Here is a 57671-nt window from a genome sequence, read left to right on the forward strand (position 1 = left end):
TAAATGACAATTAGCTTAACTGTCATCAGTTATCAGTATGCATGTGTTATCCCATCCCCTTTTAAGGGTGGGATGAGCTTAAAGTTCAATTACTGCCTTAACTTGCATATTGGTTAAGGTGGCAGCTTTTCGGCTGGAGGCTTCATCTAGTCGGATATGGACTTCTACTACTCTGTTGTCGATATTACTGACGGGATCTGTGTTAATCACATTCTGCCGTCGCACTTGCAAGCCCTTGTGATCTACGATTCCCTGCAATTCAATTGGGAGGTAATCACCAAGTATTCGCACTTGCTGTCCTGAATGCACTTTGCCAATATCGCTTTCGTAGACTTCAGCGATTACATACATTTGGCTAGTTTGTCCGATATCAGCAATGCCATCATTTGATACTAATTCGCCAGGATGGGTATGGATCTCGAATACCTGTCCATTTTGGGGCGATCGCACTTCTGCCTGTTTAAGATTGACTTTTGCTAGATTCATGGCTGCTACGGCACGATTGATTTCTGCTTGGGCAGCTTCTACATCTACTCCGCGTATCTCAGCAATTTCATCGAGTGTGGCTATGGCTTCTTTTACCTGTTGCTGGCTAGTTGATTGGGTACGATTTAACTGTGCCTGTGCTTCTTGCAGACTTTTTTGGGCAGTTTCCAAGCTTAAACGCTTACTATCCCGTTGGGAGGCGGAAATTGCGCCCTTTTGATATAGTTGCTGATAGCGTTCGTCTTCTGCTTGGGCGTTACGCACTTCGGCTTGGAATCGTTCAATTGTCGCTGCTTGGGTATTAATATTACCTTGGCGTTCTGCTTTTAGGCGAGCGATCGCAGCTTTTTGGGCAGCAATTCCACCACGTTTAGCACCTGCTTGGATGCGGTTTAGGTTTGCCTGGGCTACTTTTACTTGTTCCTGCGCCTCTTTTAATTCTGCTTGCAAGCGATCGCGGCTATTCAAAATCGCAATCACCTGTCCTGCTTTTACCCTATCCCCCTCCTTTACTAACAATTTTTCTACCCGGCTTCCTTCCGCAGACACCGCAGCAGAGAGTTTAATTACCTTTCCCTCTGGTTCGATCCGTCCTAAAGCTGTTACCGTTTTTAACTGTGGCAATTGTGTTGCTGGCACTTGGATCTCTAGATTTGCATAATTTTGCCAGCGTTTTACTATATAAAAACTTATTCCGCCAACCAATAAAGATGCGATTATACCTATAGCAACAGATGGACGCAGAATAGACTTAGGGAACGGTCTGTACCCTAGCTTTGAGTTTCGCACCATAGATTACCTCTTAACTAGTGGCGCAGAAAAAACTAAATAGATTAAGCTTTTCTCGTTACCTCTGTTAGTTATTGTTAATTTATCGATTCAGAGTTCATAAAAAGTGGAATTCGTTGAGAATTTATCAACCTAGTGCAATTTAGCTGGATAGGATAACAAAAAGTCAATCTCGAATATTAAGAGAGTTATGTTACTGACGAACTACTTTGTTTTTTTGAAAGTACTCAGGTATAGTAAACGGTTTCAAAATTACGGGTTGTAACAGTGCCAACAATTAGAGGTAAATCCAGTCAAAAGCAAAGTTTTTTTGTCATCAAAAACAAATAATTTGCAATTGCTAAAAATCTATTTAAATTTGATAATTTTATTATATTTAGTGATACATTGAACTCCTGAAATTCCTTTTTATGAATTGCTTTTTAAGTTTGTTAACCCATTTGCTAACCAGAACTTCAGTACGCTATGGCTATTAGTAGCATTATTAGTAACTCCAACCTTTACTCCTGTTAAAGGGATTTAAATCGTTAAATAAGATAGATAGATAGAAACATTTTCTACTGAAAGGCTCAGAATCTTGACTATCGGGCTGTAAACTACATTTAGGGACTTCTGAACAAAAAAAGCTCTAAGTATCTCTTATGGGATCGAGAGAAGTCTCTGACATCAATTTAAGAGGCAAAATAACCATTGGAAAAATTATTAAGAATATCAAAAATTATTGATAATTGCACTGAACGCATTGGTCGATTTAGCAGTTGGCTGGTGCTAGTAATGATCCTACTTGGTGTGTGGAATGTTTTCGGGCGATATCTCGGACGAATTAGTGGTAATAATTTTACTTCCAACGCTTACATAGAATCTCAATGGTATATTTTTGATTTAGTTTTCTTATTGGGAGCAGCTTATACCCTCAAGCATAACGAACATGTCCGTGTTGATATTTTTTACAGTAATTGGCCGCCTCGGCGAAAGGCACTTGCAGACTTACTAGGGACTATATTTTTCCTCATCCCATTCTGCATCATCGTAATCATTTTTTCTTGGGATGCCGTTGTGGCTTCATGGCAAATCAAGGAAGCCTCATCTGATCCTGGTGGGTTGCCTCGTTACCCCATTAAAGCGATGATTATTGTCGGCTTTGTGCTGCTGATTTTCCAGGGAATTTCTCAGGCGATCAAAAACTTGGCAATTCTCCAAAGCAGAATAGAACCTCAGGAGGAAAATCATGACATTGGCTTATGAATGGTTGGGGCCACTGATGTTTGCTGGTGCTTTGGTGCTGTTGTCGCTGGGATATCCGGTAGCATTTTCATTAGGTGGTGTGGCAATTTTATTTGGAATCCTAGGAATTAGCTTAGGTGTATTTGACCCAGTATTTCTTACCGCCATGCCACAGCGGATTTTTGGTATCATGGCAAACTATACCTTATTAGCTATCCCTTACTTCATCTTTATGGGGGCAATGCTGGAGAAATCTGGGATAGCAGAAAGGCTGTTAGAAACGATGGGGATTTTGTTGGGACGCTTGCGTGGCGGACTGGCTTTAGCTGTGATATTGGTAGGTGCAATGCTTGCAGCTACAACTGGTGTAGTAGCGGCGACAGTGGTAGCAATGGGTTTGATTTCTCTGCCAATTATGCTCCGCTATGGGTACAACAAAGAATTAGCTACTGGTGTGATTGCTGCATCGGGAACCTTGGGGCAAATTATCCCGCCGAGTGTGGTGTTGGTAGTGCTGGGTGATCAGTTAGGTGTGTCGGTGGGCGACTTGTTCCTCGGTTCAGTGATTCCTGGTTTGATGATGGCAAGTGCATTTGCCCTACACGTGCTAATTGTGGCATTTTTGAAGCCAGATTTAGCACCAGCCTTACCTGCTGAGGTCAGAGAAATTGGTGGGAAAGCTTTGGGAAGACGGGTAATTCAGGTGATGATACCACCTTTGATACTAATTTTATTGGTGCTGGGAAGTATATTTTTTGGCATTGCTACGCCGACAGAAGCGGGTGCAGTGGGTTGTGGTGGTGCGATCGCACTTGCGGCTGCTAACCGTAAACTTACCTTAGAATCTTTGCGCCAAGTTTGTGATGCCACTTTGCGAATCACCAGCATGGTGGTTTTTATCCTGTTTGGTTCCACAGCTTTTAGTTTAGTCTTTCGGGGATTAAATGGCGATCGCTTCATGTTCGATGTTCTCGCCAATCTCCCCGGCGGTAAAATCGGTTTTTTGGTTGTCAGCATGGCGGTGGTATTCATCCTTGGCTTTTTCATCGACTTTTTCGAGATTGCCTTTATTGTCGTTCCCTTATTTGTACCAGTTGCCCAAAACTTGGGTATTGACTTAGTTTGGTACGGCGTAGTTTTGGGAGCAAATTTGCAAACTTCCTTCCTCACACCTCCCTTTGGTTTTGCCCTGTTTTACCTGCGCGGTGTCGCACCACCGGAAGTAACTACAAAGGATATATATCGCGGTGCAATACCGTTTATTTTGTTGCAACTATTGGTGCTGGTGTTGCTTATTGTTTTCCCAGGAATAGTCAGTTTCTTACCTTCTTTGGGAAACTAGCGCTCTTTCATCACTCTCAGCATCACCTGACCACTTTTTAGCCAGTAGAGCATTAGTCATCGCTTTTTGCTGCTTGTTTCAGAAGCGTATTTAACAGCTTTTTCTAATTCTTCTTGATATCATGTCCGCATAATTAGTTATGCTAACCACAGTCATTACACCCTACCCCAACCCCTCCCTGCTTGCGGCTACGGTGTACACACATCTTTGTATAAAATCAAAATCGTTGAAGATCCCCCTAAATCCCCCTTAAAAAGGGGGACTTTGAAGGGCTTTTGGCGTTTCCCACTGTACATAAATTATTACCGTCAAAAACGCCTTAAATATATTCTGGGTAAAGGTTATGATAAATGCGATGCCTGCGGCGGGCGTAGCCATAGCAGAGCTTGTGAGAAATGCGGGAGTCGTTGATTGAATTTGGGCAGTTGTTGATTGAATTTGGGCAGTCGTTTATTAAATTTGGGCAGTCGTTTATTGAATTCGGGCAGTCGTTTATTAAATTTGGGCAGTCGTTTATTGAATTCGGGCAGTCGTTGATTGAATTTGGGCAGTTGTTGATTGAATTCGGGCAGTCGTTGATTGAATTTGGGCAGTCGTTTATTGAATTCGGGTAGTTGTTGATTAAATTCGGGCAACCTCCAAGAATTTATATAAACCTATTTAATATTTCTGTAATAAATTAATTTATATTGAATAATGCGGGTGTCAAGTAACCCTAATTCTGTCTATCTTAGTGCTGTACGGGTAAAATTGTTGGCAAAGATTTCTCTTTACTGTGTGGTCTCTGCGCCTCGACGGTTAAATCAATTACTTTTGCACCGTACAGACGCAGAGAGAAAAGCAAAGATTTTATAAATTACCTGATGTTATTAGACGTGACAAAATTGGCATAACTTAATTCGTTTACGCGATTCCAATTAAAAATCTGCTGTCGAAACGCTTTCCACTGTTCGTAAACTTGTTTAAAAGCCACATCCTTGCTGGCATTTTCTTCAAACAACTCAAAAGATATTTTTTGGGCTGCTTGCATAATATCTTGACTGTAAGGAACTAGCTTTGTACCACTAGCCAGTAACCGTGTCATTGCTTGCCCATTCAAAGAATCATACTGACTAAGCATATTCAAGTTTGCTTCAATAGTCGCTGTCTTCAAAACCTCCTGATATTCTTTGGGTAGGCGATTCCAAGCAGTTAGGTTAACCAACACATCCAAGGTTGGCCCTGGTTCCCACCATCCGGGGTAATAGTAAAATTGGGCGGCTTTATTTAAGCCGAGTTTCTCATCATCGTAAGGGCCTACCCACTCAGCAGCATCAATTGCTCCCCTATCTAGCGCTAAATAAACTTCGCCTCCAGGTAATACTTGCACATTCACCCCTAAGCGGGACATGACTTCTCCGCCTAATCCCGGAATTCGCATTTTCAACCCTTTAAGATCAGAAATAGACTTAATTTCTTTTTTGAACCATCCCCCCATCTGTGCGCCAGTACTACCAGCAGGAAAACTAATCACGTTGAAGTTGGTATAAATTTTGTGTATGGCTTCCAATCCACCACCGTTATAAAGCCAAGCATTTTGCTGTTGGGCGTTTAAACCGAAGGGTACGGAGGTGGCGAAGGCTAATGCTGGACTTTTACCAATGTAATAGTAACTAGATGTGTGACCGCATTCAACAGTCCCGGCTTGTACAGCATCCAAGACTTGCAATCCTGGTACTAACTCTCCGGCGGCAAAGGGCGTAATCTGGAAACGTCCATTGGTCATTTCCTCAACTCGCCGAGAAACTGTTTCTGCACCGATAAAAGTACCCAAAGATTTGGGCCAGCTAGTGGCCATGCGCCAACGGATATTTGGTAGCCCTGCTTGCACACTAGGGGATTTACCAGTTTGGCTACAAGAAACTAGGGTAGCAGCAGTTGCGGTGGCGATCGCAGCTGTGTTGAGAACCTCTCGGCGTTTCATAATTGTTAATGATTTAAATTGCGGAAAATTTAGACTGATAGAGAATATTTATCAGGTTTTTGGCAATTTTTTAGTTTTAAGTATTAAATTCAACGCAGTAGGGGCACATAGCTATAGCTGTGCGCCCCTACTGTGTAATTGAGTTTTAGATGCTGAAACTGAGATTTTTGTTACTTCCAGTGTTGGGGTATCTTAAAATTTTCCGGTAAGATTGTGGTGCGATCGCCAATTGCCTGTTCAATCTGCTGTAATTCTAGGTTTTCACAGCCGTTCAAGTTTGCTCTAGAGAGGTTAGCTTCTTGGAGGTTAGCATCTTGCAGATTGGCTGTACTGAGTAACACACCTTCTAAGTTGGCTCCAGCAAGTTTGGCGTTTTGCAAGTTACTGCCAATTAGGTTTGCATCTTGGAGGTTGCTATCTTCAAAATTTACTCTTTCCAAGTTGGCATCACAAAGAATTGCTCCTTCTAAGTTGGCACCGCAAAGGATTGCTTCTTCTAATTTGGCATCACAAAGGATTGCCCCTTCCAAGTTGGCATCATAAAGGATTGCCTTGGAAAGGTTCGCCTTTCTGAGGACTACGCCTTGGAGATTGGCTTCTGGGAGGATTGCTTTTTGCAGGTTGGCTTCATAGAAAATTGACCCACAAAGATAGGTAATTGATAAGTCTGCCTCAGACAGATTTGCTCGGGTAAAGTTGACCCATTGCAAGTTAGCGCCTACGAAGATTGCCCTAGAGAGGTTAGCGTCTGTTAAGTCTGCATTACTGAGGTCTGTATTGCGTAAATCTAGTTTCTGGTTTACCGGATCTTTATGTGAATCACGTCGTCCAATGACAGTCAAAGCTGTTTGAATATCTGTAGGAAGTTTTGATGAGTTCTGTGATTCGTCCTCATATTTTGGATTCACCGGGGCATTTTCGCGGATAAAAGCAGCGAGAATTTCCATAATTGTCCAATGGTCTTTGTGAGAATCCTTGGCAATTCGTTCTAAAGCATAAATTGCGGCAAACCGCGTTTCAATTTTTTCATTGCCCAACTGTTCAATTGCTTTAGAAAAACGTTCTGGAACAATTTCTTCTAGAGTTTTTTGGGTGTTATTAATGCCAGTTCCGATGTTGTTGTCCCAAGCTAGTGTCGCACCCAGGAATTTGGTTAATACATTCGGATTTTCACCAAAAGAGAGTCTGGAAGTATAGTAAGCATTAATAATTAATGCCAATCCCCCAATGATTATGGCAAGAGTTGTTAATGCTTGATTAATATATTCTAGTTTTTCTTGATTTGAAAACCCTTCAATATTTTCAAAGAATGAGAAAATTAGAGTTAATGAAAAAAGAAATATAATTGAGATCAATACCAACAAAGTCGTGAGTCCATTTGCCTTTATGAAAGACATGTCATAAGTCTTCATATTTGACTCCTTACGGAAATAAATTTAGGTTGATTTTAAGAGCTTCTGTAAATATCTGATAGCGTACAAACACGGAACTACCTGACAGATACCTGAATCTACTTCATAGCGATCATCTATAAAATCTATGACACCTTATTTATCAAATATCCCCTGAACTGTCGGGTTTTGCGGTGGTAACACAACATTGTTGTGCATGAAACGAAGCTATTTTACGCAATTGAAAACGCCTGTATTACCTGTAAAGAATAGTTTAAAATCTGTGGTGTTAATGAGGTTTATATAATGATTCAGATTTATAATAAACACCTAAGCACAAGTGACTAAATTGGAAATCGCCATAAGCAATTCTTCTGGTGCTACAGGTTTAACGATGTGCTGTTGAAAGCCTGCTTGAAGTGCTTGCTGCTGATTGATTTCGCCTGCATAAGCAGTCAGAGCGATCGCTGGAATCTTTTTTCCTCCTGCTTCTGCTTCCAGAGCACGCACCTGTTTTATCAGCATATAGCCGTTCATCTCTGGCATCCCAATATCGCTGAGTAAGATATCTGGCTTTGACTGTGTTAGTGCTTGTAAAGCTTCATCTCCTGATGCTACTGCGGTGACGATCGCTCCAAACTGTTCCAAGACAAAGCTGAAAAACTCGCGGGTATCAGCATTGTCATCTACAATCAGGATTTGTATACCCATCAGGGGAGAAGAGGCAAAAACGGCAGTTGAGGAATCAGCATTCGGGTCATCGTCGATGGTTACACTTTCCTTGAGCAGGGGTAACCTAACTGTGAAAATAGCTCCCTGATCCTCGCCAAGACTTTGGGCCCAAACCGTTCCACCGTGCATCTCAACTAAGTGACGAGCGATCGCTAAACCTAACCCTAGCCCACCAAACTTTCTAGTTGTTGTACCGTCACCCTGACGGAAATAGTCAAACACATGAGGTAGAAAATCGGGGTGAATGCCTTTACCTGTATCGCTGACGGTAATCTGTACATGAGCGTCGATGCACTCCAATTGCACATTTACTTTTCCCCCAGCCGATGTAAACTTGACAGCATTCGATAAAAGGTTCCAGAAGACTTGCTGTAAGCGGGCTGAATCACCCAAAACTTTCCCCTTCAAATCAAGCGTCGTCTCAATCTGAATGGTTTTAGCCTCTGCTGCTAAACGCACTGTTTCCATTGCCGCTTCAATGGTGGATGCCAGATTGACTGGTATCATGTTGAGATTGAGTTTACCTTGGAGAATGCGAGAAACATCCAACAAATCTTCAATGAGTTGAGCTTGTAATTTGGCATTGCGTTCAATGGTTTCAAGGGCTTTTTTGAGCGATATATCATCAAATTTACGGCTCTGCAACAGTTTTGCCCAACCAAGAATCGGATTCAGCGGCGATCGCAATTCATGGGAAAGTACCGCCAAAAACTCATCTTTTATCCGGTTAGCAGCCTCTGCTTCCTCCCTGGCTCTTTGCTCAAGTTGCAAAAGGCGATCACGTTCCGATTCGGTGCGTTTGCGATCGCTGATATCAGTTAGCATAGCGATCGCGCCCAAGAACTCATTTTGTTCACTAAAAATAGCTTTAGCAGAAATCAGTGCCCAGATGTACGAACCATCTTTGCATCTCAATCGACCTTCTTTAAGATCACTCCCTTCTCGCTTGTGCCACTCCACTTTCTCTTGGGCTGATACTCCATCAATCTGTTCGATAAAATCAAACATAGAACGACCCAGCATTTCTTCTGCCGGATAACCCAACATCTCACAGAGCCGTTGATTCACGAACTCTGTTTGTGATTGAGAGTCAATCATCCAGATTCCCTCATAAGAGGTATCAACAATTCTGCGATACTTGGCTTCACTCTTCTGTAGCGACTCCTCTGCTTGCTGGCGCTCCCGGCGTTCCTTGGCTTCCCTTAATGCCCGTTGCACTGAGGGAACTAACCGCCCTAGTCGTTGCTTTAACACATAATCAGTTGCACCGTTCTTCAGGGCTTCGATCGCTAATTCTTCACCCAACGCCGCAGAGACAAAGATAAAAGGAATTTCTGGAGAGCGATTTCGGGCAATTTCCAGAGCAGAAATGCCATCAAAAGAAGGCAGGGCATAATCGGCAAGAATTAAATCAAAAGTCTCTCTTTCCAAAGCAGCAAAGAAATCAGCACCAGTTTCAACTCGGATTAGTTCGCAATTAATTCCGCCTTCGGTTAATATCACTTGGACAAGCTCTGCATCTAACAGACTGTCTTCCAAAAGCAGGAAACGGAGGAAATTCATTAGTTCCTCTCCTGTTGACGATGAGGTACAGAAGGTAGAGCGCCAAGGGGTGGCTGATTAATCACTGCCCAAAACAGTCCCACACCTTTGATAGCATCAGCAAACTCATGGTAATCAAGAGGCTTGACGACATAGGCATTAACGCCTAACTCGTAGCACCGAACTAAGTCTGGCTCCTCACGGGAAGAAGTTAATACCACGACTGGAATCACTCGCATTATTGGGTCAGATTTTATTTCTGCCAACACTTCTAGTCCATCGATTTTAGGAAGTTTCAAATCGAGAAGCACCACTACAGGATGCCCCTCCATCCGCAACCGGAATAGCCCCCGGCGATAGAGATAATCTAGTGCTTCCTCTCCATCACGTACCACCACCACTTCGTTGGCAAGATTATTTTCCGACAAGGCGGCCAATATTAATTCTGCATCGTTGGCACTGTCTTCAATCAGCAGAATTCGCTTGAGTTCTTTCATTCGCCCTCCTTCTTCGTCAACTTAGGTAGTGAAAAATAGAAGGTGGCTCCACTGTCAACTATGGCCTCTGCCCAGACTCGACCATTATGCCGATGAATAATCCGTTGCACGTTTGCCAATCCAACACCTGTGCCTTCAAATTGTGGGTCGCTATGCAGGCGTTGAAATACTCCGAATAGCTTGTGAACATATTGCATATTAAAGCCTACGCCGTTATCTTGTACAAAAAAGACAACTTCGTTTTCATTGTCAGTGCTGCCAACAGTAATTTCTGCTGGGTTTCGAGTCTGCGTATATTTTACGGCATTGTCTATGAGGTTGCGAAGAACGAGCCGCAGCATGGAGGGGTCACCTTGCACTTCTGGCAGTGGTTCTATGTGCCAATTGATTCTGCGTCCTGGGGTTTGGATTTGTAAATCGCGTTTTATTTCTTCCACCAGTTGCTCCATATTGAGGTCGATGTAGCGCATTTCGGTGCGCCCCATGCGAGAAAATGTGAGCAACTCATCGATTAATGTTCCTGCTTGTTTGGCAGTTTCTGCAATTATTTTCAAATAGCGCTGACTCGTTTCATCTAAGGTTGTTGAGTTATGTCGCTTCTGAAGCAATTCTATAAATCCCATGATGTGGCGAAAGGGCGATCGCAAGTCGTGAGAGACTGAATAGGAGAAGGATTCGAGTTCCTTATTGGCGGCTTCGAGTTGAATGGTACGCTCTTGAATCCGTTGCTCCAGCATTTCGTTTAGTTGTTGCAGGGCGGCTTCAGCAACTTTGCGATCGTGAATGTCGCTGGCGATGCCCACCCACTTGATAATCTCTCCGGCTGCATCTCGAAATGGCAAACCCCGGACAATATGCCAACGATAGCTACCATCAGAAACTCGACGGAAGCGAATTTCTACTTCGTAGTTTGTCGCGTTAGCAAGAGCCTGCATTGAAGTTTTAAAGACGCGCTCGCGGTCATCAGGGTGAATGATATCAATCCAGCCATACCCAGCAGTCTGCTCCATTGTCAGTCCACTATAGTCAAACCAGTATTGATTACAATAAGTAATACCACTTTTGCTATCGCCCATCCAAATAGCCTGCGGTGACACTTCTGTTAAAATTCGGTATCGCTCCTCGCTATCACGTAGCGTTTCTTGTGCCAGATTGCGATCGTGGACATCAACAGAGGAGCCGATATAGCCGAGAAATTCCCCTGTTGGTGCAAACCGAGGCACACCACTATCGAAAAGCCAACGGTATTCGCCATCATTGCGTTTGAGGCGATATTCCATTTGAAATTTTTGCCGGGCATCAAAGGCATTGGTGTATGTATCTAAGCAACGCTGAAAATCATCAGGATGAACACCTTCAGCCCAACCGTTGCCCATCTCTTGCTCTAGAGTCCGCCCGGTAAAATCTAGCCAGGGTTTATTAAAGTAGTTACAAAGTTTGTCAGTGCCGGACATCCAGATTAGTACGGGAGCGGTATCTGCCATCTGGCGAAAGCGGGCTTCACTTTCACGCAACGCTGCTTCTGCCTGATTGCGATCGCGCAGCGCAGCTTGCTGTTCGCTAATGTCAGTAATCAACGCCGCATACCCTTCAATGGTTCCCTGTTGATTAAACTGAGGAACACAAATAGCATGAATGTAGCGTGTGCCAGCATCTTTATAAGGAACTTCAGTTTCATAAGTGACCTGCTCTCCTGCAAGTACTCGTTCCACATAGGGACGAACTACTTCATAAGCGGATTCACCCAAAACATCCCAAAGATGCTTTCCATAAACTTCTGCCGTCGAATGCCCAAACCACTCTTCATAAGCTCGGTTGTTGAAGCGGTACCGTTGTTCTGAATCTACAAAGGAAATCAGAACTGGCAACGTATCTGTAATCAAGCGAAGTTCTGTTTCTCGTTGCCGCAGCGCCTCCTCGATGCGCTTGCGGTTGGTGATATCCCGCCAGCAATTAATTGCACCGATAATCTGACCTTGGAAATCCAGAATGGGTACTACATTAGCGCTGGCTGTAATCCGGGTTCCATCAGGACGTTCAATGATGCACTCCTCATCGCGGATTGTTTCACCATAGCGTGTAGCACGGTACAAAGGTAGTTGTTCTAGGGTGGGACGCGTTACACCATCAGCTAGAAACAGACCGTAGGACTGGGCGTAGTAGCTGGAAGTCATGCCAACGAGGGATTCACTAGGTCTACCCAAAAGCTCTTGAGCGAGTTTGCTGTTGGCGATAATTGGGAAATCTGGGGGGCCGGCGGTAATTGTAATTCCCTCTGGGACGTGTTCTAAGAGCATTTGCAGGATGCTCTGGGCTTCTTCGGCTTGGCGGGTGCGATGCCGGGCTTCTGCTTCGGCTTGTTTGCGATCGCGTAGTGCAGCTTGCTGTTCGCTCAAGTCAAGCACAAAACCAATGATTGTCCTATCTCCCTGTTTAGCAAAGCCAAGTAGGGCGGGGACTAGAGAGCCGTCTTTGCGGATGTATTCCTGCTCAAAGGGCTTACAACTCCCAGTAATCATAAGTTCTTGAATTGATCGCTCACTCACCTCAATGTATTCGAGTGGAGTGATCTCGCCCCAGCGGATTCGACCAGAGCGCAAATCCTCGCGGGTATAATTGAGCATTTGCAAAAAGGTATCATTGGCTTCAATGATTAAGCCATTGAGATCAGCGACAATTACCCCGATAATATTGGATTCTGTTAAGCGACCAAACCTTGCCTCGCTTTCGCGTAGTGACTTCAGACTTGCTTCAGCTTTCCGTTGGGCTGTGCGGCGTGATTCGTTGAGCGAACTGATTAACCCTGCTGCCAGCATGAACACAATTAATGGTACTAATCTACTTAGATTTGTAATATTCTGCGGATAGAGTGGCTTAAAAAAGAAGTAGTTGATTGCCAAAGTAGACAAAACGGTAGCAAGTAACCCCGGAACCAAGCCACCGTACCAGGCACTCACCATCACCGCAACAAAAAACAGCGCAGCAGGTGTTGGAGCAAGATATGGATTAAGCAGCAGGGTTCCCCCCAGTGCTAAGGCAACGGATAGCAAAGAAATAAGATAGTACAGCAGTTGCTCCCGAATGATTGCGCCCTTCTCTCTACTGCCAGCAAAGGTGTTTTTAGATTCAGGTGCCCTCATCTTATAAGCCATAATTCTACTCTGCTTCTGGAAAATACTGGTTCAGCAGGCTTTTGCCGGGTTCACCCATCTGGCGTAACATTTCTTCTATTAGTTTTAGGGCTATGCGTGAAGGCACTGTATGCCTATTTTCCCAACGATTGACTGTTTTAAATGAAACCCCTAATTTTGCAGCAAACTGTTTTTGAGAAAGATTGAGTTGCTGCCGAAGATCCCGAATTAAATCTAAACTTTCCAGCCGCTTTGTTACAGGCATCTCCTTTTCCTATTTTCATAGAATGACTAGGATAGGACACCTGTCCTATCTTTTATCTCTTGCTTAGGGAATATTTCTAAGGTATAGCAGTAAGCTGGGTTTTGCTTAACCTTGTATCGTTATAGTGGTTCTCGCTTACGTGAGTACACCCGTAGGGGCACGGCAGTGCCGTGCCCCTACACCTGGCGATATAATCTTGTACCGCATCTGAGTGGGAAACGCTATAAAAAGGTTAACGTTGAGGTTCAAAGGGTGAAACTTAAGCTTTCCAATGTTTGGGTGGTTGAAGATTTTCCGGTAAGATTGTTGTGCGATCGCCAATTAACTTTTCAATCTGCTCTTGTCCTAGATTTTCGGCTTCAAGAAGGGACGATTTATTTTTTTATTTAGACACGCAGCGGCTTGTCGCAGGCTACCGCAAAGGAAAGAACAAGAGAGAGGGTTTAATGAATTAATTAGGAGTACATAGAATAATTATTACGAGAACTTACGGTAAAAACTATAGCATTAAGTGAAACTGGTAGAATGCGCCCAAATAACTAATGATGCTGTGATAACTTAACCTGATTGTCGCCAATCTGTCGGCGCTTCTATATAATCAGGTAGACGAGTGGTGCGATCGCCAAGTGCTTTTCTAATCTGCTGCAACTCTAAGTTTTTAGCCCCTGTTAAAATAGTCCCTTCCAGTTTGACATCACTGAGGTCAGCTTCTGAGAAGTTAGCTCCCATAAGGTTTGCCTGAGTCAGGTTAGCTTGATAAAAGGTTGCCCTATACAGGTTGGCTCCGATGAGGTTTGCTTGATGCAGGTCAGCTTCCGTTAAGCTGGCTTCTGAGAGATTGGCAAAATAGACTTCTGTTTGGTGGAGTTTGGCTGCATTCAAGTTAGCCCCAGAAAGGTTAGCACCATTCAAGTTAGCCCCAGAAAGGTTAGCACCAATCAAACCCGTTAGGTGTAGGTTAGCTTTACCGAGTTTTGCTCCTTGCAAATTAGCTAAAAACAGCTTTGCCCCAGAGAGGTTGGCTAATTTCAGGGTGGCTTGCTGCAAATTAGCTTTATAGAGATTTGCTCCTTGCAAATTAGCTGCACGCAGACTTGCTCCAGAGAGGTTGGCTGAACGCAGGTTTGCCCCACAGAGATTAGCGCGGTTGAGATTAGCCCAACAGAGGTTTGCTCCACATAAACTGGCTTTTGGTAATTTAGTTTCATAGAGAATAGACTTAACGAGTTTAGCGCCGTTCAAGTCCGCTTCACTCAAATCGGCTCCACGCAGGTCAGCCCCACTCAGGTCAGAACCACGTAAGTCGGCTTGTTGCAGATTAACTCCTAGCAGGTCTGCTCGTCTGATGTTGATATGACGTAAATCAAGTTTCTGATTTTTTGGGTCTTCGAGTAAATTACGCCTACCGATGACAGTTAGGGCTGCTTGAATATCAGTGCGGATTACTGGCAATTCTTCATGGAGGTTTTGCTCCAACTGCTGTGTCGGACGCGACCCACCTCTACGCCTACCTGAGTAAGGTGCTGGTGAATATTCCGACTGTTGTTGCTCTACCCTCACCTGCTGGATAGGTGCATTTTCTCGCACAAAGGCAGTGAGGATTTCCATGATTGTCCAGTGTTCTTTAGGAAAATCCTGAGCAACTCTTTCTAATGCATAAATTGCCCCTGTTCGGGTTTCAATTTTATCATGCCCAAGCTGGGCAATTGCCCCCATAAAGCGTTCTGAAATCAATCTGTCTTGATTTAGTTTGGCATTCAGAATGCCAATTTCGATGTTTTTCTCAGCTGCGATCGCATTTTTCTGCATCGCTTGGGCACGCTTTGCTGCATAATAAGTATTAAACATTGCTGCCGATGCGAGAAAAACTATTGCAGTAGTTGTTAATGCTTGGTTTCTATACTGAATTTTTTCTTGAATTGACAATTCTTTAATACTGGACAATACAAAGAAAATTACAGTCAATGAGAAGCCAAATATAACTGTTATAGTTATCAACCAATTCAACAGAGCGTCTGTCTTTTTAGAAGACATGGTAAAGATTTTCCTTACAACCTAGAATTATTACTTAGATGTTGCGGAAAAATAGTATAGCACTTAGCAGAAAATTATAATAGGTGTCATGCAACCCATTTAACTAGGTAATGACATCGAATATACTGTTAAAGTAGGGCGAAAATTGAACAATCATTTAAAATCGCTCAAAAGCTTACTTTTTCACCTTGCGGGATTAATATTTTACTCAGAGAATTTAGCTTCTCTGAGGTTTGCCCCATCGAGTATGGCATCATTGAGAACTGCTCCATGCAGCCCAGCTAGATATAAGCTTGCACAATGCAGGTTAGCTCCTTTTAGGTTAGCTCCTTTTAGGTTAGCTGCACTAAGAATTGTCCCTTCTAAGTTAGCTAAATATAAGTTAGCGCCTTCTAGATTAGCTGCACTGAGAATTGCTCCCGCGAGATTAGCTTCTGTGAGGTTAGCCCCAGACAGATTAGTTTGATAAAGATTTGTCTGTTCTAGGTTCGCCCTATTTAGGTTTGCTCCTCTCATATCCGTGTGACTCAAATCAAGTTGCTCATTTTCTGGGTCTTTTTTTGCATCTCTTCTGGCGATAACAGTAAGGGCTGCTTGGATATCTACACGAACTTTTGTTGGCAGGTTGCTGGTTATTTTCGCTTGGGGTATATAAGGAGCATTCTCCCGGACAAAATTAGTAAGAATCTCGATGATTATCCAGTGATACTGTGGAAAGTCATGGGCAATTTGCTCTAAATCATTAATTACAGCTAAGTTGGTTTCTTTTGTATTATCTCCTAGTTGTTCAATTGCTATTCTTAAACGTTGTTTTGGCGAATAATTCCGAATCTTATTAACTTTTTTCTGAAAAGCATGTATCTTCAGATATATTTTTGATACCTGACTGTTATTTGTCGGTAAAATATTTTTTATGCCATGAAAAGCATTAATAATTACTGTCAACATTTTTAATTGGTCGAGGTAGGGTTAAAAAAAAAGTCGTGTATGTTATTGTTTCATGCATGGTCAGTATTTGAATATGCTAATGCAACAAACAAAATATAGAACATAACTATTGAGTAATTAGACATCAATATATATGCTGCCAACCTTCCTCTATCATTAGTTGTACTCACCACTCTTCATTATTCACAATCAATTAACCCTAATCATGATGATTTTGATTGATACCTAATTAGTGATAGAGCAGTCATAAATCATTTGTGAAAAACCATTAATGATAAAGCAATACAGTTGAGTTAACTCAAATAGGATTGTTATTAAGTAATTCAATGCAGCAAAACTTACAGCCGATAGTTAAAGACCTAGTGCTAATTGGTGGCGGTCACAGCCATGCGATTGTCCTGAAAATGTTTGGGAGAAAGCCTTTACCCGGTGTCCGTTTGACGTTGATTACCGCAGCCGAAAAGACAGCCTACTCTGGAATGTTACCAGGACACATTGCTGGATTTTACAGCCACGATGAATGTCATATTGACTTGCGACCTTTAGCGAACTTTGCTCAAGCCCAGTTGTATATTGACAAAGTAGTTGCCCTAGACCTAGAAAATCACAAAGTTCTCTGTGCTAAGGGACTGGTGGTAGATTTTGATGTGCTGTCTATTGATATTGGCAGCACTCCGGCCACAGTGTCTGTATCAGGTGCAGCAGAATATGCGATCGCAGCTAAACCAGTATCGCAGCTATTGGAACATTGGGATGAACTAATTGAGGCTGTAGGTAAAAATCCTCAAGAACCAATTAGCATTGCGATCGTGGGTGGTGGCGCTGGTGGTGTAGAATTGGCGCTGTCGATGCAATCTCATTTAGATCAGATTTTACGTCAAACTCAACAACCAATTCAAAATCTGGAAGTTCATTTATTCCAGCGTGGACAAGAACTGATGCCCAATTACCATCAATCAGTGCGGCATCAAATTCAGCAAATTCTCACTGAGCGAGGTATTAAGCTCCATCTTGGAGAAACTGTGTGTAATATCGCACCTATAAACCACAAGGAAACTAAAGAAATATTTGAGATTAAATGTGAATCTGGTTTGACTGTAGAGTGTAATAAAATTTTTTGGGTAACACAAGCTTCAGCACCTGAGTGGTTAAAACTCACTGGACTAGGAACTGATGAGCAAGGTTTTATTCTGGTAGAGGACACGTTGCAATCTCAAACCCACCCGCAGGTATTTGCTGCTGGTGACATTGCCACAATGGTAAATTATCCGCGTCCAAAAGCTGGGGTGTTTGCTGTTAGGCAAGGTAAGCCTTTATTTGAGAATTTGCAGCTAATTTTATTAGGTAAGTCGCTCAAACCCTATAGACCACAGCAACAATATTTGAGTTTAATTGGTACGGGAGACGGACGAGCAATTGCAACACGAGGTATGATCACTTTACCACCTCATAAACTCTTGTGGCGTTACAAAGATTGCATTGACCGCCGCTTTATGGAACGCTTTCGGTTTGAGGAGTAGGGACTGGGGACTGGGGAGATGAGGGAGACAAGGGAGACAAGGGAGACAAGGGAGAAATAATGAACAAGTTTCTTCCTTATCTTTTTCCAATCCCCAATCCCCAATCCTCAATCCCCTCATCAAAGTTGTTCAATTAGCTCAATAATTTGTTGATAATACTGGATATTTCCTTCTTGGTAATACAAGTCTGCGGATTTTTGGAAATCGGCAATTGCTGCTTGAGAGTTTCCCAGATTTTGATAGACATCTGCCCGAAGGATGTAAGCTGAAGCCCAATTTGGCTGATGCTGTAAGGCTTGGTTTAAGTCTGCAAGCGCTCCTTGTAAGTCTCCCAACAGAGAACGGCTACGGCCCCGATTGTACCAGTCTTCAGCAAAGCTGGGGTCGATCGCGATCGCTCGACTGTAATCTTCTATTGCCCCTTGATAATCTTCTAAGGCATAGCGAGCATTAGCGCGATCGCTGTAAAATGCAGCAGATTGGGGATTTATTTGCAAAGCTTGGGTGTAATCTGCGATCGCACTTTCATATTCTTCTAAAGCATAGTGGGTAGAACCTCGGTTGTAATATGCTTCAATTAAATCAGGATTTATTTGCAAAGCTTGATTATAATCTGTGATCGCTCCTTGTTCATCTCCTAAAAGACGACGCGCATTACCTCGATTGCAATAGGCTTGAGAAAATTCAGGAACAAGCTCTATTGCTTGGCTATTATCATCAATTGCTCCCTGTAAATCTTGCAGGGCTTCACGGGCAATACCCCGACCATAATAAGCTGCGGCCAAATTATCATTAATCTCTAATGCCCGATCGTAATCTTTAATTGCTCCTTTATGGTCTCCTAAAGAACGACGAGCCGCCGCGCGATCGCAATATCCTTCAGCTAAACTAGGATTGAGTTGTAATAGGCGATTACTATCTTCAATTGCACCTTGATAGTCTCCTAGTCGCCGACGAGCATTGGCCCGAAAGCCATATACTAAAGCTAGAGTCGGATTTTCTTGTAATGCCTGGTCATAATCTGCGATCGCACCTTCATAATCCTCAAGAGTACTACGGACAAGACCCCGCTCACAATAGGCTTGCACATCATCAGGATTCAACTTTAGTGCTTGGTTAAAGTCCTCAATTGCTCGGTGATATTCTTTGAGATGAGCAAGAACCAGACCCCGATTGTAATATGCCTGGGCAAAACTGGGGTTTATTTCTAGGGCGCGGTTGTAATCTGCGATCGCATTTTGATAGTCTGCTAAAGCATAGTGGGCGTTACCTCGATTATGATAAGCCTCCGTCAAGTTAGGATCTAATTCTAATGCCCGGTCGTGGTCAGCGATCGCTTCGGGATAATTTTCTAAGATATGGTGAATATTACCCCGATTGCTGTAAGCTGCGGCAAAATGGGGATGCCACTGTAAAGCTTGCTGGAAATCTGCAATTGCTCCTTGACGATCACCTTGTTCAAAACGAGTTACACCCCGATTATGATAAGCATTAGCAATATCAATATTGATATTATTAGCTAATTGGGTAGTAGTTTCTATCGTGTGGATATAATCAGCAATCGCTTTGTCGTAATCTTCTAAGGCAAAGTAAGCATTACCCCGACTGTGGTAAGATTCGGCCAGATTGAGATCGATTTGTAATGCTTGGTTATGATCAGCGATCGCTCCTTGATAATCGGCTAAAAAGTAACGTGCATTACCTCGATGACAGTAGGCTCTGGCAAAATTGGGATTGATTTCTATAGCGCAATTAAAATCTGCGATCGCACCACGATAATCTTTGAGTTGACCACTTAGAATAATCCCTCGATTATGGTATGCTTCGCCATAGTTAGGATTGAGCTTGATTGCTTGGGTGTAAGCTGCGATCGCTTCTTGATAATCCCCTTGCAAATTGTAGTTTAATCCTTGGTTTAAGAAGTCTTCAGCATTCATGTAATTTTTTTAGATTTCGATATTCCCTAGCTTTCAGGTAAAGAGATTCTTGTTTAACGCTTTTATTTTATCCGTGACGTGAACTACCTACACCGACCTGATGGTGAGTAATTCAATTTGTTCAACCGAATTACTTATTTCCACAGGAAAAGGTTAAAATCGGGCACCGCCATCCACTTCTATGACGCTACCAGTAAAGTAATCACATTCAATAATAAAACGCATCGCCTGCCAGATTTCATAAGGTTCAGCTATGCGACCGATAGGTATTTTGGCAGTCATCTCTGCTAAGGCTTCTGGAGATACCCGACTGAGGATTGGGGTATTCGTCAATCCAGGTGCTATGCCGGCTACCCTAAATCCGAAGGATGCCAATTCTAAAGCCCATGTCCTTGTGTCTGCATCTAGTCCTGCCTTGGAAGCACTATAATTTGACTGACCAGGATTGCCTGACCTAGTTACAGAAGAGATATTTACTATTAAAGCTGGGGAAATATTTTTCTCAATCGCTATAGCTGCAAATTCCCGCGACATGAAAAAAGCACCGGTCAAATTCACATCAATTACCCGCTTCCATTGTGCCGTCGGCAGTTTACGTAACCACCCCTCTTCGTCGCGTGTAACTAGTAACCCATCACGCAGGATACCCGCATTATTAACTAAGGTATTAGCATCTCCAATCTTTTCAAAAGCGAGAAGAATGAATTCTTTAACAATTGATTCATTCGCTACATCAAGCTGTAATCCGTAGATATTTCCTGGTAAACCAATACCTTCTGCCTCCAAGGCTTTCAGCCCATCTACATCCAAATCACCCCCAACCACTTGAGCACCAGCACGAGCCAACTCTAGAGTAATGCAACGTCCGATTCCACTGGCAGCCCCGGTCACTATTGCTTTAACATTTTTTAACTGCATAGTATTTTACAGAACATGGTATGATGAGCAACTGAAATGTCATTAGACGTCTTGCAAAAGTCCAAAAATCAGAAATGGTATTCGGAGCCAGATATAAGTTAACAAAGAAAATCGCAAGATAATTTAACATTTTGCACCAATCTGGGTTTAACTTCACGCTCTACATAAACATTCCAGCTTTTTGAGTATTTTTCCAAGAAGTCTATAAAAATATAAACAAATAAAATCAAGGAACAAGACACTGCAAAATGTTTTTTGAATCAAATCAGTTTGCATTTATCGCAGATTTAGAAGCCAACTGGCTACTAATCCGAAAAGAATTAGAGCAACTCCAGCCGAAAAACTTTATTGATTGGCCAGAAAAAAATATTTATAACCAGGGATGGGAAGTTTTTGGACTATATGCTTTTAGCAATAGAATTGGGGAAAATTGCCGATTGTGCCCTGAGACAACTAAGTTGGTTGAGATGATACCAGGGATGACAACGGCGGGGTTTTCTTCTTTAGCTCCAGGAACCTATATCGGCCCTCATTTTGGCGCAACTAAAGCTGTTTTACGCTGTCATTTGGGCTTAGTCGTGCCCGATGAATGTGCGATTCGGGTAGACAGTGAAACTAGAAGTTGGCAAGAAGGTAAGTGTTTAATTTTTGACGATACATTTGAGCATGAAGCCTGGAATAAATCTGATAAAACTAGAATCGTCTTACTTATCGACTTTAATCGACCAGAGTCAACTTTAACCGAGCCATTAGAACTCAACCAAACTGTTGATGAAGAGTATTGGTTAAAGATTTTATCCCAAAGTGAAACCTCCGCTAATTATTAATATCAATTCTGTTCTTCACAAACGAATTTGATTTATGGAAGTTTATGTATTGCCTCTATCTCTCTCTCAAAGGCAACTTTGGTATCAGGAAATAGTCTCTTCTGGTAACATTGCATATAATATTCCGATCGCCTTGCGTTTATTGGGTAATCTTGAACGAGTATCGCTGGAAGATTCTTTCCGTAAAATTATCAACCGTCATGAAATTCTCCGAACAACGTTTGCTCTAGAAAATGGGGAACCTGTTCAATTAATTCATCCAGAACAGGAATTTGATCTCGAATATAAAATAATAGAATCACTTTTAGATAAACAAGCAGAAAATCTCAAAATAATTTTAGAAGCAGAATCGCGTCGCCCTTTCAACCTCGTCAAAGGGCCATTGATGAGAGCGATTTTGTATCAAATATCAGCACAAGAGCATATTCTCTTAGTGAACCTGCATCATATTATCAGTGATGGCTGGTCTTTAGGAATATTTGTTAAGGAACTGACCGAATTTTATAGTGCTGCTGTTCAAGGTTCACAAGTTTCTTTGCCAGCATTACCAATTCAATACGGTGATTATGCTGAATGGCAACAAAATTGGCTGCAAGCAGAGTCAATCCAACAACAATTATCTTACTGGGAACAAGCACTAAAATCACCTTTGCCGGTGCTTGATTTACCTCTAGATAAATTACGTCCAGCATCACAAACTTTTAATGGCGCAGTGTTGCGCGAACCTCTGTCAGCATCTCTCACTGCTTCTTTAGAGGCATTAGCGAAATCAGAAGGTGCTACCTTTTTTATGGTAGCATTGGCAGCTTATCAAGTTTTACTATTTCGTTATTCTGGTCAAACCGATATTATAGTCGGTAGTGCGATCGCTAATCGCAAACGTAGTGAAATTGATCACCTCATTGGTTGTTTTGTTAATACTTTACCCCTACGCGGCGATCTTTCTGGACAACCTTCATTTTGCCAATTTCTGCGCCGAATATCCCAAACCTGCGTTGAAGCTTACACTCATCAAGATGTCCCCTTAGAACTCCTGATAGAGAAGCTGAAAATTAAGCGCGACCCTAGTCGTTCACCCATTTTTCAAACCCTTTTCGCCCTGCAAAATGCACCCATCGGCGAAATTCAATTACCAGGAATCACTGTTACACCTATCTATATAGATAATGGTGGCGCTAAATTCGACCTCAGTTTGATGTTAGAACCTGCTGCTGAGGGATGGCTAGTAGCACTGGAATATAATACCGACTTGTTCACACCCGAAACAGCCCAGCGGATACTAACTCATTATCAACAAATATTAATCGCTGCCGTTAATACCCCTGATCTTAGCATTAACGCTTTACCGCTGTTAACAACCAGCGAACGACAGGAACTTTTAGCCTTAGGTTATACATCAGAATATACAAAATTCGAGCCAACAGATTTAGTTGAACTTTTTATTAAAAGCGCCCACACTCATAGCGATAGAATTGCTCTGATTGCATCAGACAAAAAATTAACGTATCAAGAATTAGACCAACGCTCCAACCAACTAGCTGCTGTTTTACAACAAAAAGGAGTAACTACCGAAACACGAGTAGGCATTTTTCTAGAACGGAGTGCAGAGTTAGTAATTTCCTTACTTGCAGTCCTCAAAGCAGGTGGTACTTATGTACCGCTAGACCCTCAATATCCGAGCGATCGCCTACGTTTTATTGCGGAAGATAGTGGTATTATTTTGTTGTTAACAGCAGAAGCTTTGGTATCTGCAATTCCGGTGGTGGGAACCGAATTATTGGTGATTGACAAGATAGAATTCTCACCAAATGTAAACTTTGCTTCCCAAATTATCCCTAATCAAGCAGCCTACATTATTTATACCAGCGGTTCCACAGGAGAGCCAAAAGGTTGTGTAGTAACTCACAACAACGTTGTCAGACTCATGCAAAATACAGCAGTGTGGTTTGACTTTAATGAAAATGACGTATGGACACTGTTTCACTCCTTCGCTTTTGATTTTTCCGTTTGGGAAATTTGGGGAGCCTTGGTATATGGTGGCAAACTAGTTGTAGTTCCTTATTTAGAAAGTCGTTCTCCCGAAGCCTTTCGCACCCTTTTACAACAAGAAGGCGTTACCATCCTCAATCAAACTCCTTCCGCTTTTCGCCAACTTATTCGAGCTGATAGAGAATTTGCAGACACACTCGCTTTACGAGCAATTATTTTCGGTGGGGAAGCATTAGAATTACAAAGCCTCAAGCCGTGGATAGAACGCTATGGCGTTCGCAATCCACGTTTGATTAATATGTATGGGATTACAGAAACCACCGTTCACGTTACTTATCGTCCCATTCTAGAAGAGGATATTTTACAAAATCGCGGTAGCGTCATTGGTGTACCCATCCCAGACTTATCTCTCTATATACTAGATGATGTCTTAGAACCCTCACCCTTTGGTGTCCCAGGAGAAATCTATGTGGGTGGGATGGGTGTATCTAGAGGATATCTCAACCGCACAACATTGACAGCAGAAAGGTTTATTCCCGATCCATACAGCCAAAAACCGGGAGCTAGACTCTATCGTACAGGGGATTTGGGCCGACGTTTGCCCAATGGCGATATTGAATATCTGGGACGCTGCGATTTGCAAGTGAAAGTACGCGGTTTTCGCATTGAATTAGGGGAAGTTGAAGCCGCTTTAGCCGTACTTCCACAAGTAACAGAAGCGGTAGTTATTGTCCACTCAGAAGCTGAAAAAGATCAGCGTTTGGTGGCCTATATTGTACCGAATGGTCAAACCGATCAAAATCAGTTGCGGACAGCCCTAAAAGAGCGTTTACCCGATTATATAATTCCGGCGGCCTTTATGTTGTTGGATGCTATGCCCTTGACCGCCCAAGGTAAAATTAACCGCAAAGCATTACCTGCACCAAATTGGAATCAAGCTACTGTTAGACGCAGTTTAATACCACCACAAACTGATGCTCAAAAGGTAATTTGTCACGTTTGGGAGCAAGTTTTAGGTTTAGATTCTATAGGGATTGAGGATAATTTTTTCGATTTAGGTGGTGATTCCATCTTGGCGTTGCGAGTCGTCACCGAAATGCGCCGCCAAGGGTGGATATTAACGCCAAAAGAAATATTTCAGGAACAAACAGTCCAGCGATTGGCTATTGTAGCGCAAATGATGCGAACGCCAGCACTACCAACTGCGATCGTTGCAGGTGAAGTTCCCCTCAGTCCCATCCAAAAATGGTTTTTTAACCTCAATCTTCCCAATCCTCACCATTGGAATCAAGCCATACTTTTGGAAGTCCATCAATCCTTAGAAGCGACAACAGTTGCAGCCGCGATTCAAGTTATTTCTTCACATCACGATAGTTTGCGATTACGGTTTCAAGAAGAAAAAGGAGTTTGGCGACAGTTTTATACAGAAAACGAAGCCGCCTTTTCTTGGGAAATAGTTGATTTAGCTCTAGAAACAGAGTCTGAACAAAATATTACCATGCGGGAAGTTGGGGAACGAGTACAGCGATCGCTTAATTTAACTAACGGCCCCCTGGCTCGTGCTGTTTGGTTTAATTTGGGAGAAAATCGCCCATCTCGACTCTTAATAGTTATTCATCACTTGATTGTTGATGGTGTTTCTTGGCGGATTTTACTTCAGGATTTAGTAGAAGCAATTAGTGATATCCAAATTTCATCACCTCCAACATCTTTCCAACAGTGGAGTCAATTTCTCCACACCTTTGCCAACTCAACAGATATCCAAGCAGAAACACAGTTTTGGCTAGATACTATCAAAGGAGAAACTGCGAAATTACCTCTAGATTTCGCCAACTCTTTGACAGACAACTTAGAGTCATCTGTTAAAACAGTTTCCTTGAAATTAACCAAAGAACAAACTCAGATATTTCTTACTAAAGCCAATAAAGCTTACCGCACCCAACCCCAAGAATTATTAATCGCCGCTTTAGGTAAAACTTTGAGGAATATTACCCAAGGGCAAACATTGCAAATTCTCATGGAAGGGCATGGTAGAGAAGAATTATCCTCAGATTTAGATATTACTCGCACCCTTGGCTGGTTTACTACTCTTTATCCTCTGCGTTTAGAATTGCCAGCCAGTAATTTAGAGACAGATATAATTAAAACCGTCAAAGAACAACTGCGTTCCATTCCCCAGCGAGGGTTTGGTTATGGTCTTTTAAGGTATCTCAATAACGAAACAGCTAATAGTTTTGCTGAAGCTTTCCCAGCACCCATTAGCTTTAATTATCTTGGTCAAGTGCGAAGCGAAAGTGGCAAAAATACGTTGTTTCACTTACTAAATGAAGAGATAGAAGTAACACGAAATCCAGAAGGTTTGCGCCCCCACATCATTGATATTAACAGTATTGTCGTTGAAGGAGAATTGCGCGTTGATTGGTTGTATAGTTCCAGCTTGCATAACCAAGAAACAATTGTTAAATGGGCTGGTGAGTTTCAACAAAATCTGCTAGATATCCTTAACCATTGTAGAGAAATAGGTATAGGTGGATATACACCATCAGATTTTCCTTTAGTTAGGATTCCCCAATCTTATATAGACATTCTGCAAAACAAATATTCCAAGTTAGAAGATATTTATCTCCTATCTCCTTTGCAGGAAGGGATGCTATTTCACAGTATATATAACCCAGAAGAGGGAATTTACTTTGAACAAGTAACAGGCAAAATCATTGGTAAATTCGATGTTGAAAATTTTAATTTTGCTTGGCAAGCCGTTGTAGATAGACATCCAATTTTACGTAGTGCCTTTGTTTGGGACAATCCAGATTCGCCTCTGCAAATTGTTAGTAAATTTATCCAATTTTCCATTTTACAACAAGACTGGCGCGATTTATCACCTGCACAGCAAGAGGATAAACTTCAGCAATATCTGATAGAAGATCGTCAAAATGGATTTTTATTGGATAGATGCCCATTGATGCGGTTTAGCGTCATTCAGTTAGATAATTTTACCTGGCAATGGGTTTGGAGTCATCACCATATCATCCTTGATGGCTGGTCACTACCATTAATATTTAAAGAAGTTCTCGCTATTTATCAATCAACCTGTCAACGAGTTCCCCATTCCCTACCTCCCGTTCCACCTTATCGCAATTATATTCAGTGGCTAGCAACTCGAAATCGGGAAGAAGCCAAGCAATTTTGGCAGGAAACGCTGGATGGTATTAATACATCCACTCGCCTATCTTGGCAACTACCAGAAGAGGAATTAGTAACTAATTTATCTGCCTATGCGGAAGTAGAATTACGCCTAAATCAAGCAGAATTTGCCAAATTACAAAAGATGGCAAAAAACCATCGATTAACATTGAATACTCTAGCTCAAGGTGCTTGGGGACTTTGTTTACAAAAACATGGCGCGGGAGAAGATGTACTATTCGGTGTAACCGTTTCTGGACGACCGCCGGAACTTGCAGAAGTCGAAAATATGGTGGGGTTATTTATCAACACCTTACCAATGCGAATTCGCCTCAATCCAACAGTAACCGTCGCCGCTTGGTTAGAAAATATTCAACAGCATCATGTGCAGATGCGAGAATATGAATATAGCAAGCTGACGGATATCCAAAAAGGAATTGCGCTGGCGGCGGGAGAATCATTATTTGAAAGTATTTTAGTCTTTGAAAATTACCCCGTTGACCAAAGTTTAAAAGAACAGGGACAAAATTTCCGAGTTGATAATATCCAGTTTTATGAACGAACTAATTACCCCTTGACAGTCGGTGTAATTCCAGATGATGGATTGCTGTTAAAGCTGAATTACCAAACAAAAATCCTGTCTGCAACAGCCGCGGAAATTCTGCTGTCACGCCTGCGAAATATAATGATCAATCTGGCTGAAAACCCGGATTTTGTGTTAGGTAAAATCCAGGCTTTATCAGCACAAGAGCGGATGAGCAATGAAGGGAATGCTAATGCTATTGCTTGGGGAAATTTCCGCACGGCTCATCAGTTGTTTGAAGACTGGGCAGATTTACATCCTAATGCTGTGGCGTTAGTTTGTGGCGATGATGCAATTACCTATGGTGAATTAGAAAAACGTGCCAATCAATTAGCCGCTACCTTAATCTCAACCAACATTGGCTATGAATCAATTGTCGGTTTATATTTTCACCCTGACCTAGACTTTATTATTGCCCTGCTGGCCGTGTTGAAAGCGGGGGCGGCTTTTCTCCCTCTGGATCGCAGTTATCCCGAAACGCGGCTGCAATTCATTGTAGAAGATAGCCAAACTCGTCTGATTCTTACAAAAGAAGCCCCGCCACCAGGATTATTTCCAAGTGATATTAAATTGATAATTATTGGAGATGAGGGGGAAAAATCAATACCTCATGTTTCTAATCGTCCTAATTTAAAAGTTAGACCAGAAAATCTCGCCTACATTATTTACACCTCTGGTTCCACAGGTAAACCGAAAGGCGTTTTAGTGTCTCATGCAGGGATTCAAAATCTGGTATGTAATCAAACTGCGAGTTTCGGTGTCACAGCCGAGAGTCGCGTTTATCAATTTGCTTCTCTGAATTTTGATGCTGCAATTTCTGAGATTTTTATGGCTTTGGGTAGCGGCGCAACTCTATATCTGCAAGAAAAGGCAAATCGTTCTCCTAGTTCTGCTCTTTGGGAAGCGTTAACCAATTGGCAAATTACTCATGTCACTCTTCCCCCGTCACTGCTAGCCGCCATTGAACCTGCAAATTTACCGCAATTGCAAACCTTGATTGTGGCTGGGGAAGCGGCTTCTGGAGATTTACTCCGGCGCTGGGGTGGAGAGAAACGCGCCTGTTTTAACGCCTATGGCCCCACAGAAGCAACAGTCTGCGCCAGCTTGATGAATTGTTCCCATTTACTCGGTGAACCCAGCATTGGGAAAGCGATCGCTAATGTCGAAATTTACCTCCTAGACTCCTTTTTAGAACCAGTGGCTTTGGGTGTAACTGGAGAAATCTATATTGGGGGAATCAGTTTAGCACGAGGCTACTTACATCGCCCCAGCTTAACAGCAGAGGCATTTATACCCCATCCCTTAGCCAAAACACCGGGAGCTAGACTTTACAAAACAGGCGATCGCGGCGTTTACGACTTGCAAGGAAACATTCGCTTTATGGGTCGGCAAGATGCTCAGGTAAAATTTAACGGTTATCGGATTGAATTAGGGGAAATTGAAGCTGCTTTAACCAGATACGCCACAGTAGACAGTGCAGTGGTAATCCTGCGCCAAGACCTCCCAGGACGCAAGCGGATAGTAGCTTATGCTCTCACACCCAAGGAAAACCCACCGACTACCAACGAATTACGGGATTATTTAGCAGAGGTTTTACCAGCTTATATGATTCCCAGTGCTGTGGTGTTAGTCACACAATGGCCCCTCACCCCCAACGGCAAAATTGATCGTCAAGCCCTTCCTGCACCCGAAATACCAACAACCCCAACCATACCCAAAACTCAAACAGAGGAGATATTAGCCCAAATCTGGACAGAAGTGTTGGGGTTAGAAACCGTTAATCCCGATGATAATTTCTTCGGGTTGGGGGGAGACTCGATCATTAGCTTGCAAATCGTTTCTCGCACCCGTGCTGCTGGCTGGGAGATTAGCCCCAAAGACATATTTGAAGCTCAAACCCTGTCCCGACTAGCGGCGAGAGCCAAACCATTAACACCCGGTGAGTCGCGCCGCCCTGATGAACCGTTAACTGGTACTGTTGCTCTGTCACCCATCCAGCATTGGTTTTTTGCTAAAAATTGGACTCATCAACATCATTGGAACCAAGCGATCGCTTTGAATATTAAGGAACCATTGAAAATCGATGCATTAGCGATCGCATTAAATGCTTTGGTTGCTCACCATGATGTTTTGCGATTAAAATTCTCTGAACATCAAGGACAATGGGAGCAATCTTACTCTGGGCTGGCTGAAAGTCCCCCGTTGCGGCTCGAAGACTTTAGCAACTATCCGCCCCAAATACAGCAAAATACTTTAACTGCGATCGTGGAAGCAGAACACGGGAGTTTCCAATTAGACCGCCCGCCGTTGTTACGAGTGTTATATGCCACAAATATCACCGAATATGGAAACGTTCTGTTGCTCTTCGGACATCATTTAATTCTAGACGGGGTATCCTGGCGGATTCTGCTGGAAGATTTAAACCAAGCCTACCAACAAGCTATAGATAACCAGCCTATTTTCTTACTTCCGAAAACATCCTCTTATCGAGAGTGGACTACATCTTTGCAAATTCTGGCTGACTCAAATGAATTCATTAAAGACATTCCATTTTGGCAAAATATTCTCTCTACTCCTGTCACTCCATTACCTGTTGATTATCCAGCCATCCCTGGAAGCAACACAGTAGATAGTACAGCCATAATATCTTGCCAACTTTCCCCAAAAGAAACAAATACTCTTCTCAAACAAGCAACCGCCACCTATCATGCTGGCGTGCAAGAAATCATGCTAGCTGCATTACTAAAAACGCTAACCGACACTTACAAATCGGATAGTTGGCTAATCGATTTAGAAGGACATGGACGAGAAGAACTAGCTAGTGGATTGGATCTTTCCAGAACAGTTGGCTGGTTTACATCTCTTTATCCAATTATTCTGAAACAACCGATCAAAAATGCAGATCAGGATGTGTTGCTTAAAGAAATTAAAACTCAATTACGAGGAATTCCCCATCATGGTATCAGCTTCGGGTTGCTGCGTTACATCAGCCAAAATCAAGCTTTACAGGAAATGCTAGACACTGTACAACCAACTGGCATTAGTTTCAATTATTTAGGGCCAACTGACAACGTGTCAAAAAGCAATAACCTATTCAATATCAGCAATGCTCCTACAGGAACAGGATTATTTGCTGAACAAGAACGTCCCCACTTATTAGCAATTAATGCTCGCATCCAAAATGAATGCTTGCAAGTAGACTGGTCTTACAGCCAGCAGATTCATCATCGACAGACTATCAATAACCTTGCAGAAACTTATCTGAATAACCTCCGCTTATACTTAACAGATTCAACATCCACCAATTCCTCATTTTATAGTGCTACCGACTTTCACTTAGTTGATTTATCGGAAAATGAACTAGATTCAATTTTAGAAGATTTAGAATAACCGCTCCGCATCTACATAAAAAACAATCCAGTTCAGTGAAGTATTATTTTTTTATTAAAACAGGATTATTATAATTATGAACCTAAAAGATAAAATTGAAGATATTTTTCCCCTCACACCCTTACAAAAAGGATTATTATTTCATTCCCTATACGAACCAGAATCTGGCATTTACTTTGAGCAATTTCATTGCCGTTTAGAAGGAAATGTTTCTGTAATTGCAGTCCGCCAAGCATGGCAAACTTTAGTTGACCGCCATCCAATTTTACGGACTGCGATTATTACCAAAGGGCAAACTGAACCCGTACAAGTTGTTTTCCGCAATCTCGTATTTAAGATAGCAGAAAAAGATTGGCGTGGTTTAAGTAACTCCGCCCAAAAAACCCGCCTGAGAGAATTTCTCGAATCAGATAGACGACAGGGATTTATTCTTAATCGTCCGCCTTTGATGCGGGTAACCTTAATTCGTCTAGGCGAAGACTGCTGGGATTTAGTTTGGAGTCACCACCATCTAATTTTGGATGGTTGGTCTTGGCCGATACTACTACGTGAATTCTTGATGTTACACAAAGCAGCTAAAGAAAATGTAGAAATTTCCCTACCAACTGTACGCCCTTACGGTGATTTTATTGCTTGGTTAAAACAGAAAAATCCCCAAGAAGGTGAATCATTTTGGCGTGAATATATGAGTGGCTTTGAAAGTGCTACTCCCTTATTAATCTTGTCCAAAGCAAAGCTAAGTAGTGCTTTTGAAAGTGGAGAAATAAAACATCAATTATCGCCCGAAAATACTGATTTATTGCATAAATTAGCCCGTAATTGTAGCGTCACCCTCAACACTGTGATTCAGGGGGCTTGGGCGATATTACTTAACCGTTATAGCCGCAATACAGACATAGTTTATGGAATTACAGTAGCGGGACGACCCCCAGAACTACCAGAAGTAGAAGGGATGATTGGCCCTTTTATTAACACTTTGCCGTTTCGCGTCTTAATATCTGGCGAAAAAACCCTTGATTCTTGGTTGCAAAACCTGCAAGCACGCACAGCTTTAATGCGTCAGTTTGAACATTCCAGCCTATCAGATATTCAAGGATGGAGTGATGTTCCACGAGGACAACCACTATTTGAAACTTTGCTGGCTTTTGAAAATTTTCCGGTTGATAAATCGTTAAAAACAGCAGATTTTGGGTTGAATGTTCCTGAGTCGTCTTTCTTTGAAACTACCCATTATCCCTTGACTTTAGTGGTTGTTCCGGGGGATGGACTCTCACTCAAATTGAGTTACAATGCGAGTCGCTTTGATGCGGTGGCTATGGAATTATTGCTAGAGCAATTCTGCCATCTATTGTTTAACATGGCAAATAATGCTCAAGCACCTTTGCAGTCTTTGTCGCTAATTGGTCATAAGGAATCGGTAATTAATAACAGGCTAATTACCAATTACGAATCACCAATTACCATCAGGGAAATGTTTGCAGAAACTCTAAGCAAATATCCAGACCGCATTGCTTTGACATTTGAGAATGAAAGCTTTACCTATGAAGAACTAGACCGCCGTTCTCACCATCTTGCTCAATATCTCCAAAAGCAAGGTATTGGTGCAGATAAACGCGTGGTGATTTGTCTGGAGCGCTCTCCAGAACTGATTATAGCTATGTTGAGTGTAGTTAAGGCAGGGGGTGTTTATGTTCCTGTTGATCCGACTTATCCTCGCGATCGCATCGAGTTTACCATTTCTGACTGTGAAGCGGAATTAATTCTCACCACAACTACCATCAGTCCCCAACTTCCAGAATCCCCACTCAAAATTTGTCTCGATGGGGAAGATGCGCCCTATTTAACTGAAAGCAATGAACCTTTGATAGAAGATACTCTTGACCCTAACTCAGGGGCTTACATTATCTACACATCTGGTTCGACAGGGAAACCCAAAGGCGTGTTAGTCACCCAGCACAACGTTACCCGACTATTCCGCAGCACCCAGCAATGGTTTGAATTCAACGAGCAGGATGTTTGGACATTCTTCCATTCCTTCGCCTTCGATTTTTCCGTTTGGGAGATTTGGGGAGCTTTGCTTTATGGCGGGCGACTGGTAATCGTTCCTTATTGTGTCAGCCGTAACCCCCAAAGCTTCCTTCAGCTGCTTCACAATGAGGAAGTTACTGTCCTGAATCAAACTCCCTCTGCTTTTGTTCAATTACTAGCAGCAGAATCGAGTGTGAGAGAGATTGTCTCGCCCCTACGGTACATCATTTTTGGCGGCGAAGCCCTGAATTTACCAAGTTTGCGTCCCTGGTTTGAACGTCATGGAGAAAATCAGACGCGTTTGGTGAATATGTACGGGATTACAGAGACAACAGTCCACGTCACCTATAGAGTAATTAGCAAAAAAGATATAGACGACTCATCTGGTAGCTTAATTGGTCAACCAATCCCCGATTTACGTCTCCATATCCTGGATTCTGATGGTAATCCCCTACCAACTGGAGTGATTGGTGAAATTTATGTTGGGGGGGCTGGAGTGGCGCGTGGTTATCTTAATCGACCAGAATTAACCGCAGAACGCTTTGTAGAAGATGCTTTTACAGTAGATTCACTATCGCGCTTGTATCGCACTGGTGATTTAGCGCGTTTTCTCCCTAACGGCGATTTGGAATATCAGGGACGCATAGATTATCAAGTGAAAATTCGCGGTTTCCGCATTGAAATTGGCGAAATCGAAGCCGTTATTTCCCAGTTCCCTGAGGTGCAGGAAACTATTGTTCTAGTTCATTCTGAAGCCCAAAGCAATCTTGACAATTCAGGTTATGTGGAAAAGCTAACGCGAAACCTAACCCCCCAGCCCCCTTCCCTTGTAGGGAAGGGGGAGAATTCAAAGCCTCTCTCCTTGCAGGAGAAAGGTTTTCCAGAATCCATGAAAAGTCTGGAAAGCAATCAACAACGCTTAATTGCTTATGTAGTTTGTACTCCTGGAAAGCAACCAACCATCGAAACACTGCGAAATTATTTGCAGCAGCATTTGCCAGATTATATGATACCGTCGCAGATTGTTTATTTGGAACAATTACCACTGACAGTCAACGGTAAAATTGATCGCAAAGCGCTACCCGCACCAGAAATTAAACGGGAAAATCTTGAAGTTGCCTTTGTTCCTCCCGCTACACCCATCGAGGAAATTTTAGCTGACATTTGGCAACAAGTTTTAGGTATAAATCGCATCGGACGATTTGATAATTATTTTGTTTTGGGTGGCGATTCTATCCGCAGTATTCGCGTTGTTTCGCTCGCACAAACTCAAGGATTGAACTTAAAATTAGAGCAAATTTTTGCCCATCCTGTGCTGTTGGATTTAGCCACATTGTTGGCAAAATCAGAAGTAGTAGACAGCGATAAGATTGATGAAAAACCCTTCGCTTTAATTTCACTTGTAGATAAAGAAAAGCTCCAAAATTGGGCTGAGGATGCTTATCCTTTAGCACAACTGCAAGCAGGAATGCTCTTTCATGGTGAATATTCACAAAGTTCTACAACTTACCATGATGTTTTCAGCTTCCGAATTCGTATACCTTTTGATCTCAAAGTTTGGGAAACAGCTTATACCCAAATGTTTGCCAGACATCAAATATTACGGACGGCATTTTATTTAGCTGAATTTAGCCAACCGATTCAGGCAGTTGTTAAAGAAGTAACTCCTAAAGTTGTTTTTGAGGATTTAACTAATTTATCGCCCTCTGCACAAGATGATTATGTAAAAACATTTATTGCCAACGAACGGGAAAATCGCTTCGATTACAAGAGTGCGCCATTAATGCGTTTTCATATTCATCTACTCGATGATAATGTGATGCAAGCATCTTTTACTTTGCATCATGCCATCATGGATGGATGGAGTTTAGCTAACTTTTTATCAGAATTAACAGGCTTATATCTATATCTACTTGATTGGGGTGTACCTGCGCCACCAACTCCACCAGCTTTGAAATACTCTAGGTTTATTACCTTAGAAAAACAAGCTTTGGTTGATAGTAATCAGCGAGAGTTTTGGCAAAATAAACTGGCGGAAATTTCCTTCACTAGACTACCAAGGTGGCCGGGTGTCGTTCTCCCGGAAACAAAAATGGGGAAATTTGATCTCACTTTATCAGAAACAATTTCCCATAATTTAAAAGCTTTATCTAAGCAATTGGGTGTTCCTCTAAAAACGTTATTACTAGCAGTTCATCTCCAAGTTCTTGGTTTTTACTCTGGCGACACAGAAGTGGTTACTGGATTGGTGAGCAGTGGTAGACCGACAGAAACTGATAGCGATCGCGTTTTAGGACTATTCTTAAATACATTGCCATTACGCTTGTCTTTACCAAGAGGTTCTTGGGTTGATTTGATTGCAGAAACTTGGCGGGCTGAACAAGAGTTAATGCCAAATCGTCGGTTTCCTTTGGCAGAATTGCAAAGGTTAAATGGGAATCAACCTTTATATGAAAGTTCCTTTAATTTCGTTCATTTCCACGTTTATCAAGGACTGCTCAATTGGCGGGAAGTAGAATTAATCCAGGCGGAGTCTTTGGATGAAACAAATATTCCTTTTGCTGTCAGTTGGAGTGAGGAAGTAGGTGCAGGACTTCTTTCGTTTAATATCACCTATGATCGTCAACAATTTGATGATGAGCAAATCAAGAATGTTGCTAACTATTGCCAAATAAGTTTAGAGTTGCTAATTGCAAATCCACAGGCTCATCGTGAATTAAGTATAAATAGTTCAATTCAAAATCCCCAATTTTCAATCCCCAATTTTCAATCCCCAATACATGAAATTTTCGCCCAACAAGCAGCAGAAAATCCTGATTCTATCGCTGTTATTTGTGAGGGAGAAAGTTGGACTTATGCCCAATTGAATCAAAAAGCCAATCAGTTGGCGCGATTTTTGGGTGAGTTTGGTATTAGTGTAGAACAGCCTGTGGGTATTTGTTTGGAACGTTCTTTAGACATGGTTTGCGCTATGTTGGCGGTTCTGAAGGCAGGTGGTTGCTATGTGCCAATTGACCCTGATTATCCGGCTATGCGTATTCAGTCGATGTTGGAGGATGCTAATGTTAGTTTGCTGCTGTCTCGTTCTAATTTAGAAATGTGGAATGGGAAAAACGAACCGCAGAGTAACGAGAGTAAAACAAATTTTTTGGATGATTTTTGTCAAGTTATCTGTGTTGATATTTATAGAGAAGAAATTGCAGTTCAATCTGTTGAAGATTTAGAAATTCAGGTTTTGGCTGACAATATCGCCTATATCATATTTACATCTGGTTCTACTGGACGACCGAAAGGTATTGCGATTTCCCATCGGGCTTTGGCCCAGCATCAGGCTTGGTTTTTAGAGACTTTTGGGGTGAATTGTGAGGATGTAGTCTTGCAAAAGACACCATTTAGCTTTGATGCTTCGGTGTGGGAATTCTGGACACCTTTGATGGTGGGGGCTAAACTCGTGATGGCGAAGCCGGGAGGTCATAAAGATCCGGCGTATCTAGTCAAAACTATTCAGCAAGAAAATGTGACTTTGCTGCAATTGGTACCGAGTCTTTTAGAAATGCTCCTTGGTGAACCGGGATTTTCTGAATGTTCATGTCTGCGTTTAGTTTTTAGCGGTGGTGAAGCGCTGAAAAGACGGGTGTGGGATGAGTTTAGAGAAGTTGCATCTAAATTGGTGAATCTTTATGGCCCCGCGGAAACAACTATTGATGTTGCTTTTCATTGTTGTGGAGAAAAGGAAATTACCGAGGTAATTCCTATTGGCAAACCAGTCAGCAACACTCGTTTATATATCCTAAATTCTCATCTGCAACCTGTGCCTATTGGTACACCGGGTGAATTATTTGTGGCTGGCTCCCAATTAGCCCGTGGTTACTGGAATGCCCCAAGCATGACCGCCGCGAGCTTTTTACCCGATCCTTTTGTTGAAAATGCAGGCAGTCGGATGTACCGCACAGGCGATCGCGCCCGGTATTTACCTGATGGTAGGATTGAGTTTCTAGGACGTGCAGATCAACAAGTCAAAATTCGAGGTTTCCGCATCGAAACTGGCGAGATTGTGGCAGCTTTAGAAAAACAAGCTTGGGTAGTTCAGGCTGTAACCAAAGCTATTGCTACTCCTGGTAAACCCAATCGACTAGTTGCTTATCTGGAACTGAAAACACCACCAACATCCTGGCAAACAGTTTTGCGATCGCAATTATCTGCCCTGCTCCCTGATTATATGATTCCTTCGGTGTTTGTCAGTCTTGATGCTTGGCCGTTACTGCCTAATGGAAAAATTAACCTTAACGCTTTACCCGCTCCTGATGAAGAGAATATCATAGCCCGTGAGGAATATATCGCCCCACAAACCAAAACTGAAGAGATTTTAACTAAACTTTGGCAGCAAGTATTACAAGTATCCCGTGTGGGAATTAAAGATGACTTCTTTGAGCTGGGAGGAGATTCGATTCTTGCCCTGCAAATTATTGCTAAAGCACGGGATGCTGGACTTTATTTCACGCCACAAGATTTGTTTAAAAATCCCCAAGTTGCAGCACTTACACCTCATATTAAAACAACAGCAAAATTACCCAATGCTTTATCAATTCCTGTAGGTAGTGAAGTAGCACTAACTCCTATTCAGCAATGGTTTTTCCAGCAATCCTTAGAACATCCTGAATACTGGAATCAGACGGTTTTATTGGATGTCAAACCGGGATTTAATGAGTCACATTTTCAAACTGCATTAAGTCGTATTGCCGCAAGTCACCCAGCTTTTCGCCTGCGATTCCGCCAAACCGAAGCTGGGTGGATACAATGGTTAGATGATGATAGTCATGTTTTAAATTTTGATATTGTTAACCTGACTGCTATTTCTCAAACAGAATTACAAAAAGTTGCCAGTCAATTTCAAGCACAACTTAATTTAGCCACTGGGCCTCTCTTTCGCGCCGTCTACTTCCATACTGATGAGAATAAATCCGATAAGTTACTGCTAATTATCCATCACCTCATCGTTGATGGTATTTCGTGGCGCGTCATTTTGCAAGATTTAGCGATCGCTTGTGATGCTTTACAAAAGGAACAGGAAATTTCCTTATCTGCTCATAGTGTCGGTTTCCCACAGTGGACTCAACATTTACACACCCTAACTGAAAATTCTGATTGGCAAGACGAAGTAGCTTTCTGGAAAACCCAACAAGTTGCTAATTCAGAATTACCCCTTGATTTTCCTGATGGCATAGCAGAGAACACAGAAATTTCTGCCACTCAAATAGAATGCAATTTCAGCGAAGATGAAACTGATAGTCTCCTTTATGAACTACCACGCACTCACAAAGTCAGGATTCAGGAAGTTTTGCTGGCAGTTCTTTTAGAAGTGGTGACAGAATGGACAAATGAATCAAAAATATTAATTGCCCTAGAAAGTCACGGACGAGAAAGCGATTTTACTGCCATTGATGTCTCTGATGCTGTGGGATGGTTTACATCTCTTTTCCCCTGCAAATTAGAGAAATCTCAAAAGAGCCAATTCAGCAATTTAGAAAGCGTCAAAGAACAGTTGCGGAACTTGCCAAATAATGGCTTTGCTTACGGTATCCTCTCTCAAAAATCAGAATTCGCATCTATCTTACCGCCAATTCCCCAAGGCATCCTGTTTAACTATTTGGGGCAATTTGATGAAAACCTTTCCCAAGCAGCACCCTTTACCCCAGCGAACGAAGATGCCGGACTATCTCGACACCCACAAAATAGGCGGGCTTTTCAACTAGAAATTACTAGTTTAATTGCTAATGGCAAACTCCAAATGCGGTTTGGTTTTAGCAAAGCTTTACATCGAGAAGAAACGATTCGCCGTTTAGCAGATAGTTTTTCTAAACATTTACAGACTTTGTTAGCAACTAGCCGCCATCAAGAATACAGTTTAACATCTGCTGATTTTCCCCTCGCTAACCTTAATTCAGAACAACTGGTTATTGCTTTGGTGCGAACTACTGATGTGGAAGATATTTATCCTCTATCCCCTGTTCAGGAAGGAATACTTTTCCATGCAAATTATGAATCAGAAAAAGATATTTATCTGCAACAGGTGAGTGGTGAAATTAAGGGTTTTCTAGACGTAGAAACTTTTAAAAAAGCTTGGGAATCTTGTATTAACCGCCATCCTAGTTTACGCGCTTCCTTTGTCTGGCGCGATTTACCCCGACCGTTGCAACGCATTCACCGCCGAGTCAATTTGCCCTTTGTCTACGAAGACTGGCGCGGATGCGATATTAATGAAGTAGCAATGAAATGGTCAATTCTGTTAACAACAGACCGCCACCAAAGCTTTTCAACAGAAAGGGCCCCACTGATGCGGATGACGTTAGTGAGAACCCAAGAACAGAAATGGCAATTTCTCTGGACTCACCATCATCTCCTTTTGGATGGTTGGTCATTACCGCTAGTTTTCCGGGATGCGATCGCATTTTACCAAGCTAAAACAGAACGCCCAAATTTACCACAACCACCCATCTACCGAGATTTTATTGCTTGGTTGCACAAACAAGAATCTGGTTTGGCAGAATCTTTCTGGCGCAAAGAATTAAGCGGTTTCCAGGAAGCAACTACTTTTGGCATTAAAAAACACTCTTATGATGATTACCAAACCTTACAAACTACTATCTCCAAGGAGATTTACACCCAACTGAAAGCCTTTGCTCAAAAGAATCAAGTAACTTTAAATACTTTAGTGCAAGCGGCTTGGGGCATTCTTTTGAGCCGATATAGTGGTTCTGAAGATGTGGTTTTTGGTGTCACTGTGTCGGGACGTACTACCGAATTATCGGGTTTTGCAGAGATGGTGGGTCTATTTATTAACACCTTACCCTTGCGTCTGAAATTAGATGCAGCCACACCCTTGAAACCGTGGTTAATAGAATTGCGCGATCGCATCTCGGCAATTAATCAATATTCCTTCACTCGTTTAGTAGATATTCAAGGATGGAGTGACATTCCCAGAGGAGAACCGTTGTTCGAATCCATTGTGGTTTACGAAAATTACCCAGTGGAAGAAAGCCTGCGTCAAAATCCCGGAGAACTGGCGATCCATTCTGTTGAATCTTTGGAGAAAAACCATTACCCCATCAGTCTATATGCCTTACCAGGAGATGATTTGACGCTGAAAATCGCTTTTGGGCAGCAGATTGGGAGTGCAAAAACACGAGGAGATATATTACATCATCTAACCCAGATATTGACCAGTTTTGTTACCGAAAAACCGCAATTCATTGGTGAAATTGGTTTGTTATCGAAAGCGGAATTAGGTAAGGTAAATTACCCATTACCCATTACCCATTACTCCAATACTCCAATACATGAATTATTCAGTCAGCAAGCCGCTCAAACTCCCGATGCGATCGCTATTTTCCCCTCCCTAACCTACGCAGCTTTAGAATGCAAATCTAACCAAGTTGCTCACGCACTACTGCAACTTGGTGTGACGCGAGAAACCTTAGTGGCGGTTTGTTTAGAACGTCATGCAGGTTTGCTAATAGCATTGTTAGGAATTATGAAAGCAGGCGCGGCCTATGTACCACTAGATCCTACCTTCCCGCGCGATCGCCTGGAGTGGATGCTTGCAGATAGCGTGGCGGCTGTAATCATCACCGAAGATCAACTTGTGTCAGCGCTTCCAGCATCATCAGCAAAAGTTCTGTTACTAGATTCGGTTTCGACCCAACCAGATACCGCACCACCTGCGGTTGCTGGTAACAATCACTTAGCTTACGTTATCTATACATCCGGTTCCACTGGACGACCTAAAGGAGTACAAATTCAGCATGAATCTTTGGTGAATTTCCTCCTCAGTTTCCAAGAAAAACTGCGACTGACTGCTGCTGATACCCTAGTTGCAGTAACTACAATTTCTTTTGATATTGCTGGACTAGAACTTTTCTTACCATTAATTAGCGGTGCAAAATTAGTCCTAGCTGACAAGGAAACTACCAGAGATGGATTTAAGTTAGCTCAACTAATGCAAACATCCCAAGCCACGGTGATGCAAGCCACTCCAACTACCTGGAGATTGCTCTTGGCTGCTGGTTGGCAACCAAATGATAGTTTTCGCATCCTCTGCGGTGGAGAAGCTTTGCCAGTTGATTTAGCCGCCTCTCTTCTCAACTCTCAGGTGAATCTGTGGAATGTTTACGGGCCGACGGAAACCACAATTTGGTCTACCGTCAAAGAAATTAAGCTGCAACAGGATGCACATTCCATAGGTAGTGGAATTGCCAACACATCAATTTATATTTGGGATAATGCTGGTAATCCTGTTCCAGAAGGGGTTGTAGGTGAGTTGTTGATTGGGGGAGCAGGATTAGCACGAGGTTATCGCCAAAGACCAGATTTGACGGCGGAAAGATTTGTTCCCAATCCCTTAGCCACAAATCCCGGTGAGCGATTGTATCGGACTGGTGATTTGGCGCGTTGGCTACCCAATGGTGAAATTGAATTTTTGGGACGCATCGATTACCAGGTTAAAATCCGTGGTTTCCGTATCGAACTAGGGGAAATTGAAACCGTTTTAGAAACTCATCCTGCGATCGCACAAGCTATTGTCCAAGCTATTGACGATACTGTAGCAGGTAAAAAGCTTGTTGCATATCTAGTTGTCAAATCTGAAGCTGAAAAACCCCCTCTCGAAACTTTGCAATCATATACGTTGGCAAAACTACCCGATTATATGCTGCCTGACTCTTGGGTGTTTCTAGATGCGATGCCTCTAACACCTAATAATAAAGTTGATCGCCTTGCTCTACCCTTACCAAATCAGTTTGATCATCAAGTTGATTATACAGCGCCGACAAATGCGATCGAAGAAGCATTAACCTATATTTGGCAAGAAATTCTGCAAGTCGATAAGGTGGGAATTATGGATGACTTTTTCCAACTGGGCGGACATTCTTTATTAGCCGCTCAAGTTCATGCTCGCATTAGAAAAGTATTTTTGATTGATTTAGAACTACGAGAACTTTTTGATACGCGAAGAATTGAAAAAATGGCACAACTTTTATTAGCGCGAGAGCCTCAAGTGGGACGCACTGAAAAAATAGCGAAAGCGTTTTTACGTCTCAAACAAATGACACCAGAAGAAAAGGCTAAACTTCTCCAAGAAAAACGTAAAAAGGATTGAAAAAAGGCTGAATTGTCATGTTTTTAAATCAAGGACAACAGTAAATTTCATGTTATTCACCAAGGCGGCGGGAAGCACACTTGCTTTTTGGGGTGTTTCGACTGCGCTCAACATAAGTGTTCGGGATAGCCGCCCGGCCGCCGTTAACTGTTAATGTGAAATCCCATCCCCTTTTAGGTGTGGGATGATCTGAAAAAATCTACAAATAGGAATTTTTTGATGAGTAAACATGATTTAACCACAGTGAGGCACATTGAACGGGTTGAACAACCGACAAGAGAAGAATTCCAAAGGAATTTTCTCTCTCCTAGAAGACCCGTCATCATCACTGATGCTATTAATGATTGGAATGCTCTCTCTTTATGGACTGCAAATTATCTAACTAGCTTATTTAGTGATAAAGAGGTTGAGATAAGTGTTTCTCAAAATAGTATTTTTACAGGCAATCTGGAAAATGGATTTGCTAATTTGAGACAGAAAATGCAATTTAATGACTTTATCAACATCCTGAGTTCAAAAAATAAATTTGATAAATTCTACTATCTTCAACAACAGTCAATCCCTACAGAATTTCCCGAACTCTTGAAAGATATTAAGTTTCCAGAATATTTTGATAAAAAGTTATTTGTCGATCCAACAATTTGGATTGGTTCTGGCGGTAACACATCTCCATTGCATTATGACGCAATGGATAACTTATTTATTCAAGTTAGCGATCGCAAGCGTTTTCTGTTGTTTGACCCGCAACAAACATCTTCATTATATCCTTTTCCGGCTGGCTCAAAAATCCCCCACATGAGCCAAATAAATATTGAGAACCCAGATTTGGATAAATTTCCCAATTTCCAAAAAGCCAAATATTTTGAGTGTATTGTTGAACTTGGTGAAATTTTATTTATTCCTGCTTTTTGGTGGCATCAAGTATACTCACTAGAAAATTCAAATCACCAGCTAAATATCTCTGTAAATTTCTGGTCTAAGCCACCTATTAGTCAATTTTTAACTCCTCCTGGGCGGAGATTGGCAGCACAAATACCCACTATTTTAAAGAGAGCTTTTAGTCGATGATTCTATATTAGAATGGTATAATAAGTAATTTTTTCAACCTCAGAACATTTGTTAATTTACCTCCTGAAACCTTACAAGCCAAAAAATATACATCTAATTTATAAAATATGTATGTCACTAAACTAATTGAACTAATTCGGGAACTGCGTAATTTTACCCTCTTTTGGCTGGGGCAGTCTCTGTCTGAAATTGGAAATCGCCTAACAGGATTTGGTTTAGGTATCTGGGTTTATCAGAATACTCATGCTGTTACACAACTTAGCCTAGTTATATTTTTTACAACCTTGCCCGGTGTATTAATCACTCCCTTTGCCGGTGCATTAATAGATAGATGGAATCGAAAATGGACAATTATTTTTAGTGAAATAGCTGCGGCTTTAATCACACTCACACTTGCTGTACTATTACTGACTGGCAATCTGCAACTTTGGCATACTTATGTTTCTGCATTTTTTACCTCAGTCTGCGGTTCTTTTCAAATGACTGCCAAAGGTGCTGCTTTACCTTTGATGGTTCCTAGCAATCAGATGGGGAGAGCTAATGGCTTGATTCAGTTCAGCACAGCATTAGGACAACTGGTTGCACCAATCTTGGCAGGTCTACTCATTGCTAATGTACAACTTCAGGGCTTGCTGCTGATTGATTTGTCTACTTATTTAATTGCATTGTTAACCCTACTATTTATTCATATTCCTCAGCCAGAATCTAGTATTCTGCCAACAATGGGAATATCTACCATCATCAATGATATTGTTTATGGCTGGGAAAACATTTCTTCTCGCTTTTTCTTGCTGATTCTACTGTCATTCATGACAGTTTATTTTTTTGTGAACGGCATGACTTCTGTCTTGATTAATCCCTTAATATTATCTTTCTCTTCAACTACAACATTTGGGAGCGTAATGTCAATTGCCGGCTGTGGAATGGTTGCTGGCAGTATCCTTATGAGTATCTGGGGAGGAGGCAAAAAATCTATCTCTGCTCTATTTATATTTTCGGCATTAAATGGGATAGGTCTACTAATCACTGGCATTAAACCCTTTATTCCTACCATCGCCTTGGGCATTTTTATTTCATTTTTTACCTTGCCCATTATTCTAAGTACTAATAGTACAATTTTGCAAACTAGCATCCCCCAAAATGTCCAGGGACGTGTTCTTTCCTTGTTCTACACTTTGGCAGGCTTGGGTGGGGCTTTTGGTAATCTTAGTGCCAGTCCCCTAACCGATGGATTTCTGGAACCTATGCTATCTAATGATGGGCTACTTGCTAGTACTGTAGGGCGGGTAATTGAAACTGGTTCAGGGCGTGGAATCGGTTTTTTGATGGTTCTTGAAGGGCTACTTGTTTTAATCATGTCAGTCAGCTTATACAATTATTTTGCATTGAAAGAAATGGATGAAGAATTATTAATTAGTGATGGAGAAATAATAAACAATAAGATGATAATAAATACGTTTGACCAAGAACATTAATAACTCATCCAAGGTAGCTGGATAAACATAGGTATTTTGCTTTTATTTACATCCAATTTAAATTACTAGTTTATAGACTTTTTTGTATTAAGGAAAACAGGTGATAATTTATTAACTAATTATAGATATTTAAGTATACAAAAAGATAATTAAAGCCAGCTATCCGTTATTTTAAAGTTTTCATAACCGCAACATCTGTCCCTTAATAGCTGTTGCTAGTACATGATAACCAAATTCTGCTTTAGCATCATTGAGACATCTTTCTATTAAAAGACCCTCCAACCGGTGCTAACAACAACTTTCTCGGTAATGATACATATGCAATAAATGGACAATTTACAAATACTAGCAAAAGTAAATCCTCCAACTTGGTTAAAAATCTTAGTAATAATCCTGATCGGGTTAGGTATTTTCTTTCGCTTTGCTCATCTAGGACACAAAATATACTGTTGTGATGAATCTTGGACATCTGTAGCGATTTCTGGTCACACGGTAGCCGGGCTAAAACAGGAAGTTTTTAATTATCAAGGCACAATTCCTATTACCATCTTCGACAAATATCAACATATTAATCCAGGTCATGGTGTGGCTGATACAGTGAATTACTTAATCACCTCAGACCCACAGCATCCCCCCTTATATTACGTAATGGTGAGATTGTGGGCACAAGTATTTGGAGATTCACCTACTGGGATGAGGAGTTTATCAGCACTCATCAGTATGTTGATATTTCCCAGCGTGTATTGGCTGTGTTTAGAGTTGTTTGAGTCGACCGTTGTGGGATGGGTAGCGATGGCATTGGTTGCCGTTTCTCCTTTGCAGTTATTTTTTGCTCAAGAAGCCCGTCAATACAGTTTGTGGATGGTAGAAATTTTACTATCTAGTGCTGCATTATTGCGAACTATTAGACAAGAAAATAAAGTAAATTGGGTTGTGTATACCCTCACCTTACCCTTGGGATTATACACCCATTTATTCACAGTTTTGGTAATGATCAGTCATGGTATTTATGTAGTTATTCAACAACAATTTCGCTTTACGAAAACCTTACTCAATTATCTGCTTGTTAGTATTGCTGCCTTCTTAATATTTTTGCCTTGGTTGATTGCGATCATCCCCCACACTAGGACAGCACTAGAGCTTACTTCAGGATCGGCAGTAAAATGGATAAATAATCCCTTTGAGCTAATCGCTATTTTTCTGATTCGAGTTACCCGAATATTTTTCGATCTTAATTTAACTTCAGATATATTCACATTTAATAGTTTTACTCTTGAAGGTTCTCTAATTTATAGTATTACTGCATTAATATTCAGCTTAAGTTTGATTGGTTATTTGATTTTTTACATCATAAAAATACTCAAGTACAAAACCAGCCTATTAATTTTTTTAATGGGAGGATTTACCAGCCTATTGTTAGTAATATATGATCTAATCTCTGGTGGAATTCGCTCTATCCAAGTTCGCTACCAATTGCCTTTATATCTCAGCCTAGAAATTATTGTAGCCTATGTTTTAGCTTTTCATATTTTCCAAGAAAAGACGTTGCAGAAAAACATCTCTCAATCCCTACTAGTCGGATTGCTGATAGCTGGGTTAATTTCTGATGTCAGATTTTTTCAAGCTGGAAATTGGTGGACGCAATCGGATGGACAATTTATCAGAGAAACAGGTCAATTGATTAAGGAATCAGAGAGACCTTTACTGGTAATTAATGATTCTCCTATTAATTTGGGAGGAATCCTAACCTTAAGCCGTTATTCACCAAAAGTTAGCCTACTTCCAGTAGCAGATGATAGCCTGTTGCTGATTCCTCCGAAATTTAGTCACATTTTATTTATGCAAAATAATAGTAGTTTATTTCATCAACTGGAGCAAGATAAAACCTATTCTTTGAAAATTGTTAAAGTGCTTAATCTACCACCTGGAGGTTTATGGCAATTCGAGAAAATTGAGCAATCGTAAACAGTAGAATTTGACACTATATAAGTAGTAAAAAATAAAACCCTATAAGCCTAATGAATCAATGTCTTCAGATTAATATTCTAATAAATCGGCTGTGTTTAAGTCTTCCTTGGCTGGTTGTGAATAGGCTGATTTGTTTCGCCATAGTGGGTTTAAGTGGTGTATTTGTAGACTTAGGAGGATTCTATATTTTGCATACTCTATTGGGTTGGATGTTAACTCCAAGTGCAATACTTTCAACAGAGATAGCAATCATTAATAATTTTCTCTGGAATGATCTATGGACTTTTGGAGATGTATCTGTTCAGAAACAATTAGACAAGCGGTTGCGACGTTTTTTCAAGTTCAACCTAATTTGTTTTTTTGGACTGATTTTTAATAGTTTAATTGTAAATTGGCTATTTTATAAATTCGAGATGAATGAATACATTGCAAAATTAGTAGCAATCGTTGGTGTAACTTTTTGGAATTTTTCGCTCAACTGGAAGGTGAATTGGCAAATAAGCGGGACAGAAGTAGATGTTTTGAGAGATAAGTCCATCACCTGAGCTAACTTTTTTGCTAACTCACCATTTTTAATTCGTAGGAATGCTCTATGCGTTATTTTGACGAATACTGTGAAGTACATTTAGACCCTAGCACAGCACCATATACTTGGGTATTTAAGAGTGATGAAAAAATCTCCATCAGATTTGGTATTCACTTATTTAAAAATCCAGATTATGGCCAGATAGTTTATGAATTGAATGATGGACAAGGTTATTCCGATTCAGATCGAATTACGGCACAAGCTGAAAGCGTTATAGAAAATGGCTTCCAAATGTTCTCAGCCATCCTACCGCCTATGAGTAGCGGGGGAGGATATCGTTACAGTTTAGGTTATGTCGATACATTTGGTAATGAACATACAAGCACGCGATCGCATTTTTTGTTAGTCTGTGATGAAGCACCCCGCTCAATGGCTGAAATCCCATCTGTATTTCTGGGCTATGTAGATAATCAGCCTTTATATGGACTAAAACCAAAGGTTGCAATGACATCTAGTCCCGATGATTGGGAAGCACGTCTATTTTACTCAATCATGATTGATCGATTTGCTCGCAGTGCAGACAGCAACTACACTGGTCTAAGTGCAGTCAAATATGATCCAACTTCACCCTATACAAGTCATGGTGGAACAATTCGGGGCGTAATTGAGCAGATAACATACTTGAAGTCATTAGGAATTCGAGCCATTATCCTCAGCCCTGTCTATGTCAACGCTGCTGATGGCTATCATGGCTATCATCCTATCCACCTATTGATGGTTGATCCACGTTTGGGTACACTTATGTGTCTGCGTGAACTGGTGAAAACTGCTCATGAAGCTGATATTGCTGTCATTTTAGACGTTGTTAACAACCATATTGCAGATAGTATTAACTGGCAAGAGTATGGGGGGCCACCAGGGGGAGAGTTCAAGTATGTGCAAGGTGATGGCTCTGCGGTTATGCCTTTTCCTATAGAAGCCCGTAACACATTACTCTTTCACGGGCCTGAATACACTGATATGGTAAATCAAAGGCTCTTTGGCTTCTTAGAAGATTGGCGAACAGAGACAAGCTACGTCCGAGAATTACTGATTCAACACCTAAAATACTGGATTGCAGAAACAGATATTGATGGCTTCCGATACGATTCAGCACGTCACGTTGGTCTTGATTTCTGGGAGCCTTGCGTTGAAGAGATATCAAGGTATGCTGCCTATCTTGGAAAAAAGCAGTTTCTGCAAATAGCCGAACACGCTGGTAGTACTCACGAAGAAGTAATTGCCTACAATGGAGCGAAATTTTCAAATCTGATCGACTACCCGACTTATTATGCTGTCAAGCGTTCTTTGGCTGATGGTAATTGGCTAGGGGGTTTGGCAGATTATTTTTGTGGTTTTCTAGAGCCATCGCATCCATATTATGCTGGTTGGCGGAATAATATTATGTTCCTCGATAACCAAGACACAAGTAGAATTTTCCATCACTTCTTGAGTTGTCTAGGAAATCAGGATGAAGCGCGAGTCCGGTTATATTTTGCACTTGCTTGCTTAATTTTGGGGCCGCAAATACCTTCTATCTATCAAGGAACAGAGCAAGAATTTTCTGGCGCTTTAGGGATACATCAACACCAGGATACAGGTGAATGCATTGGTCATGATTGCTATGTGCGGGAAGATATGTTTGATAACCCTGCTTGTGTGTGGGAATTTGGGCCGATTAACCGCAAAATTTTTGAACCATATAATAAAAACCACCCAAGTTTTTTACTAATTCGACAGCTTGCCGAAATTAGGTTTCAAAATAGACTAATTCATAGTGGAAACCGCACTCTCTTATGCTCTAGGAATAATGGTCTCTGGTGTGTACTCATTCATGGTGCAGAGGATGAACAGCCGCTTTTTGTGGCGATGAACCTGGGGTCTACACCAGTAGTTGAGGAGGCTTTAAAGATTCCTAATTGGTACGGCAAGTTCTGCGGAGTCGATATGTTAATTGCTACATCGGGGGGAGTATTCCATCTTGTGGAAGGTGGTATGCGAATTAAACTTCCACCATTCACATTTGTCTTAGGACGACTATTACAGGTGACAATTAAAGCTCAAGAATAGGAGCAAGTTTTATTGTCTCTTTAATCCCTACATGGGGGTAACATTGCCTGCTGAAGATTCAAAATCAGGTACATTAACTTCCAAGTCTCGGATGGCAGGGTATTGGGAGCCAATAAATGCTGTCATTAATATAAAACACCCGATAATTACAAACAATAGTCCAATCCCCCGACCAGGCCCAGAACCAATTATTTGGCCAACCAGTACTTGAGACCAAACTCCATCAAAAGCCATCAGTGGCTCGAAAACATAGTCAGCTAGGGGGCCTGCAACGATCGCAGCGAGCGGTATAGCCGCCCCCCACATTGCTCCGGTTAATGCAAATACTCTTCCCTGTACCGACTCGGCAACTTTTGTCTGCAAAATAACTTGCACTGAGCCATTGATGAAAGGCGCAGTCAGGAAGAAAAGTAAAGTAGCGATCGCAATTTGGATAATAGAAGGGCGTAAACCCGCAAGGGCAATGCACACCCCACTTACCGACATAGTGATTAGAACAGGGCTGATTAAGTTCTGCCAACTATTCTTCCATGTGCTCATCACTATAGCTCCCACGAACATACCAAGACCGCTAAGAAATGCAATCTGTCCTAAGCTAGTTGGCGTAGTTAATGAAAGAATTAGGGGAAAGCTTAGTACACTCACGAAGCCGACCAAGAATTGATAAATGGTGAACAGAAGCACAAAGCTGAGTAGTCCCGGACGCTCTGTTAAATAAGTCCAGCCGTAGAGTGTTTCTCGCAAAAATGAGGCAGGCGGAGTGGACTCATTCGCTTCAGTAACCGGGCTGATCTCAGGGAATCGCACCAACAGAAGCGGAACAAGGGCAACCAGTAAGGTTGCGAAGTCGATAATCAGAATGCCTTTTTGCTTAACAATAGCCAGTAAAATACCTGCTAGTAAAGGCGAAATGATTTGCTGAATGCCCATGCCCAATTGAATCATACCGCTCACCCGTGCTAAATCCTCTTGAGGCACCAAAGAGGTAATGGAAGCTTTATAAGCAGGCGTATGGAAAGCACCGATGATGGAAGTAATGATATTTCTGAGATAGATGTGCCAAATCTCTAATTGACCAATACTGATTAGTAGTATCAGAATTAGGGTACATAGTCCTTTACAGGCATGACTAATAATCATGATCCAGCGACGATCCCAACGATCGACTAATGTGCCTGCTATTGGCGAAATGACGATGAGCGGTATCGTACAAGTCAGGGTAAGGAAAGCAAATTGGGTGGCAGAGCCAGTTTGCTGAAATACCGAGATATCTAGAGCAAACCCGGTCATAGACACGCCAATCAGAGAAATTAGTTGTCCTAACCAAATAAATGTGAAAATACGCATTTTTATGTATAAAATTATGATTTAGTTGTCGTTCTGTATTATATGTATACTTGGTCGAGTTGAAATGAAAGTACTACTTATTTTAACTAAGACGAAGTGCGTAAACTCTAGATCATGGAGTAGATATACATAGATAAAGTTAGCGATCGCTAGTAGGGGGTAAATTGCGATCGTCAATAAGACTCTCTTTTGAACCTGTCTCTGATTAATCCCTACCGCAATGAATAGAGGGCGTAGTTATGAAAATCCTCAGAACTAGAAAAATTTATATAGTCTACAAATGAATCGATTCAGCTTGAAAGCGGTTAAACGGTTTTGGGCGATCGCTCAACTCTATTGGTTAGGCAATGAAAAACGAGGTGCTATAGGTTTACTTGTGCTTCTCGGAGTTTTATTATTAGCTACCACTCAAGTCAAGGTTTTCTTAAATACTATACAGGGAGATTTAATTTCTGCCCTTTCCGCCCATAATAGTACTAAATTCTGGCAAGGTATACTAGTTGCCTTCGGGGGAATAATCGTCTTTGGTTTCCTAAATTCTGGCTATGGTTTTCTGCGAGAGACAATCGGCATTTATTGGCGACGATGGTTGACCCATCATTTACTCAATCAATATTTCCAAAATCGCGCTTTTTATGATCTGAGTAACTCTCATAAAGAGATTGATAACCCAGACCAACGTATTTCTGAAGATGTTGCCAATTTTTGCCAGCAATCTATTCAGCTGCTGGTGAATTGTCTGGAATCTATTTTTGTAGTAATTGCTTTTAGTGTCATTCTCTGGTCTATTTCCAAAAATCTAGTTATTGCTTTGGTAGTTTATTCTATTTTAGCTTACGCCATAACTATTGGGTTCTATGGCAAAAAATTAACGCAACTGAATTTTGAACAACTAAAAAAAGAAGCTGATTTTCGCTTTGGTTTAGTCCGTATCAGAGAGAATGCTGAGTCTATTGCCTTCTATAACGGTATCCTTCAAGAAGCTAATAAAATTAAACTTATATTTAATGCAGTTTTTCATAACTTTAAGCGATTGATATTATGGTCAGAGGTGTATTTAAACATATTTAAATATCAGTTTGGTTATCTCCCCTGGATCATACCAGCATTGATTTTAGGAAACCAAATTCTGTCAGGTGAGACGGAGGTGGGAAAAGTCACAGAAGCTGGTGGTGCCTTTGGACAGGTTGCTTTTTCTGTGAATCTGATTATGTATCAGTTTGAAAAATTTACTAAATTTGCTGCTTCAATTAATCGCTTATACGTATTTTATGAATATCTCAAACAGCCAAGTAAAGCAATAGCTAATTCTAGGACTATTGATATAGTTATAGACAGCCGTTTAGCCTTGGAAAACCTGACTGTCGAAACACCCAATTATCAAAAAACTTTATTTAGCAACCTTTCTGTAGCACTGGAAAGAGGACAGGGATTACTAATTATGGGAGATAGCGGTTGTGGTAAAAGTTCTTTGTTGCGTGCCTTGGCTGGTTTATGGAATTCGGGAACAGGTGTGATTGTTCGTCCAGAATTAGAAGAAATGCTATTTTTACCGCAGCGTCCTTACATGATTTTAGGGACTCTTCGGGAGCAGTTAATCTATCCTAACGCCAAGGTTGATTTGAGTGATGAAGAACTCCATCAAGTTCTCCACAGAGTCAATCTGTCAGACTTAGCAGAACGGTTTGGTGGTTTTGAGGTCGAGCAAGATTGGAGTGATGTTCTTTCTTTGGGGGAACAGCAAAGATTAGCTTTTGCTCGGCTTTTAGTTACGAAACCAAAATATGCAATTTTAGATGAAGCGACTAGTGCTTTAGATATTAACAACGAAGAACATCTTTATAGTCTTTTACTAGAAACAGAGACAACCTTTATTAGTGTTGGTCATCGCCCTACTCTCAAAAAATATCATCAGGTCATTGTTAATCTTTAAATTTGTCAAAATAGCAGGTATTTTCTATGAGTCGTGTAATATTTATGAACGTTTCCGCTGCCGGGCACGTTATTCCAACCTTTGGATTAGTGACGGAGTTGATGAAGAGAGGTGAAGAGGTAATTTATTACGAGGTTCCCCATTTTCAACAAGAAATCGAGTCTTTTGGAGCTGCTTTTCGTTGCTATCCTCAACTCAATCCTGAGACAGCGCCACCATCTGAAAATGAAATGTCTCTAGTGCCTTCTCTAACTTGGTGTACTCGTGAGATGCTACCAGCACTCTTAGAATCAGTGCGTGCAGAAAAGCCAGATTATATTATTCACGACTCTCTCTGTCTCTGGGGAAGACTAGTGGCACAGTTGCTCAATATTCCTGCCGTTAATTCCATTGCTACAGCCGCTTTTACTCCCGAAAGTTTCTATGAATGTCCTTGGCTGAGGAAGAAACTACCACGATTGTTAAAAGAGGCGGCTGGTGGGATGAAGCACTATCGTCAACATCAACGTGAGTTACGAGCAACTTATGGTGTACCTCCAATTAAATTTGTTGACACTTTTACTAATATTGAACCTCTCAACATTTGTTATTTACCCCTAGAACTCCAACCTTATAGCGATAAATTTGATGAAAGCTTTCATTTTGTTGGCCCTTGTAATCCCGTGCGGGCAGTAGAATATGATTTCCCAATGAAGAAATTGAATTCATCCAAGCTCATCCTGATTTCATTTGGGAATATTCACGACCCAGGTTTGGGATTCTACCATAAATGCATTGAGGCTTTTGCTAACACAGATGCTCAGGTGGTAATGGTGTTGAGTGCAGCTTTGGATGTCACACTTCTAGGAGATATCCCAGAAAACTTTATCATTCGACCTATGGGAACTGTTCCCCAATTAGAAATATTAGAGCGTGCCAGTCTATTTATTATGCACGGTGCAGGCGGTGGAACACGGGAAGCTGTCTGGTATTCGGTGCCAATGATTGCAGTACCACAAACTTATGAGCAAGAAATCATTTCCCGCCGCATTCAGGAGCAGGGTGCAGGAATTATGATGATGTTAGAAGATATAACTTCAGAAGGCTTGCGACAAACGGCGCAGCAAATTTTTGATAATAGCTCCTTCCGAGTAAATAGTGGTCGTTTGGGTGACGCTTGTCGTGCGGCTGGCGGAGTAAAGCGAGCGGTAGATGAAATTCTGCGATATGTTTGTGAGCAGAAAGATTCACAGACATTAGAATCTATATCTTAATTGCTGCTGCTGCTAGGGAAGTTGGAAAAAGTTTGTAAATAGAGTGATACTAATTCTCCATGAAGATGCACGTAAGTTTTATTAAACGAACCGCAAAGGGCGCAAAATACGCAAAGTAAGAGAGATATTAAGTAATTATTCAGTGCAAGTTTAAAGAGAATTGGTATTACATAATAAGCACTGTTTTGAATTGTTTAATTGTATTTGCCTCTTTTTGAAGTAAGCTTATTTTATAAACAAGCCCAGGCAAAAAATTTAGACAGTACTTTTGAGGAAAGAGCGAAAGAACCAGTATGGTTCTAAAAGCATACCGAATAAAACTCTGGTTATCTGGTGTTTTGCAGGCAACCAAGAAGTAGTCATGTGGTGTATGGTATAAGTCTCTGAGCTAGGCTGGCTCTTGAAGATTTTGCCGTTAAGTTCCATTGGAGCACCTGGTTCAAAAATATATCCTGGACATATACGAACTGTGGGACTTTCATGGAATTTACTTGCTACTACGGAATCATTTAACATGATAGGCCCGGTGCTGTAGCCTACATAATAGGGCATGGTATATTGGGCTGAATTATCTTTGCGTTTTTGTAATTCCTCGAAGACTTTTAGCCAGAGAGGATGTCCTGGAACACTGCCCATAATGGCATTACTAAAGCAAACTAATTTTGAAAGCACAAGCTCAAAATCTGCTAATAAATCATCAAGTGGTTTGAGGCATTCAATATCCATATCAATATAGAAACCTCCATAATGATGAAGGATAAAATAGCGTATGGCATCAAAACGTTGAATTTTATGGGGATAAGCATCAAATATTGGCAGAAACCAGGGATAATTATCTGCCATAAATTTCTTTGCTCTGGCTTCATCCCAAAATTGGTGTTCCCATTCTGGGTGATGCTGCAAAACTGTTTGATGATAACGACGATATTTTTCTGGTATGGCTGCTTCTCCCAGAAAAAAAATCTGATGGATTATTTTGGGAATTTTAGTCATTGAGCAATTGGGTGTGGTTTTGATTCTTCGCAGTCTCTAGTACTTTGTCAAGCTAGTTTTGAGGGTTTGTAGTAAGGACTTTAGTGCTTAGAAAATAAGGACTAAAGTCCTTACTACGAACTTCTAGTCCTCAATCTCTAAGAGGATGTTTGAAAAGTCGTGATTGATGTATTAAATATTTTTTACCCCTTCCTAACCCTCCCCTTATAAAGGGGAGGGGACTGGATTTTCTGGTTTCCCTCCTTTACAAGGGGGGATTAAGGGGGGTGATTAAAATCATAGTCAAACATCCTCTAAAAGGATGTTTGAAAAGTATTATTGCTCACATCAAAATATTAAAAACCTAGCCCCCTTTTTCTATAAGAGAAGGCAGGGTGGTTTCATACAACCAGAGAAAAACTAAAACTGGGTTTCAAAGCCTCTCTCCGTTTCGGGGAGAGGTTTGGAGAGGGGTAAAAAGCCATGCTACAAAACAAGAAATCAAGGCTTATGTATTTTTCTTTTTTCGTATGAAACCACCCTGCTTTTTCTATAAGAGAAGGGGGGTTTCAAAGTCTCTCGACCTTTCGGAGAGAGGAATGGAAGCGGGGTTTTTATTAGTATACTTTTCGAATTTTCAAACATCCTCTAACTTAAGTTTTACAATTCAGGATGAGCAGATGCTTCTTGCATCGCCTGACGCAAACTTAAAGGACGCATATCTGTCCATACTTCTTCGATATAGGCTAAACATTCAGTTTTAGAGCCTTCTTTGCCTACAGATTTCCATCCTAATGGCAGTTCCTGTTTCCATTTCGGCCAAATTGAATATTGTTCTTCATGATTGACTACTACAAGATAAATAGTTTCGTCGTTGTGTTCGTTGTTACTCATGGTTTTTTAGGCTCCTTTGTTTTGGTGATTGGTCTATTACCCATTACCTTTAACTAATATGCCGTCATCGCTTAAGTTTACAGAACGGCGTTGGCGCGAGGCTTTGGGAATATCGGTGGTTGTTTGCACAGATGGAGAAGTTGCTAGTAAAAGAGCGATCGCTTCTGGGGTACGATGGGTGAATAATTGAGTTAAGGGAAACTCGGTTTGATAGGTTTGGCGCAAACAGATGGCTAATTGGGTAACTAGCAGGGAATCTCCGCCAATTTCAAAGAAATCATCGGTAATTCCTACCTGTTCTATTTGCAATAAACTAGCTATCAGGGAACAGATAGTTGCTTCTTGCTCATTTCTAGGTGAAATGTAAGGTTTACTTGTCCAACTCCAATCGGGTGCGGGTAAAGCTTTGTAGTCGACTTTGCCGTTAACTGTTAAGGGAATGGCTTCTAGTGGCACAAAGACCCCTGGAATCATATAGTCTGGTAATTTGCTCTTTAAAAACTCTGGTAAGACGGTTTTCAGGTCTGAATCGGTATTAGAGATAAAGTAAGCAATTAGCCGATTATCTCCATTTGCAGCTTTCCCTACGGTGACTAAGGCTTCTTTTACTTGGGGGTGAGTGCTGACGACAGCAGTAATTTCACCTAGTTCAATACGAAAACCGCGTATTTTCACTTGCTGGTCGGCGCGCCCGAGATATTCTAGTTCGCCATTCGGTAGACGACGCGCTAAATCTCCACTGCGATATAGACGACTACCAGGAGTTTTGGCGTAGGGGTCGGGAATAAATCTCTCTGCACTCAAACGAGGCTGATGCAGATAACCCCGCGTCACTCCCGCACCGCCAATGTAGATTTCCCCAGGAACTCCTATCGGCATTGGTTCCAGATTCTCATCTAAGATATAGAGATTTAAATCGGGAATCGGTTGACCAATAACGCTACCTCGATTGGCGTTTACATCTGCTTGGGTAATCGGTCTATAGGTGACGTGAACGGTGGTTTCAGTAATACCATACATATTAATTAATCTTGGTTCTTCGTCGCCATATAACTCAAACCACAGTTGTAGGATTGGTAGTTCTAAGGCTTCTCCCCCGAAAATCACGTAACGCAAAGGTAGCTTTTGTGTCTCTGATGTGGCTACTTGGATTAATTGCTTGAAGGCTGATGGAGTTTGATTTAATACCGTAACTTTGTGGTTTTGGAGCAGTTGGAAAAAGTCCTTTGGCGAGCGACTTGTCCAATAGGGGACTACGACTACTTGACCGCCATATAGCAAGGCTCCCCACATTTCCCAAACGGAGAAGTCGAAGGCGTAGGAGTGAAACAACGTCCAAACATCTGCGCTGTTAAATTCAAACCAGGATTGAGTGGCTTTGAGCAAGCGAATAACGTTGGCATGAGTGACAATACAGCCTTTCGGTTTGCCTGTGGAACCACTTGTATAAATTATATAGGCTGGATGCTCTGGTAATATCTGGACTGCTAAGGACTCATGGCTTTGATTTTCTAGTTGGGTGGCTATCTCTTCGAGAATGATAATTTCGGTATCACCTGCGGGAATTTTAGGAACGACTGAACGCTGGGTGATGAGTAGAGAAACGCCACTATCTTGTAAGAGAAATTCTATGCGATCGTTTGGATGACTAGTATCAATCGGAACATAAGCGCCACCCGCTTTGAGGATTGCTAGGATGGCTATTACTAAATGTTCAGAACGTTCTAAACAAAGTCCTACAAGGGTTTCTGTCCTAACACCTCTGCTTTTTAAGTAATGTGCAAGGCGATTGGAACGAGTATCTAATTCCGCAAAACTGAGAGTAGTTTCTTGGAAACAGAGGGCGGTTTTGTCTGCATATTCGGAAACCGCTTGAGCAAAGGCAAAAACTAGGGTTTGGTCAGATAGATAATTGGCTGAGTCGAGATTGGAAGCTTGCAGTAAGCTTTGGCGTTCTTCAGAAGAGAGGAGCGATCGCTTGTGGTATGGTGTTTGTGGTTGAGTGGCGAGTTCAGTCAGGGCAGTTTGATAATACTTGCTATATTGCTCAATTTGTGCGTTGCCAAACTGCTGCACGTCATAGATTAAATTTAATTGCAGGGCTGCACTTCCTGGAACCAGACAAAACTCTACTAGAAAGGGAAAATCTGTCTCTTCAAAAATATCAACGTTTTTAACTTCAACTTGGGGTAGATTTAGCAGCCCTTCATATACGTGAAAATGGACGTAGTTAAATCCCACTTCAAATAAAGG

At 41.6% G+C, this 57671-nt stretch carries 30 protein-coding genes (1 of these 30 only partly in view); 15 read left to right on the forward strand and 15 right to left on the reverse strand.

Annotation, left to right across the window (positions count from 1 at the left end):
* Nucleotides 1-78: 78 nt before the first annotated feature.
* Complete coding sequence (locus H6G92_RS01245; protein ID WP_190889911.1) at nt 79-1278, reverse strand: ABC exporter membrane fusion protein; 1200 nt, start codon at nt 1276-1278, stop codon at nt 79-81.
* 687 nt (nt 1279-1965) lie between these two features.
* Between H6G92_RS01245 and H6G92_RS01250 the strand changes: the two genes are divergently transcribed.
* From H6G92_RS01250 to H6G92_RS01260, 3 genes are all read left to right on the forward strand, one after another.
* On the forward strand, nt 1966-2520 hold the full coding sequence (locus H6G92_RS01250) for a TRAP transporter small permease subunit (protein ID WP_190889913.1): 555 nt from the start codon (nt 1966-1968) through the stop codon (nt 2518-2520).
* Nucleotides 2504-3841 carry a TRAP transporter large permease gene (locus tag H6G92_RS01255; protein ID WP_190889914.1) on the forward strand — a complete coding sequence of 446 codons (1338 nt, stop codon included), beginning with the start codon at nt 2504-2506 and terminating at the stop codon, nt 3839-3841. The genes H6G92_RS01250 and H6G92_RS01255 overlap by 17 nt, the downstream gene beginning before the upstream one ends.
* A gap of 395 nt (nt 3842-4236) precedes the next feature.
* On the forward strand, nt 4237-4455 hold the full coding sequence (locus H6G92_RS01260; RefSeq protein WP_190889915.1) for a hypothetical protein: 219 nt from the start codon (nt 4237-4239) through the stop codon (nt 4453-4455).
* Nucleotides 4456-4697: 242 nt separating this feature from the next.
* Here H6G92_RS01260 and H6G92_RS01265 read toward each other — a convergent pair whose 3' ends face one another.
* The 6 genes from H6G92_RS01265 to H6G92_RS01290 form a co-directional block, all read right to left on the reverse strand.
* Nucleotides 4698-5804 carry a TRAP transporter substrate-binding protein gene (locus H6G92_RS01265; protein WP_190889916.1) on the reverse strand — a complete coding sequence of 369 codons (1107 nt, stop codon included), beginning with the start codon at nt 5802-5804 and terminating at the stop codon, nt 4698-4700.
* Between the two features lie 170 nt (nt 5805-5974).
* Complete coding sequence (locus tag H6G92_RS01270; RefSeq protein WP_242059023.1) at nt 5975-7216, reverse strand: pentapeptide repeat-containing protein; 1242 nt, start codon at nt 7214-7216, stop codon at nt 5975-5977.
* Nucleotides 7217-7525: 309 nt separating this feature from the next.
* Complete coding sequence (locus tag H6G92_RS01275; RefSeq protein WP_190889918.1) at nt 7526-9490, reverse strand: hybrid sensor histidine kinase/response regulator; 1965 nt, start codon at nt 9488-9490, stop codon at nt 7526-7528.
* Nucleotides 9490-9966: a response regulator gene (locus tag H6G92_RS01280; protein WP_190889919.1), complete on the reverse strand. Its 477-nt coding sequence runs from the start codon at nt 9964-9966 to the stop codon at nt 9490-9492. Before H6G92_RS01280 ends, H6G92_RS01275 begins: the two co-directional genes overlap by 1 nt.
* A complete protein-coding gene (locus H6G92_RS01285) occupies nt 9963-13118 on the reverse strand; it encodes a PAS domain S-box protein (protein WP_190889921.1) in 3156 nt (1051 codons plus the stop codon). Before H6G92_RS01285 ends, H6G92_RS01280 begins: the two co-directional genes overlap by 4 nt.
* Nucleotides 13119-13122: 4 nt before the next feature.
* Entirely contained in the window at nt 13123-13362 is a 240-nt protein-coding gene (locus H6G92_RS01290) for a helix-turn-helix domain-containing protein (protein ID WP_190889924.1), read from the reverse strand.
* Between the two features lie 252 nt (nt 13363-13614).
* Here H6G92_RS01290 and H6G92_RS01295 point away from each other — a divergent pair, with 252 nt between their 5' ends.
* Nucleotides 13615-13752: a hypothetical protein gene (locus H6G92_RS01295; protein ID WP_190889926.1), complete on the forward strand. Its 138-nt coding sequence runs from the start codon at nt 13615-13617 to the stop codon at nt 13750-13752.
* Between the two features lie 168 nt (nt 13753-13920).
* Here the strand turns inward: H6G92_RS01295 and H6G92_RS01300 are convergent, their stop codons facing one another.
* Nucleotides 13921-15396, reverse strand: a complete 1476-nt coding sequence (locus tag H6G92_RS01300; protein ID WP_190889929.1) for a pentapeptide repeat-containing protein — start codon at nt 15394-15396, stop codon at nt 13921-13923.
* A 204-nt stretch (nt 15397-15600) separates the two neighbouring features.
* The gene (locus H6G92_RS01305; protein WP_190889931.1) at nt 15601-16344 is read right to left on the reverse strand and encodes a pentapeptide repeat-containing protein; all 744 of its coding nucleotides are present in this window, start codon (nt 16342-16344) and stop codon (nt 15601-15603) included.
* 326 nt (nt 16345-16670) lie between these two features.
* Here H6G92_RS01305 and H6G92_RS01310 point away from each other — a divergent pair, with 326 nt between their 5' ends.
* A complete protein-coding gene (locus H6G92_RS01310; protein ID WP_190889933.1) occupies nt 16671-17864 on the forward strand; it encodes an FAD-dependent oxidoreductase in 1194 nt (397 codons plus the stop codon).
* Between the two features lie 119 nt (nt 17865-17983).
* Here the strand turns inward: H6G92_RS01310 and H6G92_RS01315 are convergent, their stop codons facing one another.
* Nucleotides 17984-19801 carry a tetratricopeptide repeat protein gene (locus H6G92_RS01315; RefSeq protein WP_190889936.1) on the reverse strand — a complete coding sequence of 606 codons (1818 nt, stop codon included), beginning with the start codon at nt 19799-19801 and terminating at the stop codon, nt 17984-17986.
* 153 nt (nt 19802-19954) lie between these two features.
* Complete coding sequence (locus H6G92_RS01320) at nt 19955-20719, reverse strand: SDR family oxidoreductase (RefSeq protein ID WP_190889938.1); 765 nt, start codon at nt 20717-20719, stop codon at nt 19955-19957.
* A gap of 248 nt (nt 20720-20967) precedes the next feature.
* Between H6G92_RS01320 and H6G92_RS01325 the strand changes: the two genes are divergently transcribed.
* The 8 genes from H6G92_RS01325 (at nt 20968) to H6G92_RS01365 (ending at nt 49019) form a co-directional block, all read left to right on the forward strand.
* The gene (locus tag H6G92_RS01325; protein WP_190889940.1) at nt 20968-21546 is read left to right on the forward strand and encodes an aspartyl/asparaginyl beta-hydroxylase domain-containing protein; all 579 of its coding nucleotides are present in this window, start codon (nt 20968-20970) and stop codon (nt 21544-21546) included.
* 34 nt (nt 21547-21580) lie between these two features.
* Nucleotides 21581-30691: a non-ribosomal peptide synthetase gene (locus H6G92_RS01330; protein WP_190889942.1), complete on the forward strand. Its 9111-nt coding sequence runs from the start codon at nt 21581-21583 to the stop codon at nt 30689-30691.
* A 76-nt stretch (nt 30692-30767) separates the two neighbouring features.
* Entirely contained in the window at nt 30768-41873 is an 11106-nt protein-coding gene (locus H6G92_RS01340; RefSeq protein WP_242059024.1) for a non-ribosomal peptide synthetase, read from the forward strand.
* Between the two features lie 219 nt (nt 41874-42092).
* Nucleotides 42093-42941 carry a cupin-like domain-containing protein gene (locus tag H6G92_RS01345; RefSeq protein ID WP_190889945.1) on the forward strand — a complete coding sequence of 283 codons (849 nt, stop codon included), beginning with the start codon at nt 42093-42095 and terminating at the stop codon, nt 42939-42941.
* Between the two features lie 107 nt (nt 42942-43048).
* A complete protein-coding gene (locus H6G92_RS01350) occupies nt 43049-44416 on the forward strand; it encodes an MFS transporter (protein ID WP_190889946.1) in 1368 nt (455 codons plus the stop codon).
* A gap of 327 nt (nt 44417-44743) precedes the next feature.
* Nucleotides 44744-46381 carry a glycosyltransferase family 39 protein gene (locus tag H6G92_RS01355; protein WP_190889947.1) on the forward strand — a complete coding sequence of 546 codons (1638 nt, stop codon included), beginning with the start codon at nt 44744-44746 and terminating at the stop codon, nt 46379-46381.
* Nucleotides 46382-46500: 119 nt separating this feature from the next.
* A complete protein-coding gene (locus H6G92_RS01360) occupies nt 46501-46929 on the forward strand; it encodes a GtrA family protein (RefSeq protein ID WP_313889925.1) in 429 nt (142 codons plus the stop codon).
* Nucleotides 46930-46976: 47 nt separating this feature from the next.
* Entirely contained in the window at nt 46977-49019 is a 2043-nt protein-coding gene (locus tag H6G92_RS01365; protein WP_190889949.1) for an alpha-amylase family glycosyl hydrolase, read from the forward strand.
* Nucleotides 49020-49046: 27 nt separating this feature from the next.
* Here the strand turns inward: H6G92_RS01365 and H6G92_RS01370 are convergent, their stop codons facing one another.
* Nucleotides 49047-50366 carry an MFS transporter gene (locus H6G92_RS01370; RefSeq protein WP_190889950.1) on the reverse strand — a complete coding sequence of 440 codons (1320 nt, stop codon included), beginning with the start codon at nt 50364-50366 and terminating at the stop codon, nt 49047-49049.
* A gap of 280 nt (nt 50367-50646) precedes the next feature.
* Between H6G92_RS01370 and H6G92_RS01375 the strand changes: the two genes are divergently transcribed.
* Together H6G92_RS01375 and H6G92_RS01380 are read left to right on the forward strand one after the other, a co-directional pair.
* On the forward strand, nt 50647-52299 hold the full coding sequence (locus tag H6G92_RS01375; RefSeq protein ID WP_190889951.1) for an ABC transporter ATP-binding protein/permease: 1653 nt from the start codon (nt 50647-50649) through the stop codon (nt 52297-52299).
* Between the two features lie 26 nt (nt 52300-52325).
* A complete protein-coding gene (locus H6G92_RS01380; protein ID WP_190889953.1) occupies nt 52326-53552 on the forward strand; it encodes a macrolide family glycosyltransferase in 1227 nt (408 codons plus the stop codon).
* Between the two features lie 255 nt (nt 53553-53807).
* Here the strand turns inward: H6G92_RS01380 and H6G92_RS01385 are convergent, their stop codons facing one another.
* The 3 genes from H6G92_RS01385 to H6G92_RS01395 form a co-directional block, all read right to left on the reverse strand.
* Nucleotides 53808-54545 carry a glycosyltransferase family 32 protein gene (locus H6G92_RS01385; protein ID WP_190889955.1) on the reverse strand — a complete coding sequence of 246 codons (738 nt, stop codon included), beginning with the start codon at nt 54543-54545 and terminating at the stop codon, nt 53808-53810.
* A 639-nt stretch (nt 54546-55184) separates the two neighbouring features.
* Entirely contained in the window at nt 55185-55418 is a 234-nt protein-coding gene (locus H6G92_RS01390) for an MbtH family protein (protein WP_190889957.1), read from the reverse strand.
* 36 nt (nt 55419-55454) lie between these two features.
* Nucleotides 55455-57671 carry the 3' portion of a non-ribosomal peptide synthetase gene (locus H6G92_RS01395; RefSeq protein WP_199344638.1) on the reverse strand. 4296 nt of this gene lie beyond the right edge of the window, so 2217 of the gene's 6513 nt are visible here — the last part of the coding sequence; its start codon lies off the right edge, out of view — the gene reads right to left on this strand; the stop codon is at nt 55455-55457.

Source organism: Nostoc foliaceum FACHB-393, from assembly GCF_014698505.1.
Taxonomy (GTDB): domain Bacteria; phylum Cyanobacteriota; class Cyanobacteriia; order Cyanobacteriales; family Nostocaceae; genus Nostoc; species Nostoc foliaceum_A.

Excerpts from the sequence above, each read along its gene's own strand:
- H6G92_RS01300 (WP_190889929.1), bottom strand. The coding sequence starts at position 15,396 with ATGTCTTCTAAAAAGACAGACGCTCTGTTGAATTGGTTGATAACTATA.
- H6G92_RS01370 (WP_190889950.1), bottom strand. The coding sequence starts at position 50,366 with ATGCGTATTTTCACATTTATTTGGTTAGGACAACTAATTTCTCTGATT.
- H6G92_RS01365 (WP_190889949.1), top strand. The coding sequence starts at position 46,977 with ATGCGTTATTTTGACGAATACTGTGAAGTACATTTAGACCCTAGCACA.
- H6G92_RS01340 (WP_242059024.1), top strand. The coding sequence starts at position 30,768 with ATGAACCTAAAAGATAAAATTGAAGATATTTTTCCCCTCACACCCTTA.
- H6G92_RS01280 (WP_190889919.1), bottom strand. The coding sequence starts at position 9,966 with ATGAAAGAACTCAAGCGAATTCTGCTGATTGAAGACAGTGCCAACGAT.
- H6G92_RS01265 (WP_190889916.1), bottom strand. The coding sequence starts at position 5,804 with ATGAAACGCCGAGAGGTTCTCAACACAGCTGCGATCGCCACCGCAACT.
- H6G92_RS01355 (WP_190889947.1), top strand. The coding sequence starts at position 44,744 with ATGGACAATTTACAAATACTAGCAAAAGTAAATCCTCCAACTTGGTTA.
- H6G92_RS01245 (WP_190889911.1), bottom strand. The coding sequence starts at position 1,278 with ATGGTGCGAAACTCAAAGCTAGGGTACAGACCGTTCCCTAAGTCTATT.
- H6G92_RS01290 (WP_190889924.1), bottom strand. The coding sequence starts at position 13,362 with ATGCCTGTAACAAAGCGGCTGGAAAGTTTAGATTTAATTCGGGATCTT.
- H6G92_RS01325 (WP_190889940.1), top strand. The coding sequence starts at position 20,968 with ATGTTTTTTGAATCAAATCAGTTTGCATTTATCGCAGATTTAGAAGCC.
- H6G92_RS01385 (WP_190889955.1), bottom strand. The coding sequence starts at position 54,545 with ATGACTAAAATTCCCAAAATAATCCATCAGATTTTTTTTCTGGGAGAA.
- H6G92_RS01285 (WP_190889921.1), bottom strand. The coding sequence starts at position 13,118 with ATGGCTTATAAGATGAGGGCACCTGAATCTAAAAACACCTTTGCTGGC.
- H6G92_RS01255 (WP_190889914.1), top strand. The coding sequence starts at position 2,504 with ATGACATTGGCTTATGAATGGTTGGGGCCACTGATGTTTGCTGGTGCT.
- H6G92_RS01260 (WP_190889915.1), top strand. The coding sequence starts at position 4,237 with ATGCGGGAGTCGTTGATTGAATTTGGGCAGTTGTTGATTGAATTTGGG.
- H6G92_RS01375 (WP_190889951.1), top strand. The coding sequence starts at position 50,647 with ATGAATCGATTCAGCTTGAAAGCGGTTAAACGGTTTTGGGCGATCGCT.
- H6G92_RS01310 (WP_190889933.1), top strand. The coding sequence starts at position 16,671 with ATGCAGCAAAACTTACAGCCGATAGTTAAAGACCTAGTGCTAATTGGT.
- H6G92_RS01275 (WP_190889918.1), bottom strand. The coding sequence starts at position 9,490 with ATGAATTTCCTCCGTTTCCTGCTTTTGGAAGACAGTCTGTTAGATGCA.
- H6G92_RS01315 (WP_190889936.1), bottom strand. The coding sequence starts at position 19,801 with ATGAATGCTGAAGACTTCTTAAACCAAGGATTAAACTACAATTTGCAA.
- H6G92_RS01320 (WP_190889938.1), bottom strand. The coding sequence starts at position 20,719 with ATGCAGTTAAAAAATGTTAAAGCAATAGTGACCGGGGCTGCCAGTGGA.
- H6G92_RS01345 (WP_190889945.1), top strand. The coding sequence starts at position 42,093 with ATGAGTAAACATGATTTAACCACAGTGAGGCACATTGAACGGGTTGAA.
- H6G92_RS01390 (WP_190889957.1), bottom strand. The coding sequence starts at position 55,418 with ATGAGTAACAACGAACACAACGACGAAACTATTTATCTTGTAGTAGTC.
- H6G92_RS01380 (WP_190889953.1), top strand. The coding sequence starts at position 52,326 with ATGAGTCGTGTAATATTTATGAACGTTTCCGCTGCCGGGCACGTTATT.
- H6G92_RS01350 (WP_190889946.1), top strand. The coding sequence starts at position 43,049 with ATGTATGTCACTAAACTAATTGAACTAATTCGGGAACTGCGTAATTTT.
- H6G92_RS01270 (WP_242059023.1), bottom strand. The coding sequence starts at position 7,216 with ATGAAGACTTATGACATGTCTTTCATAAAGGCAAATGGACTCACGACT.
- H6G92_RS01305 (WP_190889931.1), bottom strand. The coding sequence starts at position 16,344 with ATGTTGACAGTAATTATTAATGCTTTTCATGGCATAAAAAATATTTTA.
- H6G92_RS01330 (WP_190889942.1), top strand. The coding sequence starts at position 21,581 with ATGGAAGTTTATGTATTGCCTCTATCTCTCTCTCAAAGGCAACTTTGG.